The 53,867-nt window shown below is 73.1% G+C and carries 52 protein-coding genes and 1 pseudogene (1 of these 53 cut by a window edge); 40 read left to right on the top strand and 13 right to left on the bottom strand.

Going from position 1 to position 53,867, the window contains the following annotated elements:
• The first annotated feature begins 607 nt into the window (after positions 1–607).
• The 16 genes from Q8791_RS12885 to Q8791_RS12810 all read left to right on the top strand — a co-directional run bounded on the left by Q8791_RS12885 (position 608) and on the right by Q8791_RS12810 (position 15,948).
• Positions 608–1,177, top strand: coding sequence for a DeoR/GlpR family DNA-binding transcription regulator (locus Q8791_RS12885; RefSeq protein WP_330091899.1), 570 nt, complete (start codon positions 608–610; stop codon positions 1,175–1,177).
• A gap of 591 nt (positions 1,178–1,768) precedes the next feature.
• Positions 1,769–2,302 (top strand): hypothetical protein, encoded by a 534-nt coding sequence (locus Q8791_RS12880; protein WP_330091898.1) that lies wholly within the window; start codon positions 1,769–1,771, stop codon positions 2,300–2,302.
• Positions 2,296–3,162 (top strand): hypothetical protein, encoded by an 867-nt coding sequence (locus Q8791_RS12875; protein WP_330091897.1) that lies wholly within the window; start codon positions 2,296–2,298, stop codon positions 3,160–3,162. The genes Q8791_RS12880 and Q8791_RS12875 overlap by 7 nt, the downstream gene beginning before the upstream one ends.
• A 21-nt stretch (positions 3,163–3,183) precedes the next feature.
• Positions 3,184–3,858 carry an SAF domain-containing protein gene (locus Q8791_RS12870; protein WP_330091896.1) on the top strand — a complete coding sequence of 225 codons (675 nt, stop codon included), beginning with the start codon at positions 3,184–3,186 and terminating at the stop codon, positions 3,856–3,858.
• Positions 3,858–4,628, top strand: a complete 771-nt coding sequence (locus tag Q8791_RS12865) for a hypothetical protein (RefSeq protein WP_330091895.1) — start codon at positions 3,858–3,860, stop codon at positions 4,626–4,628. Before Q8791_RS12870 ends, Q8791_RS12865 begins: the two co-directional genes overlap by 1 nt.
• Positions 4,625–5,971 carry a CpaF family protein gene (locus Q8791_RS12860; RefSeq protein ID WP_330091894.1) on the top strand — a complete coding sequence of 449 codons (1,347 nt, stop codon included), beginning with the start codon at positions 4,625–4,627 and terminating at the stop codon, positions 5,969–5,971. Before Q8791_RS12865 ends, Q8791_RS12860 begins: the two co-directional genes overlap by 4 nt.
• Entirely contained in the window at positions 5,959–6,849 is an 891-nt protein-coding gene (locus Q8791_RS12855) for a type II secretion system F family protein (protein WP_330091893.1), read from the top strand. Before Q8791_RS12860 ends, Q8791_RS12855 begins: the two co-directional genes overlap by 13 nt.
• Positions 6,846–7,739: a type II secretion system F family protein gene (locus Q8791_RS12850; RefSeq protein ID WP_330091892.1), complete on the top strand. Its 894-nt coding sequence runs from the start codon at positions 6,846–6,848 to the stop codon at positions 7,737–7,739. Before Q8791_RS12855 ends, Q8791_RS12850 begins: the two co-directional genes overlap by 4 nt.
• A gap of 27 nt (positions 7,740–7,766) precedes the next feature.
• The gene (locus Q8791_RS12845; RefSeq protein WP_330091891.1) at positions 7,767–7,937 is read left to right on the top strand and encodes a hypothetical protein; all 171 of its coding nucleotides are present in this window, start codon (positions 7,767–7,769) and stop codon (positions 7,935–7,937) included.
• A 38-nt stretch (positions 7,938–7,975) separates the two neighbouring features.
• A complete protein-coding gene (locus Q8791_RS12840; protein ID WP_330091907.1) occupies positions 7,976–8,302 on the top strand; it encodes a TadE/TadG family type IV pilus assembly protein in 327 nt (108 codons plus the stop codon).
• On the top strand, positions 8,299–8,733 hold the full coding sequence (locus Q8791_RS12835; RefSeq protein ID WP_330091890.1) for a TadE/TadG family type IV pilus assembly protein: 435 nt from the start codon (positions 8,299–8,301) through the stop codon (positions 8,731–8,733). Before Q8791_RS12840 ends, Q8791_RS12835 begins: the two co-directional genes overlap by 4 nt.
• On the top strand, positions 8,730–9,131 hold the full coding sequence (locus tag Q8791_RS12830) for a TadE/TadG family type IV pilus assembly protein (RefSeq protein WP_330091889.1): 402 nt from the start codon (positions 8,730–8,732) through the stop codon (positions 9,129–9,131). The genes Q8791_RS12835 and Q8791_RS12830 overlap by 4 nt, the downstream gene beginning before the upstream one ends.
• Positions 9,132–9,147: 16 nt before the next feature.
• A complete protein-coding gene (locus Q8791_RS12825; RefSeq protein WP_330091888.1) occupies positions 9,148–12,594 on the top strand; it encodes an OmpA family protein in 3,447 nt (1,148 codons plus the stop codon).
• Positions 12,595–13,494: 900 nt separating this feature from the next.
• Positions 13,495–14,103, top strand: a complete 609-nt coding sequence (locus Q8791_RS12820; RefSeq protein WP_330091887.1) for a DeoR/GlpR family DNA-binding transcription regulator — start codon at positions 13,495–13,497, stop codon at positions 14,101–14,103.
• A 154-nt stretch (positions 14,104–14,257) separates the two neighbouring features.
• Positions 14,258–15,244: an aminoglycoside phosphotransferase family protein gene (locus Q8791_RS12815; RefSeq protein ID WP_330091886.1), complete on the top strand. Its 987-nt coding sequence runs from the start codon at positions 14,258–14,260 to the stop codon at positions 15,242–15,244.
• Between the two features lie 257 nt (positions 15,245–15,501).
• Entirely contained in the window at positions 15,502–15,948 is a 447-nt protein-coding gene (locus tag Q8791_RS12810; protein WP_330091885.1) for a hypothetical protein, read from the top strand.
• Positions 15,949–15,975: 27 nt separating this feature from the next.
• Here Q8791_RS12810 and Q8791_RS12805 read toward each other — a convergent pair whose 3' ends face one another.
• Positions 15,976–17,454: a bifunctional phosphatase PAP2/diacylglycerol kinase family protein gene (locus Q8791_RS12805; RefSeq protein WP_330091884.1), complete on the bottom strand. Its 1,479-nt coding sequence runs from the start codon at positions 17,452–17,454 to the stop codon at positions 15,976–15,978.
• A 249-nt stretch (positions 17,455–17,703) separates the two neighbouring features.
• Between Q8791_RS12805 and Q8791_RS12800 the strand changes: the two genes are divergently transcribed.
• The 5 genes from Q8791_RS12800 (at position 17,704) to Q8791_RS12780 (ending at position 23,276) form a co-directional block, all read left to right on the top strand.
• Positions 17,704–19,065, top strand: a complete 1,362-nt coding sequence (locus tag Q8791_RS12800) for an NAD(P)/FAD-dependent oxidoreductase (protein WP_330091883.1) — start codon at positions 17,704–17,706, stop codon at positions 19,063–19,065.
• Positions 19,062–19,826: a DUF1365 domain-containing protein gene (locus Q8791_RS12795; protein WP_330091882.1), complete on the top strand. Its 765-nt coding sequence runs from the start codon at positions 19,062–19,064 to the stop codon at positions 19,824–19,826. Before Q8791_RS12800 ends, Q8791_RS12795 begins: the two co-directional genes overlap by 4 nt.
• The gene (locus Q8791_RS12790; RefSeq protein ID WP_330091881.1) at positions 19,823–21,091 is read left to right on the top strand and encodes a class I SAM-dependent methyltransferase; all 1,269 of its coding nucleotides are present in this window, start codon (positions 19,823–19,825) and stop codon (positions 21,089–21,091) included. The genes Q8791_RS12795 and Q8791_RS12790 overlap by 4 nt, the downstream gene beginning before the upstream one ends.
• 134 nt (positions 21,092–21,225) lie before the next feature.
• The gene (locus Q8791_RS12785; protein WP_330091906.1) at positions 21,226–22,473 is read left to right on the top strand and encodes a cyclopropane-fatty-acyl-phospholipid synthase family protein; all 1,248 of its coding nucleotides are present in this window, start codon (positions 21,226–21,228) and stop codon (positions 22,471–22,473) included.
• Between the two features lie 56 nt (positions 22,474–22,529).
• Positions 22,530–23,276 (top strand): DUF1295 domain-containing protein, encoded by a 747-nt coding sequence (locus tag Q8791_RS12780; protein ID WP_407941991.1) that lies wholly within the window; start codon positions 22,530–22,532, stop codon positions 23,274–23,276.
• Positions 23,277–23,322: 46 nt separating this feature from the next.
• On the opposite strand, the gene mug is transcribed toward Q8791_RS12780, so the two are convergent.
• The 6 genes from mug to Q8791_RS12750 all read right to left on the bottom strand — a co-directional run bounded on the left by mug (position 23,323) and on the right by Q8791_RS12750 (position 28,214).
• On the bottom strand, positions 23,323–23,868 hold the full coding sequence (gene mug, locus Q8791_RS12775; RefSeq protein WP_330091905.1) for a G/U mismatch-specific DNA glycosylase: 546 nt from the start codon (positions 23,866–23,868) through the stop codon (positions 23,323–23,325).
• A gap of 404 nt (positions 23,869–24,272) precedes the next feature.
• Positions 24,273–25,058: an SDR family oxidoreductase gene (locus tag Q8791_RS12770; RefSeq protein WP_330091879.1), complete on the bottom strand. Its 786-nt coding sequence runs from the start codon at positions 25,056–25,058 to the stop codon at positions 24,273–24,275.
• A gap of 265 nt (positions 25,059–25,323) precedes the next feature.
• Complete coding sequence (locus tag Q8791_RS12765; protein ID WP_330091878.1) at positions 25,324–26,577, bottom strand: NAD(P)/FAD-dependent oxidoreductase; 1,254 nt, start codon at positions 26,575–26,577, stop codon at positions 25,324–25,326.
• Positions 26,574–26,771, bottom strand: coding sequence for a ferredoxin (locus Q8791_RS12760; RefSeq protein WP_330091877.1), 198 nt, complete (start codon positions 26,769–26,771; stop codon positions 26,574–26,576). The genes Q8791_RS12765 and Q8791_RS12760 overlap by 4 nt, the downstream gene beginning before the upstream one ends.
• Positions 26,768–27,688 carry a pyridoxamine 5'-phosphate oxidase family protein gene (locus tag Q8791_RS12755; RefSeq protein WP_330091876.1) on the bottom strand — a complete coding sequence of 307 codons (921 nt, stop codon included), beginning with the start codon at positions 27,686–27,688 and terminating at the stop codon, positions 26,768–26,770. The genes Q8791_RS12760 and Q8791_RS12755 overlap by 4 nt, the downstream gene beginning before the upstream one ends.
• A gap of 73 nt (positions 27,689–27,761) precedes the next feature.
• Positions 27,762–28,214, bottom strand: a complete 453-nt coding sequence (locus Q8791_RS12750) for a VOC family protein (RefSeq protein ID WP_330091875.1) — start codon at positions 28,212–28,214, stop codon at positions 27,762–27,764.
• A gap of 307 nt (positions 28,215–28,521) precedes the next feature.
• Here Q8791_RS12750 and Q8791_RS12745 point away from each other — a divergent pair, with 307 nt between their 5' ends.
• Entirely contained in the window at positions 28,522–29,049 is a 528-nt protein-coding gene (locus Q8791_RS12745) for a CGNR zinc finger domain-containing protein (RefSeq protein WP_330091874.1), read from the top strand.
• Positions 28,968–29,603 (top strand): annotated as a pseudogene (locus Q8791_RS12740) (penicillin acylase family protein); the annotation flags it as partial. The gene Q8791_RS12745 and the pseudogene Q8791_RS12740, both read left to right, overlap by 82 nt.
• Positions 29,604–29,815: 212 nt before the next feature.
• On the opposite strand, the gene Q8791_RS12735 reads toward Q8791_RS12740, so the two are convergent.
• Positions 29,816–30,865, bottom strand: a complete 1,050-nt coding sequence (locus tag Q8791_RS12735; protein ID WP_330091873.1) for an NAD(P)-dependent alcohol dehydrogenase — start codon at positions 30,863–30,865, stop codon at positions 29,816–29,818.
• Positions 30,866–31,074: 209 nt separating this feature from the next.
• On the opposite strand from Q8791_RS12735, the gene Q8791_RS12730 reads away from it, so the two are divergent.
• The 4 genes from Q8791_RS12730 (at position 31,075) to Q8791_RS12715 (ending at position 34,632) form a co-directional block, all read left to right on the top strand.
• Positions 31,075–32,718 (top strand): MFS transporter, encoded by a 1,644-nt coding sequence (locus Q8791_RS12730; RefSeq protein ID WP_330091872.1) that lies wholly within the window; start codon positions 31,075–31,077, stop codon positions 32,716–32,718.
• 100 nt (positions 32,719–32,818) lie between these two features.
• Complete coding sequence (locus tag Q8791_RS12725) at positions 32,819–33,208, top strand: VOC family protein (RefSeq protein WP_330091871.1); 390 nt, start codon at positions 32,819–32,821, stop codon at positions 33,206–33,208.
• 67 nt (positions 33,209–33,275) lie between these two features.
• The gene (locus tag Q8791_RS12720) at positions 33,276–33,659 is read left to right on the top strand and encodes a VOC family protein (RefSeq protein WP_330091904.1); all 384 of its coding nucleotides are present in this window, start codon (positions 33,276–33,278) and stop codon (positions 33,657–33,659) included.
• 1 nt (position 33,660) lies between these two features.
• Positions 33,661–34,632, top strand: coding sequence for a sigma-70 family RNA polymerase sigma factor (locus Q8791_RS12715; protein WP_330091870.1), 972 nt, complete (start codon positions 33,661–33,663; stop codon positions 34,630–34,632).
• A gap of 101 nt (positions 34,633–34,733) precedes the next feature.
• Here Q8791_RS12715 and Q8791_RS12710 read toward each other — a convergent pair whose 3' ends face one another.
• Together Q8791_RS12710 and Q8791_RS12705 are read right to left on the bottom strand one after the other, a co-directional pair.
• Positions 34,734–35,594, bottom strand: coding sequence for an alpha/beta fold hydrolase (locus Q8791_RS12710; protein WP_330091869.1), 861 nt, complete (start codon positions 35,592–35,594; stop codon positions 34,734–34,736).
• 43 nt (positions 35,595–35,637) lie between these two features.
• Entirely contained in the window at positions 35,638–36,006 is a 369-nt protein-coding gene (locus tag Q8791_RS12705) for a VOC family protein (RefSeq protein WP_330091868.1), read from the bottom strand.
• Positions 36,007–36,115: 109 nt separating this feature from the next.
• On the opposite strand from Q8791_RS12705, the gene Q8791_RS12700 reads away from it, so the two are divergent.
• A complete protein-coding gene (locus Q8791_RS12700) occupies positions 36,116–36,820 on the top strand; it encodes a TetR/AcrR family transcriptional regulator (protein WP_330091867.1) in 705 nt (234 codons plus the stop codon).
• Between the two features lie 332 nt (positions 36,821–37,152).
• On the opposite strand, the gene Q8791_RS12695 is transcribed toward Q8791_RS12700, so the two are convergent.
• Together Q8791_RS12695 and Q8791_RS12690 are read right to left on the bottom strand one after the other, a co-directional pair.
• Positions 37,153–37,644: an ATP-binding protein gene (locus Q8791_RS12695; RefSeq protein ID WP_330091866.1), complete on the bottom strand. Its 492-nt coding sequence runs from the start codon at positions 37,642–37,644 to the stop codon at positions 37,153–37,155.
• A 90-nt stretch (positions 37,645–37,734) separates the two neighbouring features.
• Positions 37,735–38,868, bottom strand: a complete 1,134-nt coding sequence (locus Q8791_RS12690) for a methyltransferase domain-containing protein (RefSeq protein WP_330091865.1) — start codon at positions 38,866–38,868, stop codon at positions 37,735–37,737.
• Positions 38,869–39,176: 308 nt separating this feature from the next.
• On the opposite strand from Q8791_RS12690, the gene Q8791_RS12685 reads away from it, so the two are divergent.
• From Q8791_RS12685 to Q8791_RS12675, 3 genes are all read left to right on the top strand, one after another.
• Positions 39,177–40,649, top strand: coding sequence for a helix-turn-helix domain-containing protein (locus Q8791_RS12685; protein WP_330091864.1), 1,473 nt, complete (start codon positions 39,177–39,179; stop codon positions 40,647–40,649).
• Positions 40,650–40,670: 21 nt separating this feature from the next.
• Positions 40,671–41,153: a hypothetical protein gene (locus Q8791_RS12680; RefSeq protein ID WP_330091863.1), complete on the top strand. Its 483-nt coding sequence runs from the start codon at positions 40,671–40,673 to the stop codon at positions 41,151–41,153.
• Positions 41,154–41,947: 794 nt separating this feature from the next.
• A complete protein-coding gene (locus Q8791_RS12675) occupies positions 41,948–42,880 on the top strand; it encodes an aldo/keto reductase (RefSeq protein ID WP_330091862.1) in 933 nt (310 codons plus the stop codon).
• Positions 42,881–42,917: 37 nt separating this feature from the next.
• Here Q8791_RS12675 and Q8791_RS12670 read toward each other — a convergent pair whose 3' ends face one another.
• A complete protein-coding gene (locus Q8791_RS12670) occupies positions 42,918–43,448 on the bottom strand; it encodes a GNAT family N-acetyltransferase (protein WP_330091861.1) in 531 nt (176 codons plus the stop codon).
• 555 nt (positions 43,449–44,003) lie between these two features.
• Here Q8791_RS12670 and Q8791_RS12665 point away from each other — a divergent pair.
• The 9 genes from Q8791_RS12665 to cas1e all read left to right on the top strand — a co-directional run.
• Positions 44,004–44,828, top strand: coding sequence for an SAM-dependent methyltransferase (locus tag Q8791_RS12665; protein WP_330091860.1), 825 nt, complete (start codon positions 44,004–44,006; stop codon positions 44,826–44,828).
• 353 nt (positions 44,829–45,181) lie between these two features.
• Positions 45,182–45,418: a DUF397 domain-containing protein gene (locus tag Q8791_RS12660; RefSeq protein ID WP_330091859.1), complete on the top strand. Its 237-nt coding sequence runs from the start codon at positions 45,182–45,184 to the stop codon at positions 45,416–45,418.
• Positions 45,419–45,678: 260 nt separating this feature from the next.
• The gene (cas3, locus tag Q8791_RS12655; RefSeq protein WP_330091858.1) at positions 45,679–48,594 is read left to right on the top strand and encodes a CRISPR-associated helicase Cas3'; all 2,916 of its coding nucleotides are present in this window, start codon (positions 45,679–45,681) and stop codon (positions 48,592–48,594) included.
• On the top strand, positions 48,584–50,302 hold the full coding sequence (casA, locus tag Q8791_RS12650) for a type I-E CRISPR-associated protein Cse1/CasA (protein ID WP_330091857.1): 1,719 nt from the start codon (positions 48,584–48,586) through the stop codon (positions 50,300–50,302). Before cas3 ends, casA begins: the two co-directional genes overlap by 11 nt.
• A complete protein-coding gene (gene casB / locus Q8791_RS12645) occupies positions 50,299–50,940 on the top strand; it encodes a type I-E CRISPR-associated protein Cse2/CasB (protein WP_330091856.1) in 642 nt (213 codons plus the stop codon). Before casA ends, casB begins: the two co-directional genes overlap by 4 nt.
• Before the next feature lie 160 nt (positions 50,941–51,100).
• The gene (gene cas7e / locus Q8791_RS12640; RefSeq protein ID WP_330091855.1) at positions 51,101–52,288 is read left to right on the top strand and encodes a type I-E CRISPR-associated protein Cas7/Cse4/CasC; all 1,188 of its coding nucleotides are present in this window, start codon (positions 51,101–51,103) and stop codon (positions 52,286–52,288) included.
• Positions 52,285–53,010 carry a type I-E CRISPR-associated protein Cas5/CasD gene (gene cas5e, locus Q8791_RS12635; RefSeq protein WP_330091854.1) on the top strand — a complete coding sequence of 242 codons (726 nt, stop codon included), beginning with the start codon at positions 52,285–52,287 and terminating at the stop codon, positions 53,008–53,010. The genes cas7e and cas5e overlap by 4 nt, the downstream gene beginning before the upstream one ends.
• A complete protein-coding gene (cas6e, locus tag Q8791_RS12630) occupies positions 53,010–53,750 on the top strand; it encodes a type I-E CRISPR-associated protein Cas6/Cse3/CasE (RefSeq protein ID WP_330091853.1) in 741 nt (246 codons plus the stop codon). Before cas5e ends, cas6e begins: the two co-directional genes overlap by 1 nt.
• A protein-coding gene (cas1e, locus tag Q8791_RS12625; protein ID WP_330091852.1) for a type I-E CRISPR-associated endonuclease Cas1e crosses the window boundary here: on the top strand, positions 53,750–53,867 show its start. Its footprint extends 830 nt past the window's final position; 118 of the gene's 948 nt are visible here — the first part of the coding sequence; it begins with the start codon at positions 53,750–53,752; its stop codon lies beyond the right edge, outside the window. The genes cas6e and cas1e overlap by 1 nt, the downstream gene beginning before the upstream one ends.

Below are 53,867 nucleotides of genomic sequence, written 5' to 3'. Positions count from 1 at the left end.
CGTTGGTTCAGGGTGGCGTAGACCTCGGAGGCGCGGCCGAGGTTGGCGAGGCTGACATTGGGGACCTCGATGCCGGTGAGGACCTTGATCGCGTTGCGTGAGGAGTCGGACATGTTCGGGTCCAACGCCATACCCGTCTCCCCGCCCCTCTACCCGCCACTGCCGGCGACCCCTCCACCACCAGCGAGAAGGACGAAATTAGCACCGCTCTGCCTCTACATGGAAGTAGTTGCGCTTGTGTTTCTGTTTTCGTTCCTGTGTGTTGCCTTGTGTTGGCTTTGGTTCTGGTAGGCGGTCGGGTGGGCCCGTTCCGCTTGGCAGGAGGCCCGTTCGAGGCGTCACGGCGGGGGCCGGCGTCGCGCGCGGCGGGTTCGGACGCGGTCCCCGTTGCCATTTCGCAACGCTCACGCTCACTCGCCGTGGCTGTTCGATTACAGTGCCTCTTTGTCCGGGATGCTCTCCCCGTACGGGAACTGACGGCCTGTCGGGATGCGCACTGCGGGCCGGGGTGCGCGCCTGCTCGGCCGGAGAGAGGGGTACCGATGGATCGGAGGATCTTGTGAGTGGACTCAGCGGCGGTGCCGCGGCTGTCGGGCGGGCGGCGGGAGTGAGCGCCACGACGACCCCGTCCGGAACGGGGCGGCTCTCGGCCGCGGAGGGCAGGATCGCCAGGGCCGCCCTGGCGGAACTGCCGCCGGGCGGGGTGATCATGCTCGACGCCGGGCCGATGGCGGAGCGGATCGCGTGGTCGCTGCCCGCGGGGTGCGGGCTGAACGTCCTGACCAACTCGGTTCCCGCCGCGCTGGGGCTGGCCGCGCGCCGCGACCTCTCCGTGCACCTGCTGGGAGGTCGGATGGGTGCAGCGGCCAGGACCACGCTCTCCTCGGTGCGCCTGTGGGAACAGCTCCACGTCGACGTGGCCTTCATGGTCGCCGACGGGGTGTCGCCCGAGCGCGGCCTGACCTGTGCCGGTCCCGCCGAGGTGATGGCCAGGCAGGCCATGGTGCGGGCCTCGGCCAGGACCGTGCTGCTGGCCGACCACACCAGGATCGGCGGCGACCGGATCGCCCGCTTCGCGCTGCTGCGCGAGGTGGACTGCCTCATCACCGACACCGGTACCGACCCCGAGGACATCCGGAGGCTGCGCGGGCGCGGCCCGCGCGTGCTCGTGGTCTGATCGGGTCGGCGCCGAGCGCGTCAACTCCCGGACGTGTCCGGAGCGCCGACGGGCGCGTCGAGCTCCCCGTCCGGTGTTCTCCCCCACACCGTGGCGCCCTCCGGCCCCGCCTCGGGCCCTCCCCTCGGGGAGGGATCGGGGAAACCGTGACCGAACGATGTCGTTCAGATGTTGTTTCGCGTGTGTTTGATGCAGGGCTGTGGCTGCGTGGTCTTCTCGGGGCGCTGTGAGACTGATGTCCGGAAGTTCGACCGGATCACAGTCACAGAAGGAGCACGAGGGGTTGTTACGACAGGCGACTTCTCTATAAGCTCACGCAAGGACAGATAAAAATCCAACCAATACCACATGGTTTCGGTCAGTCCCCGGGCTTCGCCCCGCGCGAGCCGGTCACGCCGGTCCGCGACGGGCCCGAACCCGGCCGGAGGACCTCCTCCGCCCGTCCGCTCAACGGCCCCCCGCGCCCGGTCCCGTGACCTCCCGGGCAAGGGAGTCCGCCCCCGCCCCTCGTCGGAAGGGAAAGGGCCCGCTCACCCGGGTCGGTTCCGCCATGCACCACCCTCCCCTTCCATGGCAGTGGAGAACCCACCGATGACGACAGCCGCGATAAGAAACGGCACCGTCCTACGCGCGGCCGCGGCCGCGGGATGCTGCGCGGCCCTCGCCCTGGCGGCGGGCTGCGCGTCCTCCGAGGACGCGGTCTCCGAAGCGGGGGCGGCACCGAGCTCCCCGCCCTCTCCCGCCAGCGAGGAGGAGGCCGCGGCGGTCGCCGCCTACACCAGCATGTGGGACACGGTCGTGACCGCCTCCCACGAGGGCGGCGAGGTTCCCCCCGAACTCCAGGACTACGCCGTGGGCGGCGCGTACGCCCTCATGAGCGCGGCTCTGGAGGGGGCCACCGCCGCAGGGGGGCAGGTCACCGGTGAACCCGTCCTCGCCCCCGTCGCCGCGGTCGAGGGACCCGACAGCGCGACGGTCGAGGACTGCCTCGACGACTCCGCCTGGAACCTCGGCATGGGCTCCTCCCCCGGGCAGGGCCCGCGCCTCGTCGAAGCCACACTCATTCACGACGGACTCGCCTGGCGCGTGTCCGACCTCAGGATCTGGGAAGCGGGATCATGCTGAGACTCGTACGACCCGCGGCCACCGCCGCGGTACTGACCCTGTTGGTAGCCGGGGCCGCCACCCCGGCGCACGCCGACGACGGCTCCTTCCTCGGCCAGGTCGAGTGCGGCAGCTCGGGCGGCCTCGGCTGCTCGATCCTGCTGCGCTGGTGGCAGACCCACGCCGGCCAGCAGGGCGGGGGAGGCGGAGGGGGAGGCTCGGACGCCCCCGCCGCCCCGGGCGACGGCACCACCGACGGCGTCGACTGGAACGCCATCGACTGGGACGCCATCGACTGGTCCCAGGTGGACTGGGACGCGATCGACTGGGACGCCATCGACTACGGGGGCGAGGGGGAGGCCCCCACCGACCCGGTCACCCTCATCCAGGAGTCCATGGCCGACTTCGAACTGCCCCCGCCCCGGATCGCGACCTCCCCGGGCGTCGACTCCCTCGTTCTGGTCAACACCCCCCTGTGGCTGTGGGTGGAGTCCGAGGAGTGGGAGGCCGCCGAAGCCTCCGCCGAGGTGCAGGACTGGTCCCTCACGGTCACCGCCACCCCCACCTCCACCGTGTGGAACCTGGGCGACGGCACGGAGATCCGCTGCGACGGCCCCGGCACCCCCTTCGACCCGGCCCAGCACGACCCCGAGTCGGCCTCCCCCGACTGCGGGCACGTCTACTCCCTGCCCTCCGACAGCCAGGCCGGCGGCGCCTACCCCGTCACCGTCCGGGTCGGCTGGGACGTGGGCTGGGAGCTCTCCGAGGGTGAGTTCTCCGGCGGCGAGGCGGGCGCGCTCGACTCGGTCACCACGACCTCGCAGGTCGACCTCCAGGTGGCCGAATCCCAGGGCCTGGTCACCGACACAGGCAACCGCTAACAGCGAAAGAAGAAGACAGACGTGGTGGACACGAAGACGGCACCGGCGCCCGCGGCCTCCCCGCGGCAGGGGGAGACCCCGCCGGTGCGGCTCCTGGGCAGCGGACCCCGCCGCTGGCGGTGGTTGGTCCTGGGCCTGGGCATGATGACCGTGGGCGGTCTGAGCGGCGTTGTGGCCCTGGAGCAGATGGACGACAAGCAGGGGGTGCTCGTCGCCGACGGCGACCTGCCCGCGGGCCACGTGGTGTCCGCGGAGGACCTGCGGGTCGCGAGGATCGCCGTCGCCGACGGGGTCTCCTTCGTCGGCGCCGAGCGCCTGGAGGAGACGGTCGGACAGATCCTCACCGTGCCCGTCACGGAGGGCGGGGTCCTGCCCGAGGCCGCCCTGGGCGCCGAGGCGGCCTTCCCCGAGAGTGACCGCGCCCTGGTCGGCGTGGCCCTGCGGGCCGGCCGCTTCCCCTCCTCGCTCGGCCCCGGCACCGCGGTCTCCGTGGTGGTCCACTCGGAGGAGGGCGCCACCGGCGGCGGTGTGGAGGCCTACCGCGCGCTCGTGCGGGAGGTCCTGCCCTCCGCGGCCGAGGACGGGTCGGTCTCGCTCGAGATCGTCGTGGCCTCCGCCGACGCCGCGGCCATCGCCTCGGCGGCCGCCGCCGAACGCGTCAGCGTGGTCCAGGTCAACCCGCGGGGAGGCGCGTGATGCCTCGGACCGTGGCGCTCTTCTCCCTGGGCGGAGCCCCCGGCGTCACCTGCGCGGCCATGGCGCTGTCCGCGGTCTGGCCCGGTGGGACCGGAGCCGTCCTCGTGGAGGCCGACGCCTCCGGCGGCGACGTCGCCACCTGGCGGCGCCTCCAGCCCGACCCCGGACTGACCGGCCTGGCCGCCGCCGCCCGGCACGGCGGCGCCTCCGCCGACCTGGCCGCGCACACCCAGATCCTCCCCGGAGGGCTGTCCGTGTGCCACGCGCCCGTCACCGCCGACCGTGCCGAGGGCGCGGTGCGCCTGCTGTCCCAGAACCCGGGCGTGCTCGCCTCCCCGTCCGGACCCGCGGTCGTCCTGGACCTGGGCCGCCTGACCCCCGGCGCGGCGGCCTCCGCGCTGGCCACGTGGGCCGACGAGGCACTGCTGCTCGTCGCCGACGACCTGGCCCAGCTGCGCCGGGCCAAGGAGGCCTCCGAGGCCCTGACCCGCAGCCTGCCGCGTCTGCGCACCGTCGTCGTCGGCGGCAGCGGCGGCGTCCGCGAGATCGAGAACGCCTTGGGCCCGGGCGTGTGGGGCCGGCTTCCCGCCGACGAGCGCTCCGCGTCCTTCCTGCGCGGGGAGACCAACCCGCGCAAGCCGGAGCGCAGGCCGCTGCTGAAGGCGGCGGCGCGCCTGGCGGGCGACCTCGCCCGGGGCGCCGACCCGGCTCCCGCACCCGGCGCCGGAGCCCCGGCGCCCGCGCCGGAGTGGACGGGGGTCCACGCATGAGCAGCGGATTCGACATCACCGACGGCTACTTCCTGGACACCGACCGCGCCCGCACCGTGGCCGACCGCGTGGAGCGGACCGTCACCGAGGCCACCCGGCGGCTGAGCGAGGAGACCCGGGGCGAACCCGAGGACACACCCGAGGAGTACCGCGCCCGCGCCGAACGCGTCATCGCCCAGATCCTCGACGACGAGGCGGGCCGCGCCCTGTCCGAGGGCCGACAGGTGCTCGACGCCACGACCGAGGCCTCCGTCGCCGCGGGCGCCCTGGCCCGGGTGTGCGGGCTCGGCCCCCTCCAGCCCCTCCTGGACGACCCGGGGATCGAGAACATCAACATCAACGGCGTGCACGTGTGGGTGCGCCGCGCCGACGGCAGCCGCGAGCGGCACGACTCCCTCTTCGCCGATCCCGAGGAGGTCGTCGCCCTGGTCCGGCGCCTGGCGTCGGAGTCCGCCACGGGGGAGCGCCGCTTCGACCCGGGGGCGCCCATCCTCGACATGCAGCTGCCCGGCGGCGAGCGCCTCAACGCGGTCATGGAGGTCGCCCGGCAGCCCTCGGTGTCCATCCGCCGCCACCGCTACGGCCGCACCACCCTCGAACAGCTCCGCGAACTGGGCACGATCGACGACACCCTGGTCGCCCTGCTGCGCGCGGGGGTGCGGTCCCGCCGCAACATGGTCATCACCGGCGGCACCGGCGCGGGCAAGACCACCCTGCTGCGCGCCCTGGCCGCCGAGATCCCCGTGGACGAGCGCCTCGTCACGATCGAGGACGTCTTCGAACTGGGGCTGGACCGCGACCGCGACGCCCACCCGGACTGCGTCGCCCTCCAGGCCCGGCCGGCCAACGTCGAGGGCGTCGGCGAGATCACCATCGCCGACCTCGTGCGCACGGCCCTGCGCATGTCGCCCGACCGGGTCATCGTCGGAGAGACGCGCGGACACGAGACCGTCCCGCTGCTCAACGCCATGAGCCAGGGCAACGACGGCAGCCTCACCACCCTGCACGCGGCGGACTCCGCGGGCGCCTTCACCAAGCTGGGCGCCTACGCCGCCCAGTCCTCGGAGCGCCTGCCCCTGGACGCCACGGCCTCCCTGGTGGCCGCCGCCGTGCACCTGGTCGTGCACGTGTCCGCACTGCCCACCGGCGGGCGCAAGGTCACGAGCGTGCGCGAGGTCGTGGGCGCCGAAGGGCAGAACGTGGTGTCCAACGAAGTGTACCGGCGCGACCGCAACGGGCCCCTGCCCGCGGCGCCGCCCAGCCCCAACACGCTCGACGCCCTGGCCGAGGCCGGTTTCGACCCCGCCATGCTGTCCCACGACACGGTGGGGTGGGCGCGATGACGACACCTGTCCTCCTTGTCGCCGCCTCCGGCGTCCTGCTCGGCGCGGGGCTGTGGCTGGCGCTGGCCTCTTTGGCCGCGTCCCGGAGCTCGCGTGGGTCCCGGGCCCCGCAGTGGAGTTCGCTTCTGTTCGGCCGGCAACGGCCGCTGCGCCTGATCGGGGCGATCGCCGGCGGTCTGCTCGTCTGGTTCCTCACCGGCTGGCCGGTGGCCGGTGTGCTCGTCGCCGCGGGCTGTTGGTGGGGGCCCATCGTGTTGGGGCCCGACCGCCGCCACCAGGAACAGGTGGACGGGGTCGAGGCCGTCGCGGCCTGGACCGAGATGCTGCGCGACCTCATGGCCGGTGCCGCCGGTCTGCACCAGGCCGTCGCCGCCACGGTGCCCATCGCACCCGAGCCGGTGCGCGAGCCGGTCGCCAGACTGGCGGAGCGGCTGCGTGCGGGCCGGTCCACGCAGGACGCCCTGCGCTCCTTCGCCGACGAGGTCGACAACCCCACCGCCGACCTGGTGACCGCCGCGCTGAGCACGGCCGCCACGAGGCACGCCACCGATTTGGGCACCCTGCTCGGCAGCCTGGCCGAGGCCGCCCGTGAACAGGCGGCGATGCTCGTGCGCGTGGCCGCCAGCCGCGCCCGGCTGCGCACCTCCACCCGGATCATCGTCGGCACGACCGTGGGTATGGCCGCTTTCCTGTTGGTGATCAACGGAGAGTATATGGAGCCGCTTGACGGTTTCCTCGGCCAATTGGTGCTCGCGGGCATCGGCTGCCTGTGGACGATCGCACTCGTCTGGCTGTCCCGAATGTCCCGCTTTGACCTGGGGCCGCGTGTACTCGCACCCGAACCCGCTCCCGCCCGTACCTCGGAGGCCGTCCGATGACCCCCGTCCTGGCAGCGACCCTTGCGGGTGCCGCGTTCGGGCTGGCACTGTGGGCGCTCTTCGCGGCCCGTTGGGCCGGGCCCACGCTCGCCGAGCGCTTGGCCGCACCACCGCCTCCCCGCCAGGTCGTGGCGGCGAGTCCGGAAACTGGAGTTCTGACGCGCCTGGGAAAGATCGGGGTCCCGATCCTGGAGGGCTTCGGTATGCCCGGGCCCCGCACACGTCGCAACCTGATGGTGTGCGAGCGCGCACCTGCGTCCTACCTCGCCGAGAAGTTCACTGCTCTGCTCCTGGGACTTGCCTTCCCCCCGCTCCTGGGCGGCATGCTCTCCTTCGCGGGAGTACTTCCCTCTAGCGCGTTCGCTGGGGCCATGTGGGTGGCTTTCGCAGTGATCGTCTGGTTCGCCCCGGACATGTCCCTGCGTGACGAGGCCGACAAGCGTCGGGAGCGCATGCGTCGCGCCCTGGCCAGTTTCGCCGATCTGGTCGTGGTGTCCCTGGCCGGAGGCGCGGGCGTCAACGGTGCACTGGCCGACGCCGGCGCCGCCGGCAACGGATGGGCCATGGTCCGGATCCGGGAGAGCCTGCGCGAAGCGGCGCTCATGCGCCAGCCACCCTGGAACGCGCTGCGCGATCTCGGCGAGCGCTACGACACCTCCGAGTTCGCCGAACTCGCGGCCAGTCTCCAGCTCGCCGGAGCCGACGGCGCGCGTATTCGCAGCTCCTTGGCTGCCAAGGCCAAGACACTGCGCACCCAATTCCTGTCCGAGATGGATGCCGAGGCGCAGTCCGCTACCGAGCGGATGAGCTTGCCGGTCGTCCTGCTCTTTGTTGGATTCCTGGCTCTGCTGGGCTATCCGGCAATGAGCCACATCCTGTTCAGCGCATGAAAACCCGATACGTCTTGGAGACTTCCGATGCAGCGTCTCACTGCCTACCTCAGCTCTCGGCTGCTCAGCCGCAGGGACGACGGCTACTCCACCGAGGCAGTCATCGTCACGGCCCTACTGGTTGCGATGGCCATCGGGGCGGTTGCCCTCATCAGCACCGCAGTGATGGAGCGAGCCGGCTCCATCACCGGAAGCTGACCTTGCACTCTTGGCGGGATGACCGCGGTAGCGCCGAGCTGGTGGTTGCCGCGCCGCTCATGCTGCTCTTGGTCCTCTTCGTCATTCAGGCGGCCCTGTGGATGCACGGTGACCACGTCGCCGCCGACATCGCGCGCAGGACCGCTGAGCAGTCGCGTACGGCGGGCGGTGGCACGTCGGTGGCCGAAGGGGGCGGAAGCTCGTTCCTCTCCGGTCTCGACGTGTCCGTCAACCGCACGGCACAGGAGGTACGCGTGGTGGTGGACGCCGAGGTGCCCAGTATCATCCCCGGCATCAGCTGGCCGGTGGGCCACGAGGTCACCGCGCCCGTGGAGCGTTTCGTCCCCGCGGAGGCCGCTCCGTGAACCCCGGACGCGTGACGGAGCCCGGACGTGGTGACCGCGGGTCGGCCTCCGCCGAATTGGCGCTCCTCACCCCCGCCCTCCTGGCGTTCGCGATGCTCATGGTGCTCGCCGGGAGGGTGGCGGACGCCAACTCCACCGCCGACCAGGTGGCGCACTCCGCCGCCCGGGCGGCCTCCCTCGAACGCAGCGTCGGTGCGGCCGAGGCGGCAGCCTCGGGCACCGCGGCGAGCTCTCTCGCGGAGAACGGTCTGGCCTGCGGCGACCACTCCGTCACCCTCGACCACGGCGGCCTGACCCCGGGAGGGGCGGTCACCGCCGTGGTCGAGTGCCGCGTCGGACTGGGCGATCTGACCGGACTGGGCGTCCCCGGGACCATCACGGTCACCGGGGACGCGACGGTCGTCGTCGACACCTTCAGGGGGCAGCCGTGAGACGTACGGACGACAGGGGCCAGACCACGGCGTTCGTCGCTATCATGGCGTCGGCCTTCCTGCTGTGCCTGGGCCTGGTCACCGACGGCGGCGGACTGCTGCGGGCCCGCAACGAGGCGGCCACCCTGGCCCAGGAGGCCGCCCGGGCGGGCGTCCAACAGCTCGACTGGGCCTCCTACCGCGAGGGCACGAGCGAGGTCGCCCTCGACCCCTCGGCGGCGTCCGCCGCCGCACAGTCCTTCCTCAACGCGGCCGGCGCCACCGGCACCGTCTCGGTCAGCGGCGACACCGTGATCGTGACCTGTTCGGTGGGCTACTCCTTCACCCTCCTGCCGGGGGGATCGACTACCGTCGACTCCACGGCCACCGCACGTCCCCACACCCAGCCGACTCCCTAGCTCCAGTGAGGCGGACATGTCCCAGATCCGACGGCTGAGCGCTCTCCTGCTCGCAGCAGCGGTCCTGATCGGTATCCCCTACCTGCTCCTGTGGCACCTGCCCTGGCCGGAACTACCGGACTCCTGGGCCGTGGCCGCCGCCCACCTGCGCGGCTGGCGGCTGCCACCGGGTGTGTTGAACGCCCTCCTCATCACTGTGCTGTGGGCCCTGTGGGGCCTGTACGCGGCGGGGCTGGCCGTGGAGACGCTCTCCCGCCTGCGCGGCGTGCCCCGGATGCTGCGCCCCCTGGGACCGCTCCAGGTGGTGGCCGCGGCCGCCGTCGGAACCGTGGCGGTCGCCCCGGTCGCGGCGTTCGCCGACACGGTCACCACACAGGAGGACCCCGAGGCTGACGGGGAACAGGACGGCGACGCGCCCTCCGCCCCCGAGGAGGCCCCGTCCTCGCAGCCCGTCGAGAGGGTGCGCACCGTCACCGGCTTCGGTGTCGGCTCGGCCGAGCTCACCGAGGAGATGCGCGACGACCTCGCACCCGTCGTGGACATGATCGACTCCTACGGCGACACCGAGACGCCCGTGCGCATCACAGGGCACACCGACCCCAGCGGAACCGTCCAGGGGAACCAGGAGCTGTCCGAGCGCCGGGCCCAGGCGGTCGCCGACCACCTCGACGAGGTCCTGGGCGAGGAGGCCCCGGAGATGACGGTGGACGGCGTCGGCTCCGAGCAGCCCCGCGAGGGCGGCGCCGCCGCCCAGCGCAGGGCCGAGGTCGCCTACACCGTCGTCCCGCAGCCGACCCCCCTCCAGTCCCGTGTGATGGCCGCCGAGGCCGAGGCCGAGGAGTCCGGTGCCGCCGCAGGGGCCGGGGACTCCGCCGCCGACGCCGAGGAGGCCGACCCGGTGGAGGCGGCAGCCGCCGCCGCTGCCGAGGCCGCCGCCGAGAACGGCGAGAACGTGCTGGTCGTGGAGATCCCCGACGGCGCCGTCACCGGAGCCGTGGCGTTCGCGGGCCTGGCCGGGGGATACCTGCTGGGCAAACGCGGCGTCCGCATGCCCCGCGTGAGCCTGAGCCTGCCCCGCCTGTCGAGGGCGCCCCGCCGCCTGGCCCTGACCGCCCCGCCTCCCCGGCCCACCCCCGGGGAGGACATCGACGAGCGCGTGACGGTGGAACTCGACCACGTGCCCGGCCTCGGGATCACCGGTCCGGGCGCCGCCGGGGCCGCCCGGCGCCTCATCGTCAACGCGCTCGACCGCCTTGACCACGACTCCGTGCGCGTGCTGCTCACCGAGGCCGACGCCGCCCGTCTGGTGGGCGACCGGGGTCGCGACCTGCTGCGCGCGCACCCCTGCGAGCCCGTGCAGATGGTCGGCACCATGGAGGAGGCCCTGACCGTCCTCCAGCACGAGCTGCACCAGATCGCCGAGGCGCGGGAGCCGCGACCGCACACCCCCCTGGCCCTGGTGACCGCGCCCGGCGCCGAGCACGAGACCGCGCTGTCGGGCCTGCTGCTGCACGGGCAGCACCAGGGCATCACGGCCGTGATCCTGGGCCGCTGGCCGCTCGGCGGCAGCTGCGTCATCGAGGAGGACGGCCTCATCACCGAGACCAGTCCTCCGCTCAACCCGGTCTTCCACTGCTCCTGGCCCGGTGCGACCGCCGAAGAGGTCATGGACGCGGTGCGCGCCTACCGCCACTCCTCGCCCGCAGCGGAGGAGGCCGACGACCGGGTGGCGAGCCCGGAGGTCACGCCGGCGGCCACGGTGGAGGACACCGCGGAGGAGGCCGGTGCCTTCGCTGAGCCGTTCCTCGGTGCTCTGGGGGAGCAGGCTGCGTCCGAGCCGGCCGAGACGGCCGAGGTGGCCGAGGTGGCCGCGACGGTCGAGTCGACCGAGGTGGCCGAAGCGGTCGAGTCGACCGAGACGATCGAAGCGGTCGAGTCGACGGGGCAGGCCGATACGGCCGTGGGCAAGAAGAGGGACCGCAGGGCCGAGAAGGCCGCGAAGGCCAGGAGGGCCAGGGAGGCCGACACCTCGGAGGAGGGCTTCTGGGACGTCGATGTCTGGAACACCGACTTCTGGGAGACCGACGAGCGCGCGGCCAGGAAGGCCGACTCCGCGCGGTCCGACGCCGAGCAGGCCGACGTGGAGCCGACCGAGTCCGAGCAGGTCGCCGCTGCGTGGTCCGACGCCGAGCAGGCCGAAGCCGTGCCGTCCGCCTCGGAGCGGACCGCCGCCGCGTGGTCCGAGTCCGAGCTGACCGACGTGGAGCGGCCCGGGGCCGTGTCGGCGGGCACCGTGCAGCCGGACACCCGGTCGGACGTCGCCGAGCCGTCCTCCGTCGAGGAGACCGCGACGCGGCCGTCCTCGCCCGAGCTGCCCGTTTCCGGGGAGGCGGTCGCCGAGCCGTCCGCCGCCGTGCTGCCGGTGGCCGAGGAACCGGAATCCCGGAGTGCCGCGTCCGAGCCGTCCGCGTCCGAGCGCGCGGACACCGCGGGGACGGACGTCGCGTCCCCGGCCGCCGGGGCGGAACGCTCCGCCGCCGAGCCGCCCCCCGTCGAGGGGGCCACGCCCGAGTTGTCCGCGTCCGCGCAGGTCGTTGCCGGGGAACGGGTGTCCGGGGAGGCCGTGACGGAACCGTCCGCGTCCGCGCGGCCCGTCACCTCCGAACCTGCTGCGGAGGAGGCCGCCCCCGAGGAACCGGTGTCCGTGCGGCGTGCGCCCGAGCGGGCCACCCCGGAGGAGTCCGTCCCCGTGGCGGACAAACCCGGACGGCCCACCGCGGAGCAGTACGCCTCCGAGCTGTCCCCGTCCGCGGGGAGCGCGTCCCAGGAGCGCGCGGCCGAGGGGACCGTGCCCGAGCCCGCCGCACCCGAGCCCTCCGCACCCGAGCCCTCCGCACCCCAGGGGGGCGTGCCCGCGCAGTTCACCCCCTCGGAGAAGCCCGCCCCCGGGCGTCGGAGCACCGGTACGGTTCCGTCGGTGGTCTCCTCCCCGGCCCGCGCCGAGCGCCCCGTCCAGAAGAAGCGCGCGGCGCCTCCCCAGCCGGAGCCGACCCCCGAGGAAGAACCCGCACCCCTCCGCAAGGCGGCCAAACGCGCCGTACGGTCCCGCCTCCCGAAGCCGGACGAGACCGCGCCCGCTCCGGCCGCCCCGGTCGGGCGGCCCGAGCAGCCCGCCGGCCTGGAGCAGTCCGCACGCCCCGAGCGGGCGCTCGCCCGCGCTCAGCGCGCGGCGAAGTCCGGGGCCGCCCGCGCCGACGCCGCCACCAGCACGGCGGAGCGCCCGGAGAGGCGGGGGAGGGCGGAACGCAGGAACGCCACCGCCCACGCCGGAGCCGTCGCCGAGACCCCGGTGACGGACGCCGAGGGCGGCGAGACGGACGAGGCACAGTCGTCCCGGCCCCTGCTGCGCAAGCCCAAGAAGGCGGGACGCGGAAGGAGTTGGCGCCCCCGCGAGAACTCCTGACACCGCGTTCTCAGGTGTCGCGGCGCGGACGGCCGGAGCCGACTCCACTGCACGAGCAGTGTGCGCGGCTCCGGCCGCGTCCTGCCCGGCCTGGGGCCGCCGAGGAGGGTCGGTCCGACCTGGGCCGAGGAGGTCGCACCGACTCCGGCGGCCCTCGCCGACCGGGGGCCGCCGACGGCTGCTCCGGCCCCGCACCGGGCCGGCCGCGTTCCGATGAGGCCCCGGACGAGGTCCGCCGAGCCCTGCCCCCGGGTGTTCCCTCCCGGCGCGTCCGGTGCCGGTGGTCGGGCCGGTCTCAGGGCTCCCCGGAGAGGCGCCGGTCCCGAACATGCTCCGCGGCGGCTCGCGTGCCGCGTCGAAACAGGGGGCGGTCTCCGGGGCATTCGGCCGTCGGGGGACCTATTCACCGGGAATTCGGTCCACCTTCGGCTGCGGGTTCGCTTCGGGACGGGTGTGGTTCTCCCCGGATGACGAGTCGGTTTCGACCGCATCACCTTTTCGCGGTGTTCCTTCCCCGTGAATTCCTGAGCGTGTCCGACCGGGCTCGGAGGGTGGCGTCATCGCTTGTCCCGTAGGGGGAGGCCAGGGTGTTTCGATGGAACCCGGGCGCCGGGGACGAGACCCCGGTCACGGTTTCGCATGATGTCCCGGCAGGGGTGTGGTTTCCGATATCCGCGCTGTGTATCGTGTGGTCCTGTTCTTCCCGTGTGAACAGTGGGAACGTCCGTCGTCCGCCTTTTCCGGAGGGGAAATCCGTGGGCGCGTATTCGTGAGGGGCGGGTGCCGCGCGGACCCGCCCCGCTCCCGACACTCCGGCTCCGTGCCGTCTGTTCCGTCCCGCTCGTTCCCCGGCCGGGCACGCCGGTGCCCGCCGAGTCCAGCATTGTGAGGTCCCATCAGGTGGATCGCGCCGACAGCTCCGCACTCACGTTCCCGAGCCCGAGGATCCCCGACACCGGTCCGGGCATGACCCCGGGCGAGCGCATCGTCGCGGCCGCGCTGGACGAGCTCCCCCCGGCAGGGGTGATCCTCCTGGAGGGCTGCCCCCTCACGCTCGGCATCGCCCGCGCGCTCCCCGCCGGCAGGGACTACACCGTCGTCACCAACGCGGTCCGCACGGCCGCGGCGCTCTCGCACCGCTCCGACATCACGCTGCTCCTCATGGGGGGCCGGTGCGTGCCCGGGGCGGGGGCGACGTCCGGGCCCGTCGACCTGTGGGGGCAGGCCCTCCGGGAGGTGCGCGCGGACATCGCCTTCGTCTCGGCGGACGGGGTCTCGCCGGGCCAGGGGCTCTACGCCCGGGACCCCCAGGAGGCGTCGGCCAAGCGGATGATGATCGCGGCCTCCCGCCGCACCGTCGTCCTGGCCGACCACGTCCGGGTGGGGCGGGCGTGCTTCGCGAGGTTCGCGGACCTCGCCGACGTCGACTGCCTGGTCACCGACAGCGGAGTCGGACCCGGCCACCTGTGGGAGCTCCGGGACCGCGTCTCCCGGCTGGTCATCGTGTGAGGCCCGCCCCGGTGTCCGGTGTCCGTGGCCCCGGGACGTCCCGGACCGCCCCGCCGGACGGCGCGGCGCGCCCGCCCCCGGGGCGCTTCCGAAAGTCGGTCCGACCCGGGAAAACCCCGGGCGCCCGGGACCCGGTGCCTGGTACTTTCGCCGCATGCGGGAACGGCCGACAGACCTCGAAAACCTCCTGGGCGACGCTCTGACCGAGTGGGGCATCCGCACCGCCGCGCTCGAACACGTCCCCCTCGGCTTCGGTGACCACCACTGGAGCGCCGCGGACACGTCGGGGCGCCGGTGGTTCCTCACCGTGGCGGATCTCGAACGCAAGCTGTTCCTGGGCTCCGAGCCCGCCGTCGTGCGCGCCCGTCTGCACGCCGCCATGGACACCGCCGCCCACCTGCACGACTCCTGGGGGCTGGACTTCGTCGTCGCCCCGCTGCGCACCTCCGGCGGTTCCACCGTCGTGCCGCTCGGCGACCGCTACGCGCTCAGCGTCTTCCCACTCGTGGAGGGCGTCAGCAACGACTTCGGTCAGGAGCTCACCCGGGAGCGGCGCCTCCAAGTCCTGGACATCCTCGCCCACCTGCACCGGCGCCTGCCCACGAGGACCATCCCTCCCGCGCCGCCCCGGCTCGTCGGCCGCACACGGCTGGACGGGGCACTCGCGGGGCACGGGTTCGAAGGCGGCGGACCCTTCGCGGAATCCGCCCGTGACCTGCTCGCGGAGGCGGAAGGGGCCCTGCGCGGGCGCCTGGACGAGTTCGACCGCGGAGCCGCCCGGCTCGGGAGCGCCCGGGGAGTGGTCACCCACGGCGAACCCCACCCCGGCAACCTGCTGTGGCGGGGAGGCGGTCCCCTGCTGGTCGACTGGGACACGGTGGGCGTCGCCCTCCCCGAGCGCGACCTGTGGCTCGTGACCGACGACCCCGACGAACTCGCCCACTACACGCGGGCCAGCGGACACGAGCCGGACGAGGCGGCGCTGCACTTCTACCGCCTGCGCTGGGACCTGGTCGACCTCGTGGAGTTCGTCGACTGGTTCTGCGAGCCGCACCGGGCGACCCCGGACACCGAGCAGGCCTGGCAGGGGCTGCGTGACGTCGTGGACCGCCTCACCCGGGGGCCCGGGCAGGAGGGCTGAACCGGCGTTGCGTGATCGCGGGCTCCCGGCGCGTCCGCCTCCCGCTCGCTCCCGGCGCGTCCGCGTCCGCCCGGGGCCGCCGCGCGGACAGCGGTCGGCCACCGATGCTCCGGCGCCCGCACCCCGGGGCACCGCCCGCCCCCGGCGCCCCGTCTTCCGGGTGCGCCGGGGTCCGGCGGGTCGTCCCCCCGCTTCGTCCGCTCATGGGTAGCATTTTCGTGACTCAGGGTCATAATCCGACCAGGTACGGAGACACCATGCAGCTGCCCTTCAAGACGCGCGACCTGCCCCTCCGCATTGCCACGGGGGCGTTCATCCTCAACTCCGGGCTGGACAAGCGCGGTGTCGAGGGGGAGGCGGCCGAGGGCATGCACGGCATGGCTGCCGCGACCTACCCCTTCCTGAAGAAGCTGGACCCCGACACGTTCGTGCGTCTGCTGTCCGCCGGGGAGATCGCCCTGGGCGCCGCCCTGCTCGTCCCGGTCGTGCCCAGCCGCCTCGCGGGCGCCGGGCTCACCGCGTTCGGAGCGTCCCTCCTCGGCCTGTACCTGCGCACCCCGGGGCTGCGGCGGCCCAAGAGCCTGCGCCCCACCCAGGACGGGATCCCCATGGCCAAGGACGCGTGGCTCCTGGGAGCCGGTCTGAGCCTGCTCCTGGACTGCGAGTCCGCCGGCGCGGCCTGCTGCGGCCACCACCGCGGCTGACCGCGCCGACGTCGGGGCGGCGCCCGGTCAGACGCCGGGGCCCACGGCGGGCACGAACACCCGCAGCGCTCCCGGCCGCTTGGTGAACCTGACCGTCTCCGACCCCTCCAGCACCTCGCCGTCCACGGCGAGCAGCCGCGGCTCGGACGGGATCGACAGCGTGAGCTCGGTGGTCAACCGCTCCACGTAACCGTCACGCTGCGTGATCTCCCCGAGGAGCACGTCCATGAGGGCGCGAAGACGGGGGAACGGCTCCCGCGCGCTGAGCACCCGTACGTCCAGGCAGCCGTCGTCCAGCCGCTCGCGCAGCGCCGGAACACGTGCGTGCGTCCGGTAGCGCCCGTTGCCCACGAACGCCCACCACACCCGGGTCGGGCGGCCGTCCACCAGCGCCGGGGTCGGGCTCACCTCCCACAGGTCCTGCCACAGGGCCAGCGCGAACGCGGGCCACTTGCCGATCCGGCCCGCCCACTCGTCCCGCCGCTCCACCATGCGCGGGTAGGAGCCGAACGACGAGGTGTTGAGGAAGATCCGCCCGTCCACCTCGCCCACGTCCACCCGGGCCAGCCGACCGTCGGAGAACGCCCGCAGCGCGGTGTCGACCGACGTCAGCCCCAGGGTGCGGGCGAAGTTGTTGAGGGTGCCCGCCGGGAGCACCAGCAGAGGGCGGTCGTGGTCGAGGGCGGCCTTCGCCGCGGCGTTGACCGTGCCGTCGCCCCCCGCGATCGCCAGGACGTCCGCTGTCTGCGCGGCCTCGTCGAGGACGGTGGGGACGTCGTCCTCCGCCGACATCGGGATGATCCGGGCCTTGGGCAGGGCCCGCGCGACCCGGCTGGTGACGTCGGCGTTGCTCAGGCCCGGTACCGCGCCCGAGGCCGAGCGCGGGTTGACCACCACGGTCAGCCCGGCGCCCTCGGAGTCCACGTCCGCGATGCCGTCGGGCACCGCGTGGGCGCCGAAGACCAGTTCGGGGCGGGGCGGGAGCATGGTGCGGGCGAGCAGTGCGGCGCCCGCGCCGATCGCCATCCCGCCGAGGACGTCCCCCGGGTAGTGGACGCCGCTGTGCACCCGGGAGCCGGCCACCCCGCTCGCGAGGAGGGCGGCCAGCGCCGCCAGCGGGCGGGGCGCGTCCGCCATGATCCCGCCGGCGAACGCGACCGCGGCAGCGGTGTGGCCGGACGGGAACGACGAGCTGCCGTAGTCCTTGTAGGGAGCGCGCGCCTTCGGTACCGCGGAGTTGTCCGGCCGGTTCCGACGGGTGATCTGCTTGACGACCGCGGAGATCCCGTTGGCGGTTCCGGCGGCGACGATCGCGCGCAGCGCCGTGCGCCGCAGGCGCGGGCCGCCGCTCACCGCGAGGGTCGCGGAGATGACGAACCAGGGGGCCATGTTGTCGGTGGCCTGTACGAACTTGGGCGTGTACGGGTCCAGGAAGGGCAGGCCCAACCCGGTCACCCGGTCGTAGGCCTTCTTGTCCGTTGCCTGTAGACGCCTCAGTAGCCTCATGGCCCCAGGGTGGTGGGCGCGGGGTGAGATGTCCATAAGCGTGCGCGCGTCGTGGCATCCGCCATACCGGACGCGGGGACGGTGGTGAGGGCGGTCGCGGCGGCCGTGGAGGGGGCCGCGGGTGCGGCGCCTCCGGGCGTGCCGCACCGCCGGCGCGGGTTCGTTACCCCTTCGTGATCAAATCGACCAATCCGCCGCCCCACCTGCCCCGAATAACCCACACCACATCGCACACGTGAGTGAGGACGCATGGGCACAGGGCAGTACACCCTTCGGCGGCGCAGAGTCGCGGTCATCGGGTCCGGGGTCGCGGGGCTGACGGCGGCGCACATCCTGCACAGGGATGACGACGTCACCCTCCTGGAGGCCGACGACCGCCTCGGAGGGCACGCCCACACCCACCGGATCGCCGACGGGGGCGACGGTGAGCTGTGGGTCGACAGCGGATTCATCGTGCACAACCGTCAGACCTACCCCCACCTGCTGCGCCTGTTCGACGAGCTCGGCGTCCGCACCCGCCCCACCGAGATGAGCATGTCGGTCAGCTGCGACGGCTGCGGTCTGGAGTACGCGGGCGCGCGCGGGATGCGCGCCATGCTGCCCAACCGCTCCAGGCGCAGCCCCGCCTACCTCAGGATGCTCGCCGAGATCCCCCGGTTCCACCGTGCCGCCCGCCGGCTCCTCGCCTCGGGCGAGGACGGTGCCGCCACCGGGCAGCAGGCCCCGGGACCCGCCGGGGCGGCCGAGCCCGGCGCGGCCCCGCGCCGTGCGCGGGCCGCAGCCGACGAACCCACGCTCGGCGAGTTCGTCCGCGAGCACCGGTTCAGCCCCTACATGACGGCGCACTTCCTCCTGCCGCTGGTGTCGGCGGTCTGGTCGTGCCCGCCGGGCACCGCCACCGACTACCCCGCGCGCTACCTGTTCGCCTTCCTCGCCAACCACGGCATGCTCGGCGTGTGGGGCTCACCCCGCTGGCGCACCGTCGAGGGCGGCTCCCGCTCCTACGTCGAGCGCGTCGCCAAGAACCTCCACGCGGTGCGCACCGGCAGCCCGGTCCGCTCCCTGGCCCGCACCGCGAAGGGCGTGCGCGTGCGCACCCCCACCGACACCCTCGACTTCGACGCGGCGGTCGTCGCCACCCACGCCGACCAGGCCCTCGCCCTGCTCGACGCCCCCACCGACACCGAGCGCGAGGTCCTGGGGGCCTTCGGCTACTCCCGCAACCGGACCCTGCTGCACACCGACGCCTCCGTCCTCCCCCGCGACCGGACCACCTGGGCCAGCTGGAACCACCGGCTGGCGTCCTGCGAGCCCGACCGGGACCCCGTCCGCGTCAGCTACCACATGAACCGGCTCCAGAACCTGGACGCCGCCGACCAGTACGTGGTCACCCTCAACGGGGACGACCGGGTCGACCCCGGGCGGGTCGTGGCCGCCATGGACTACACCCACCCCGTCTACACGCCCGCGTCCCTCGCCGCGCAGCGGCGGCTGCCCGAACTCGACGACGGCGTGGTCGCGTTCGCCGGGGCCCACCACGGCTGGGGGTTCCACGAGGACGGGTGCGCGTCGGGCGTCCGGGCCGCCGCCTCCCTGGGGAGCCTCTGGTGAGACCCGCCGCCGCACCCGCACTGTACGAGGCGACCGTGCGCCACGTGCGCGCCGAACCCGTGCGCAACGCCTTCGCCTACCGCACCTACTACTGGCTGGTCGACCTGGACGACCTGCCGCGCCCGCCGCTGCCCCTGCGCCTCCTCGCCGGGTTCCGCGCCGCCGACCACGGCCCGGCCGACGGCGCCCCCGCGCGCTCGCTCCGCGCCGACATCGACGCCTACCTCGCCGACCACGGGGTCGACCTGGAGGGCGGCCGGGTGCTCATGCTCGCCCACGCCCGCGTCCTCGGCCACGTGTTCAACCCCCTGACCGTCTACTGGTGCCACCACCGCGACGGCGGTCTCAGCCGTGTCGTCGCCGAGGTCCACAACACCTACGGTCGGCGCCACCGCTACCTGATGGAGGTGGACGGGCGCGGCCGGGCGCGGACCGACAAGGCGCTGTTCGTGTCGCCGTTCAACGACGTCGACGGGCACTACCGGGTCAGCCTCCCCGAACCCGGCGACCGCCTCGCCCTCACCATCGCCCTGCACCGCGAGGGCCGACCCCCCTTCACGGCCTCCGTGCACGGCGTGCGGCGCCCCGCCACCGCGGCGTCCCTGCTCCTCAGGGCGCTGCGCCACCCCCTCACACCCCTGGTCGGCGCTCTGCGCATCCGCATCCAGGGCATCGGACTCCACCTGCGCGGCCTGCCCCTCGTACCCCGCCCCGACGGGCCGCCGCCCCGCACAACGGAACGGAAGGCAACACGGTCATGACCACGACCAGTCCCCACACACCGGAGGCCCTGGACGCCCGCAGATGGCCCGACGTGGCCAGGGTTCCCGGCGGGCCCCTGCGCGCCCTCGCCGCCCGCGCCGTCACCGGGTACGCCGCCGCACACGCGGGCGTGCGGGTGCACACCGGCCCCGAGGCACCCGAGCCCGGCAGAACCCCCGCCGCGGCCGACGACGCCCCGGTCCTGTGGCTGCGCGACCCCGACGCCTTCCACCGGCGCCTGGCCGCCGACGGCCTCATCGGCTTCGGTGAGTCCTACATGGCGGGCGAGTGGGACTCGCCCGACCCCGTCGCCCTGCTCACCCGCCTGGCGCAGGACTACGAGAACCTCGTACCGCGCCCCCTCCAGCCCCTGCGCCACATCACCCTCCCGCGGCGCCCTCCCTCGGACCGCAACACCCGCGCGGGAGCGCGCCGCCACATCAGCCACCACTACGACCTGTCCAACGAGCTGTTCTCGGTGTTCCTGGACCGGACTATGACCTACTCGTCCGGCCTGTTCGCCGACGGCGAGCCCCGCGACATGCCCACCCTCGCCCGCGCCCAGGAGCGCAAGATCGACCGCCTGCTGGACGGCGCGGGGGTCTCCGAGGGCGCCCGCCTGCTGGAGATCGGCACGGGCTGGGGCGAACTCGCGATCCGCGCCGCCCGCAGGGGCGCCAGGGTCACCACCGTCACCCTCTCCGCCGAACAGCGCGACCTGGCCCGCGAACGGGTCGCCGACGCCGGGGTCGCCGACCGGGTCGAGGTCGCACTGCGCGACTACCGCGACGTCGAGGGCAGCTACGACGCCGTCGTGAGCGTGGAGATGGTCGAGGCCGTCGGCGAACGCTACTGGCCCGTCTACTTCGCGGCCCTGGACCGGCTGGTCCGGCCAGGGGGCCGGGTGGCCCTCCAGAGCATCACCATGGAGCACGGCCTGATGCGGGCCTCGCGCGGCTCCTACACCTGGATGCACAAGTACGTCTTCCCCGGCGGACTCATCCCCTCGGTCACGGCCGTAGAGGAGCAGCTGCGCGCCCGCACCTCCCTGGCCGTCGTCGACCGGCTGTCCTTCGGCCACGACTACGCCGACACCCTTCGCCTGTGGCGGGAGGCCTTCTCCGAATCAGCGGACCGGGTGCGCGAACTCGGCTTCGACGACACCTTCCGCCGCATGTGGTTCTTCTACCTCGCCTACTGCGAGGCCGGATTCCGGTCCGGGATCATCGACGTCGAGCAGATCATCATGGAGCGTGCACGGTGACCACCCAGCCCACCACCACGACCGGGACCCCCGCGACGACCGCCGGTCGCGCCGCCGAACCCCCGGCCGCGCCGAAGGAGGCCGCCGGCCCCGACCCGACCCTCTCCGCCGTCCCGCGCGGGGCCGCCCACTTCCTGGCGCCCCTCGTCGCGGGCCTGTTCAACGGGATCATGCCGGTCCGGCTGCGCGCCTGGGACGGCAGCGAGGCCGGCCCCGCCGACGCGCCCCGCGTGGTCCTGCGGGACCGCGACGCCGTGCGCCACATCCTGGCCCGCCCCGGCGAACTGGGGCTCGCGCGCGCCTACGTCACCGGTTCGCTCGACGTCGACGGCGACCTCACCGACGGGCTGCGCCGCGTGTGGGCGAGCGTCGCCGAGAACGGCACCTCCCTGCCCGGCCCCGTGGAGGCCGCCCGGGCCGCCCGCGTGCTCGTCACCCTGGGCGTGGTCGGCCCGCCGCCGCCCCCGCCGACCGCCGAGGCGCGCATGAGGGGGCGCCTCCACTCGCGCGAACGCGACGCGGCCGCCATCGCCCACCACTACGACGCCGGGAACGACCTGTACGAACTCCTCCTGGACGAGTCCATGGCCTACTCGTGCGCCTACTGGACCAGCGACGACCCCGGCTACACCCTCGCCGACGCCCAACGAGACAAGCTCGAACTCGTGTGCTCCGAACTCGGCCTGTCCACGGGCGACCGCCTCCTCGACGTCGGCTGCGGCTGGGGGTCCCTCGCCCTCCACGCCGCGCGACACCACGGGGTCGCGGTCACCGCCGTCACCCTGTCCGCCCGACAGCGCGACCACGTCACCGACCGCGCCCGCGAGGAGGGCCTGGAGGACCTGGTCGAGGTCCGGCTCCAGCACTACCGGGAGGTCGTCGACGCCGGTTTCGACGCCGTCGCGGCCATCGAGATGGGCGAGCACGTGGGGCGCGACGGGTACGCGCCCTTCGCCCGCGCCCTGCGCACGCGGCTGCGGCCCGGCGGACGCCTGCTCGTCCAGCAGATGTCCCGGCGCGGTGCGCGGCCGGGCGGAGGGCCCTTCATCGAGCGCTACATCGCGCCCGACATGCACATGCGTCCGGTCGGGGAGACGGTCGGCCTGCTGGAGGACGCCGGACTGGAGGTGCGGAGTGTGCGGGCCATGCGCGAGCACTACGTGCGCACGGCCCGCGCCTGGTCGGACGAGCTGGAGCGCCGGTTCGACGAGCTGGTCGGACTCGTCGGCGCGGAGTCCGCGCGCGTGTGGCGCCTCTACCTGGCCGGGGGAGCGCTGGCCTTCGAGGACGGGAGCATGGGCGTGGACCAGATCGTGGCCGTGCGGCCCGACCGCCCCGGCGACCGTGCCGCGCACCGGGCCCCCGCCGGAGGCGCCCGGTGAACACCGCCGCACTCCTCACCACCCTGGCCGTGTCCGCCGCGGCCGTGGCCGTCCTCATGCTCGCGACCTTCGCGGTCGGGCTGCGCGCGGGACGGCACAGCGTCGTGGACGCGGCCTGGGGGGCGGGGTTCGCCGTGGTCGCGGCGGTCAGCGCACTGACGGCCACCGGAGACCCGGCCCGCGCCTGGCTCCTGTTCGGGCTCACCGCGGTGTGGGGCGTGCGCCTGGCGGTCCACATCGGGCTGCGCGGCCGGGGCGGGGGCGAGGACCCGCGCTACGAACGCCTCCTCGCCGGAGCCCCCGGGAACCCGAACCTCTACGCCCTGCGGATCGTCTACCTGCTCCAGGGCGCCCTGGTCCTGCTGATCTCCCTGCCGGTCCAGACGGCCGCGCACACCACGGCCCCGCTCGGCTGGGCGGCCGTGCTCGGCGTACTCCTGTGGCTGACGGGGTTCGCGTTCGAGGCGGTCGGCGACGCCCAGCTGGCCCGGTTCAAGCGCGATCCGGCCAACAGGGGCCTGATCATGGACCGGGGGCTGTGGGCGTGGACCCGCCACCCGAACTACTTCGGTGACGCCTGTGTGTGGTGGGGGCTGTTCCTGGTCGCCCTGGGCGGCTCGTGGTGGGTGCTGCTCACCCTGCCCGCGCCGCTGGTGATGACCTACCTGCTCACCCGGGGCTCCGGTCAGCGGCTGCTGGACGAGCACATGGCGGGGCGGCCCGGCTGGTCCGAGTACGCCGAGCGCACCAGCGCCTTCGTCCCCCTGCCGCCGAAGCGGCACGGGAGCGGCGGGGGGTCCTAGCGTGCCCCGGCGGGGAAGCCCGGAGGGGCGCCCTGCGGGGCGCCCGTCAGGCCGGGCCGGAGGACCGGTCCGGGAGCCCTGCGGCACGCCGCAGACGCGCGAACTCCTCGATGAGCGGTCCCAGCTGCCAGTGCGCGTTCCGGCCGCTGGGATTCGGCAGCAGCCACACCCGGGTGTCGCCGATCCGCGCGTCCTGGGGCCCCACCGCCGCACGGCGGTCACCGAAGGCCTCCCGGTAGGCGGTCACGCCCAGGACCGCCAGCCACCGGGGGCGCCAGCGCTGGACCTTGGCCCGCAACCTCCGCCCGCCCTCCACGATCTCCTCACGGCTCAGTTCGTCGGCCCGGGCCGTGGTCCGTTCGACGACGTTGGTGATTCCCAGGCCCAGGGCCAGGAGTGCGTCCTCCTCGTCCGGCCTGAGCTGCCGAGGGGTGAAGCCGGACCCGTGCAGGGAGGGCCAGAAACGCGTGCCCGGCTTGGCGAAGTGGTGCCCGGCGGCCCCCGAGGCCAGACCGGGGTTGATGCCGCAGAAGAGCACCCCCAGGTCCTCTCCCAGCAGGTCCGGGACCACCCTGTCCCGGGCCGCCTCCAGCTCAGCCCTGCCCGGACCGGGCGCCCCGTGCGAGGAGGCGCGCGCACGCGGGCGCGGGGCCTCGGCCTTCGGCGGTGTGCCTGCGGAGCGTCCGCTCTCGTGGTCCATGGGGTCCTCCTCCGTGGCCTGGGATCGGTGGTGCGGGAACCGTGCCGATGTCAGTGGCCCCTTCCCCGGAACTGACCGAAGCCCCTCCGCCGTGATCTTGTACTTATAGCGAGTCTGGGCGGTCAAAACCGTCTACAAGTACAAGATCATCAGGGTCAGAGCCTCTCGGGTCACACAGATAACGTTTCCGGGCAGCCCGGGAGACCGATTCGCACCCGGGGCCGTGCCGCGCGCGTGGGGGCGCGGCACGGCCCCGGGCTCCGCGGCGGGGGCGGGGCCCCGCCCGCCGCCCGGGATCACACCGACGGGATCTGCCCGCCGTCCACCCGGACCGTCGAACCCGTGACGTAGGCGGCCTGGCGGCTCGCCAGGAACGCCGCCACCGCCCCGTACTCCTCCGGGGTGCCGTAGCGCCCGGCGGGGATCTGGGCGCTCGACTCGCGCCGCACCTCCTCGAACGGGCGGCCCTCGCGCTCGGCGCGGCCGCTGTCCAGCGAGTCCGTGCGCGGCGTCGTGATGCGGCCCGGGACGATGACGTTGACGGTCACCCCGTCCGACGCCACCTCGTTGGACACCGTCTTGGACCAGGCGTGCAGCGAGGCCCGCAGCGTGTTGGAGATCCCCAGGTTCGGGATCGGCGTGATCGGCCCGGAGGACGTGCTGGTGATGATCCGGCCCCAGCCGCGTTCGCGCATCCCGCCGATCACGGCGTCGGTGAGCCGGATGACGGGCAGGACCATCGACCCGTACATGCCCTCCCACACCTCGGCGTCCTGGCCCAGGGCGGAGGTGGGCGGCGGGCCGCCGGTGTTGTTGACCAGGATGTCGACCGGGCCGAGCTCGGAGGCCACCCGGGCCACGACCCCGGCCGCGCCCGCGTGGTCGGCCAGGTCCCACTCCACGGCCAGCGCGGACACGCCGTGTTCGGCGCACGCCGCGACGGTGGCGTCCAGGCGCTCCTTGTCACGGCCGGTCACGGCCACGTGCGCGCCCTCGGCCGCCAGCGCGACGGCGATGGCTCTTCCCAGGCCGGAGCTGGCCGCGGTGACCAGAGCGACCTTTCCCGCGATCCCCAGATCCATGTCTCTCCTCACGGTTCCTACCAGTGCTGACGGCATCCTGGCAGCAGACCCCCCACACCGCGAAACCGGGGGCCGCCCAGGCCTCGCGGCGGTCGGGCGGTACCGGGCCCGCCGACGCGGCGCCCGCTGCGGCGTGCCGCCCCCGCCCGGTCCCGCGCCCCGGGGAGCACCGCCCCCGGCACGGGGCGCGGCAGGCACGGCCGGCGGGGGCGAGGTCCACGTCCGGGCAGGCCAGGAGGTCGGAGGCCCGGGCGCCCCACCCCGCCTACCGGTGGTGGGCGTCGACCCGGTCGAGGCCGGACCAGTCCTCCCGGAGGCGGTCCCGGTAGGCGGCCAGCCGCGACGTCCGGTTCGCGGTGAGGGCGCCGACCAGACGATCGCCCCGGTGGAAGGAGACCTCCAGCCTCCCCCGGGCGGCGTCGTGGTCGTGGACCTCGGTCCGGTCGGCCAGACGGGGCAGCCCCACCGACCGCAGGCGCAGCCCGAACTGGTCGGACCAGAACGAGGGCACCGCGGTCTCCGTCCCGCTCTCCTGTCCGAGCAGGGTCGCGGCGGCCGTGTCGGCGTGGTCGACCGCCTCGCTCCAGTGCCCCAGGGCCAGGTGGGCGGGGACTCCGTCACCCGAGTACGGGTGCGGCGAGGCGGCGGCGTCGCCCACCGCCACGATCCCGTCCACCGGGGCGCCGTCGTCCGCCAGCGGCCTCCGCCGGTGGTCGCAGACCACCGCCCGGGAACCGTCCGGAGCGGACCGCAGCCCGGAGCCCCGCAGCCATGCCGTGGCGGCCCGCGCCCCCAGGGCCAGGACGGCGGCCCCGGCCGCGACACGGGTTCCGTCGGACAGGACGGCGCCCTCCATGACCCGACCGCCCAGGAACCCCTCCACCGCGGCCCCCGGCCGTGCGTCCACACCGGCCAGGGCGCGGGCGCCGGCCACGAACCCGCCGACCACGGGGCCCGCGGCCCGCGCGAGGGGCAGCGGCGCCCGGTGCACCTGCGTCACCGCGACCCCGAGTGTGCGGGCGGCCGTGGCGACCTCCCCGCCGAGGAACCCGCCGCCGACCACCAGCAGCGGGACGCCGTGCCCGAGCGCCAGCAGCAGGCCGCGCGCGTCCTGGAGGCTCCGCAGCAGGTGCGTGCCCGCGGCGGGCGGCGAGCCGGGTCCCGGCCAGGGGGCGGCCGACGCGCCGGAGGCGATCACCAGTCCGTCGTAGTCCAGGACGGACCCGTCGTCCAGCGCCAACCGCCGAGCGGTCCGGTCGAGTCCGACGGCGGTCCTTCCCAGGAGCCACCGCGCGTCCAGGTCCGGGGGGAGGGGGAGCGCGTTCTCCGCCTCCGTCCGGCGCCCCGTCAGGAGGTCCTTGGACAGGGCCGGTCGGTCGTAGGGGAGGCGGGGCTCCTCGCCCACCAGGGTGATCCGGCCGCCGAAGCCCCGTTCCCGCAGGGCCGTCGCGGCGCGCAGACCCGCCAGGCCCGCACCCACCACGACGACCGCCCCGGACGCCCCCTGGAGCCCCCTCACCCCCGGCCTCCCTCGACCGTGATCGCCCGGACCGGGCAGCTCCGCACCGCCCGCGCCACCGCCTCCCCCTGTCCGGGGCCGGGCGCCTCCTCGTACAGGAGCTCCTCGTCGTCGTCGAAGGAGAAGACCCCGGGGGCGGCGAACACGCACTGTCCGTGGTTCTCACACGACGCCCTGTCGACACGGACCCTCATCGGACACCTCCCGTGACCGCCGCCGGACCGGTCGGCGGGTTGAACCTGGAGTACTGCGGGGCGCCCGGGGACAGGAGCCCGCCGGACGGCGCGGCCGCCACCCCCTCGACGGCGAACTCCACCGTCCGCCGCCCCGCCCCCTCCTCCCACAGCACGCGGGCGGTCCCCGTGAGCCGGACCAGCCCGCCCGTCGCCCAGTCGGGGACCAGCAGACCGGCGCGCGGGTTCAGCTCCAGGTTCCCGAGCGTCATGAACATGGCGTTTCCGGCGTAGTCGGGCCAGCTGAGCAGGGTGGGGGAGTGCACCCGCAGGAATCCGGGCGCCCCGCCCCGGTGGCTGGCGTCGGTGTCGCCGGTCCCGCTCGCGGTCGCGACGAAGAAGGTGTCCGCCCGCGAGAGCAGGTCCTGCTGTGCGCCGGACAGCCGCTCCGTCCGTATCGGCGTGACCTCCCCGGCCCCGTCCCCGGAGGCGGGTGCGATCTCGCGCTTCTGGATGTACTTGGGGCAGTTGGCGTACACCTGCTCCGTGAGGATCCGCAGCCCGCCGCCGTGCGGGTGCGAGGTGCCGTTGATCCGCATGCGCCGGCGCGTGGCCGGTTCGATCGCCAGGGTCCCGACCCGGGCGGGCGGGGCTCCCCGTCCGAGGACCCCGGCCAGCGGGTCGCCGTCGTGCGGGGTCGCGCCGACGTCGAGGGTGCGCGGGTCACGGGTCCGCAGGAACCCGGGCGGCCCCGTGAGCGCCGAGCACCACAGGTCGCCGCGGCCGTCGGCGGCGCCCAGCACGAGCAGGGGCTGCGCGGCCAGGAACTCGGCGGCGACGTCGGGTATCGCGTCGCCGACGGCCCCCTCGGAGGCCCCGGCCCGGTCGGACAGGGCGGCCCTGGCCTGGACCGCCCGCTCTCCCCGGTGGTAGGTCATGTCCTTGTCCTCCAGGTGTGGGGCGGCGCCCCCCGTGTCCGGGGGCACCGCGCGGGATGGGTGCCGTGCGGTTCTAGAAGAACCCGCAGGTGGGGGCGGACGCGACGGGTGCCGCTGCGTCCTCGGCCCCGGTGGGGGCGTAGATCTCCAGCCGGATGCCGTCCGGGTCGTGGAAGAACACGCCGCCGGACGCCGCGCCCTCCCCGTGCGGGACGACGCCGTCGTAGGCGAACTCCACGGCGGCCTCCCGCAGCCGGGCCTCGGCCTCGCGGACCTCCTCCACCGTGTCCACCTGGAAGGACAGGTGGTGCAGGCCGGCCGCGTCCGTGCGGAACGCCTCGGTGCTCTGCCGCCACAGGGTCAGCACGAGCGTGCCCTCGTGTCCGAGGAAGGCGAACTCGCGCCCCTCCCCGGTGCCCTCTCCCATGGGTTCCAGGCCGAGGACGCGTCCGTAGAAGTCCAGGGAGCGGCGGAGGTCGGTGACGTTCAGGCCCACGTGGCCGGTCCTGCTGATGGTCGGCGCCATGGCGCACCCCGTTCCTGTCGGCGGCGGCACGGAGTTGTAACCGCCAAAGGTGACATTAGAGGGTTAGTTGCTCGGCATGCAACCACTCAAATAGATTTCAAGGGTTAGTGCTGGTTGGTGATACACATAGCGGGAACGACGACGGAGCCGGGCCGGACGCCTCCGGTGCGGTGCTGCGGCGCCCCGGCCCGCCCCGGCGGCGGGACGGGGCCGACCCCAGTACTGCCGCACGGCGGCGCGGAGCCGGACGGGCCCGGCGGACCACACGGAGGGCTGCACGATGGAACCGGGGCGCACACGCCCACTCGTGGGCGAACCGCTCGCGATGGATCTGCTCAACACCCGCTGGGTCTCGGGCGGCGTCCACCACGACCTGCTCGACTCCCTGGACGGCCTCCGTCAGTGGTTCGAGGAGATCGGGCGGGCCGGCCGGTTCACCGCCGACGAGGCCGCGCGCGGGAACCTCCTCCTCGCCCGCGACGCCCTCGCCCGCCTCGTCGACGGCCCCGACGACCCCGGCGCCGCAGCCGACCTCAACAGGGTGCTCGGCCACGGCGCCGTCCACCGGTTCCTGGACGGCGGGCGGGAAGGCTCCACCACCCGGTTCGAGGACCCCGCCTGGGCTCCGGCCTGGTCGGCGGCGGCCGACTACCTCGACCTGCTCTCCACGGCCCCCGACCGCATCCGCCGCTGCGCGAACCACGCCTGCGTCCTGCACTTCTACGACACCTCCCGCAACGGCACCCGGCGCTGGTGCTCCATGGCCGGTTGCGGGAACCGGGCGAAGGCCGCCCGGCACCACGCCCGGGAACGGGACGGCGGCAGAACGGCCTGAGCCCCGGAACAGCGACCGACCCCAGACCGAACGCGAGGCGCCGTGCCCGACGAATCCACCCACCGGGTCCCGGGCCTGGCCGCCTCGTCGAGGTCGTCTACGACCACTGGGGCGTGCCGCACATCCGGGCGCGCAACGACTCCGACGTCTTCGTCGCCCAACGCATCGCCACCCTGTTCACCAGCGGCATCAACGCCTACGTCGCCCTCACCGAGGCCGACCCCGGCCTGGCGGGCCCGGAGTTCGCCGAGGCGGGGTTCGCCCCGGGCCGCTGGTCACCCGGGGACCTGTGCCGCATCCGCTCCCACGGCCTCTACGGCAACGTCGAACAGGAACTCGACCGCGCCGTCACGCTGCACCGGCTCGGGCCCGGGGCCGAGGATCTGCGCAGCGCCCGCGACCCGCACGCGCCCCTCACGGTTCCCGAAGGCCTCGACCTGGGCGTCCTCCACGACGGGATCCTCCGCGACTACCGCCTGGTCTGCGCCCCCGTCGACCTGGGCGCAGGAGCCCCGGACCCGGTCACCGGGACCGCACACACTTCCGCGGAACCCGGGGCCGAGGGCAGCAACGACGGGGTCATCGGGCCGGGGCGGACGGACCGAGGGAGTGGGGGACCGCTCCAGGACCGGGCCGGCGGGGTGCGACGGGGCGCGGCCGGGAACCCCGGACCAACGGGCGCGGGCCCGGTGGGTGCAGCCGGGCAGGAGGGGGGGGGGCCGGGACGATCCCCCGGCCCCGCCCCCTCCTGCCGGACCCCGGCGGGTCAGCCCGCGTTCGGGACCACGACGGCCCGTCCGGCGACCTCCCCCGACTCCAGTTTCCGGTACGCCTCCAGGGCGTCCTCCATGCCGAACCGCTCGACGTCCGGGCGGATCTGCCCCGCCCGGTACATGTCCACGACCTCCCACAGGTCCTCCACCGTGCCCCAGTAGCTATTGGTCAGGTAGGACTCGTAGGGGGTGGTGAAGAACGAGAACTCGTGGGTGCCGCCCGCGATGCCCACCACCGTCAGGCGCCCGCCCTGGGCCAGCGACGCCGCCGCGGTCGCGATGGTCGGCGTGACGCCCACGAAGTCGAAGGCAGCGTCCACCCCCCGCCCGCCGGTGATCTCGCGGATCTGCTCCACCTGCCGCTCGCCCGCGCCCACGGTGATCGCCCCGTTCTGCTCCGCCCGGGCGCGGGCCTCGGGCTTGACGTCGGTCGCGATCACGGTGGCGCCGGTCAGCGCCCGCAGGATCTGCACGCCGATCTGACCCAGTCCGCCCAGGCCGATGACCAGGGCGTGGCGCCCACCGCTGTTCAGGTGCGGCAGTGCCTGCTTGATGGCGTGGTACGGGGTCAGCCCGGCGTCGGACAGCGGGGCGGCGTCCACCGGGTCGGCGTCGCCGAGCGGGACGAGGTGGTGCGCGGGCACGGTCACGTACTCGGCCATGCCCCCGTCGCGGCCCAGCCCGACCGCCATGTAGGGCATGGTCGCGACGTTCTCGCAGTAGGTGTCCTGGCCCTTGGCGCACTTGCGGCAGTGGCCGCAGCCGATCGGCCCGTAGGCCAGGTAGGCCTCGCCGACCTTCACGCGGTCGCTCACTCCCTCGCCGAGCTCCTCGACCCACCCGGAGTTCTCGTGGCCCAGGACGAACGGGGGCTTCTGCGCACCCGGCTGCCCCTCCTTGAAGTGGCGGTAGACGCTCACGTCGGAGTGGCACGCGCCCGCCCCGGCGACCCGGAGGAGGACATCCCCCGGGCCCGGCGAGGGCTTGGGGACGTCGGTGAGTGACGGGAACTGCTCGTAGTTCTCGAAGACCACGGCTCGCATAGGGTGCTCCCCCAACTGTCGTGGGACACGTCGGCGCACACGCGCGGCACTCTCCGTGTCCGGTCGGCCGCTCGACGTTATCAACGCGGCTCGCGGATGTCTGCCAATGAACGTCCCGAAAAGCGTTCATTGTTCTTGACCCGACCGATGAGTTCCCGGCCGCCGCCTGGTCCGTACACATGAACGAATACGGACGAGGAAAGGTCGCGATGAACGGCACGACACGGAACGGCGCGGAGCCCGCACGCGCGGACGGGCGGGCGTGGCTCGGCCTGGCGGTGCTGGCCCTGCCCACCCTGCTGCTCTCCCTGGACATGAGCGTCCTCTACCTCGCCCTGCCCCACCTGGCGGCCGACCTGGAGCCCAGCGGTCCCCAGCTGCTCTGGATCATGGACGTCTACGGCTTCATGATCGCCGGGTTCCTCATCACCATGGGGACCCTCGGCGACCGCATCGGCCGCAGGCGGCTGCTGATGATCGGGGCCGCCGTCTTCGGGCTCGCGTCCGCCGCCGCGGCGTTCTCGCCCACCGCCGAGGCCCTCATCGCCACCCGCACCCTCATGGGCGTGGCCGGGGCCACGCTCATGCCCTCCACCCTCGCTCTGATCAGCAACATGTTCACCCACCCGGGACAGCGCGCGGTCGCCATCTCGGTGTGGACGAGCTGCTTCATGGGCGGCACCGCCATCGGCCCCGTCGTCGGCGGGCTGTTCCTCCAGTGGTTCTGGTGGGGGTCGGTGCTCCTGCTCGGCGTACCCGTCATGGTGCTGCTGCTGGTCTGCGCGCCCCTGCTCCTGCCCGAGTTCCGCGACCCGGCGCCGGGCCGCCTCGACCTGGTCAGCGTCGGCCTGTCGCTGGCCGCGATCCTGCCCGTCGTCTACGGCCTCAAGGCCGCGGCCGGCGGTGGCCCCGCACTGGTCCCCCTCGCCGCCGTCGCGGCCGGACTGGTGATGGGCATGGTGTTCGTCCGGCGCCAGCTGCGCCTGCCGGTGCCCCTGCTGGACCTGCGGCTGTTCCGCCAACCCTCGTTCGGCCCCTCCCTGGGCGTGATGATGGTCGGAGCCGTCGCCATGGGCGGCACGTTCCTGCTGCTCAGCCAGTACCTCCAGCTGGTCGCCGGCCACTCCCCGCTGGTGGCCGGGCTGTGGCAGGTCCCCCCGGCACTGACGATGATCGCGGCCACCATGGCGGGCGCGCCCCTGGCCGCCCGGATCGGGCGCGCCAACGTCATCGGCGGCGGCATGTTCGTCACCGCAGCAGGATTCGTCCTGCTCTTCCTGGCCCCCGCCGAGCAGGGCACCCCCGTCGTCGTCACCGGTCTCCTCCTGGCCTCCGTCGGCCTCGGCCCCGGGGCGGCGCTGCTCACCGACATCGTCGTCGGCTCGGCGCCCAAGGAGAGGGCCGGGGCCGCCGCGTCCATGTCCGAGACCAGCGGCGAGTTCGGCATCGCCATGGGCGTGGCCCTCCTGGGCAGCCTCGCCGCCGCCGTCTACCGCACCGGGACCACCGTCCCCGAGGGCGTCCCGGACCGGGCCGGGGACACACTCGCCGGGGCCGTCGCCGTCGCCGAGGACCTGCCCGCGGACCTGGCCGCGCAGCTGCTCGGCCCCGCACGCGAGGCCTTCACCGACGGCCTCAACCTGGCCGGTGCCATCGGCGCCGTGACCATGGTCGTGTTCGGCGCGCTCGCCCTCGTCCTGCTCCGCTCCGCGCCGTCCGCCGGGGACGGCACGGAACGGGAGGAGGACGCCGCGGGCCACGACGGCCCCGCCGCGTCCGGAGCGCCCGAGGACGCCGCGCCGCCGACGGACGGCGTGACCTGCAGGGTTCCCGCGGCGGCCGATGAGTCCTGAGCCCCGACCGGGTCGGTACGGGTGAGGGCCCCGCACGACCCGGGGCGCCGAACCGCCGCACACCCGACCCGGGGAGCGGCACCCGACCAGGGAGGACACCGTGAACCGCCCCAACCTCGACAGCATGCTCCTGGCCACCACCGACCCCGACCGGCTGCACGACTGGTACGCCGCCGTCCTGGACCCCCAGGCCGACGACTCCATGGACGACTACCGCGTCCTGCGCTTCGGCGGCTTCCACCTGCTCATCGACCGCCGCGACGACGTCGGGCCGACCGCCGGCGACCCCACGCGGATGATCCTCAACTTCGACGTGGGCGACGCACGCGCCGTCGCCGCCCGCATGGACGAGGCGGGGACCGAGTGGCTCGCGCCCCTGGAGGACCGCGGCGGCAGCCTGTTCGCCACCGCCAAGGACCCCGACGGCAACCTCGTCCAGATCATCCAGCTCAGCGAGAAGGACCGCGCCGCCATGGAGAGCGGCGCGTGACGAGGACACGACCGTCCCCAACGACAACACTGTGACCAGTAACAACACCGACAACAGGGAGAACGCCATGTTCGACACCACGAGGGCCTTCGCGTCCTTCGCCGTCCCCGACGCCGCGAGGGCGCGCGCCTTCTACGCCGACACCCTCGGCCTCGACGTCCGGCCCGTCGAGGGCATGGAGGAGGAGGGACTGCTCAGCATCGACCTGGGGGAGGGGCGCTCCATCCTCGTCTACCCCAAGCCCGACCACGCACCCGCCGTGTTCACCGTCCTCAACCTCGTCGTCGACGACGCCGAGGCGGCCGTGGACGAGCTCGCCCGGCGCGGCGTGCAGACGCTCCGCTACGACGAGTTCGACCAGGACGCCAAGGGGATCGCCCGCGGCACCCCGACGGTGGCGTGGTTCGCCGACCCGTTCGGCAACGTGTGTTCTGTCATACAGGAGGCGTAACGTGACAGTCGTGGTGGAACACGCATCCGACCAGGACTTCGCCCGGCTCGCCGACCCGTACCGGCGGGAGCTGTACGCGCACTGCTACCGCATGCTCGGATCGGTGCACGACGCGGAGGACCTCGTCCAGGAGACCTATCTGCGCGCCTGGAAGGGCTTCGACCGGTTCGAGGGCCGCTCCAGCCTGCGCACCTGGCTCCACCGGATCGCCACCACGGCCTGCCTCACCGCCTTGGACAGACGCCGCAGGCGTCCGCTGCCCACCGGGCTCGGCGGGCCCTCCGCACCCGACGGAGAGCTCGCCGAACGCCCGGAGGTGCCCTGGCTCGAACCGGTGCCCGACGCACTGGTGGGCGTCGACGACCCGGGGGCGGTCGTCGCCGTGCGCGAGAGCGTGCGCCTGGCGCTGGTCGCCGCGCTCCAGTACCTCCCGGCCAAGCAGAGGGCCGTGCTGATCCTGCGCGACGTCCTGCGGTTCAGCGCCGTCGAGGTCGCGGACATCCTGGACACGTCCGTGCCCGCCGTCAACAGCCTGCTCCAGCGGGCCCGCGCCCACCTGGCGCGGGAGGCGCCCACGGAGGAGGGGGTGTCCGCGCCGCCGCCCGACCAGCGCGAGACGCTCGCCCGGTACGTGGAGGCGTTCGAGTCCTACGACATCTCCGCGATCACCGAGCTGTTCACCGCCGACGCCGTGTTCGAGATGCCGCCGTTCACCACGTGGGTGCGCGGGGCCGAGGACATCGGCCGCCTCATCTCCGTCCAGTGCCCGGCCCGGGGCCCCGGCGACATGGTCCTGCTGCCGACCCGGGCCAACGGGCGTCCCGCGTTCGGGCTCTACATGCGCGGGGACGACGGCGTCCACCGGGCGTTCGGCCTCCAGGTCCTCGAAACCGTCCCGGGAGGCGTCTCCCACGCGGTGATGTTCTTCGACACCACGCTCTTCCACCGCTTCGGCCTGGCCCCGCACCTGTAGCCGACCGCTCCCCGAGCCGTGCCGGCGGTCGCCCGGCCACCCGTGTCCGGGCGGGGAGCCGGGCGGCCGCCCGCCGGGACCCACGGCCTGTCCCGGAGCGCTCAGGCCTCGCGCAGCACCCTGTGCAGGGTCTCCGAGAAACCGTCCGGGTGCGAGTCGTACCCCAGGTGGTCGCCGGGGAAGCCCACCGGCGCCGACCCCAGCCGTCCGGCCAGCGCGAGCCCGATGTCGTGGATGAGTTCGCCCTCGGACTCCGCGCCGAGCCCCACCACCACCCGCGGTGCGCCCCCGGCCAGCGCCTCCACGTCGGGGCGGTACAGGGAGATGGGCAGGAGCCCGTGGCGCAGGAAGTAGTCGAAGTTTCCGCTGACCCGCTCGAACGTCGCGAGCTCCTCCTCGCCGGGCGGGGGCCCGTCACCGCCGGACAGGGCGTCGCCCTCCGCCCCCTCGCCGACGTCCAGGCCGTTCAGCCCCAGGAACTCGACCATCGCCGCGTCGACGCCCTCGCGGAGGTAGGTGTCGTACACGTGGCGGTCCCTCGCCTCGGCCGCGGCGGGGTCGTCGAGCATCGGCACGCAGGCCGGTTCGTGGGCGACCAGAACACGCACGAGGTCGGGGTACCTGGCCGTCAGGGCGAGCCCGACCTGCCCGCCCCCGCTCGTGCCGAACACGTCCACGGGCCCGCCGCCGAGCTCCGCGATCAGGCGGGCCGCGTCGTCGGCGTGCACGTCCACCTCCTGCTCGACGGGTTCACCGTCCAAGGTGCTGCGCGAGTTGCCGCGCGGGTCGTAGGTGACGGTGGTGTAGCGGTCGGCGAGCAGTCGGGCGATCTCGGCGAGGACCCCGGCGTCCTGCGGGCCGCCGGGGATCATCAGCAGTACGGGGCCGGAGCCGCGGACCTCGTGGTGGATCCGGGCGCCGGGCACCTTCAGCGTGCGGACCTCGGGTTCGTGCGTCGACATGGCTGGTCTCCTCCTCGAAGGATGGCTGGGCGCGCGGGAACGGTCACTTGCTGCTGCTGACCACCATGCGGTTGCCCTCGCTGTCACGGAACTCGGCGACCGTGAGCCCCGGCTGGTAGAAGGCCTCCTGCGGTTCGGAGACGATCTCCACCCCCTGCTCCCTGAGCGCCTCGACCGTCCCCGCGACGTCCTCGTCCACCAGCACCATGACGGGTTCGGGGGAGGGGGTCTCGTCGGCGCGCCGGACGAAGTGCAGGGACGTCGCCGCGCCCTGGAAGCCGAGTTCGATCCACCGCCACCCGTCGTCCCCCATGGGGGCGTCGGTCACCACCCGGCACCCGAGCCGGCCGGTGTAGAACGCCTTGGCCCGCTCCTGGTCGAACACGGGAAGCTCCGCGAACTGTACGTGCATCGTCGTCACATCTCCTCGAAACGGTCCTCTGCGGCGAGCCGCTATCAAACTAGACTGTCCAGTACCGTACTTGCACCAAACTAGACCGTGCAGTACCAATGGGTCAACCATGACGACTTCGACGACGGGCGGTCCCACGACGGTGGCGGACACACAGAACCCTCCCGGCGGAACCGACGGTCGGGGCCGCTCGGCGCGCAAGCGCCGGGCCGTCCTGGACGCGGCGCGGGAGGTCTTCCTCCGGGGCGGCTACCTCGGCACCAACATGGACGAGATCGCCGCGCTCTCCGGGGTGTCCAAGCAGACCGTCTACAAGCACTTCGGCAGCAAGGAGGCGCTGTTCGTCGAGATCGTCACGAGCATGACCACCGGTGCGGGCGACACCGTCCACGACCGGCTGCCCGAACCCGCCGAAGGCGACGACCTCGCCGAGTACCTGCGGGAGTACGCGTACCGGCAGCTCACCGTGGTGCTCACCCCCGACCTGATGCGGCTGCGCCGCCTCGTCATCGGCGAGGTGTCCCGGTTCCCCGAACTCGCCAGGGTCCTCCACGAGGGCGGTCCCGCGCGCGCGATGCGTGCCATGGCCGCCCTGTTCGAGCGCCTGGCCGGGGAAGGCCGCCTCGCCGTGGACGATCCTGAGACCGCCGCCTCCCACTTCAACTGGCTGGTCATGGCCGAGCCGGTCAACAGGGCCATGCTGCTCGGGGACGGGGCCATCCCCTCCCAGGAGGAGCTGCGCCGCCACGCCGAGGACGGCGTGCGGGTCTTCCTCGCGGCGTACGGCCGCGACACGGGGCGCTCCCCGGAGTAGGAGCCGGGCGGCCGGTGACGCCACCCGCGGGGGTGCGGGGCCCGCACCGCCCCGGGGCCGGGTTCTCAGGCCGGGGGCTGCGACGCGCTCCGCTCACCCGGCGCCGTGGCGCGCCCGGTGTCCGACGCCCGGGAGACCGGAGAACCATCTGCCAAGCCCTGCGGGGCGGGCCGGTCGTCGGGAGTGCTCCCCGCCCCCGCGGGGACGGACCCGGGCAGACCGGGCGGCCGGCGCGGCCCGCGGTGGTGCTCCCCCGACCCCGCGGGGATTCGCCACCCAGCCTCGGCCCGACACCGGCGGGCGCACTCCGGGAGAGGCGGTGGGGTGTCGCGTCACTCGGCGGGCACCGTGAACTCGGCCCAGATCGCGGCGCCCACGCCCTCGTCGGGGAACAGGGCCCGGCGCGTGCCCCAGCGTTCCGACAGGCGGTCGATGAGGACCAGCCCCTGCCCCAGCGACACGTCCGGCCACACCCCCGGCAGGCCCTCGCACGGGAAGTGCGGCACGGTGCTCCGGGCACCCTCACCGACCATCGACAGGCACAGCACCGACCCCCGGCCGGGCACCCCGTACAGGGTCAGCGTGCGCAGCATGCGGCCTCCGCGCGGGTCGGCCCCGACGTGCTCCACCGCGCTGGAGAACATCTCGCTGGCGCAGAGCACCATGTCCGAGACCAGGTCCTCCGTGACATTGGTGAGCAGTTCCAGGTCGGCGCGCAGTTCGGATCTGACCCGGCTCGCCCCGGTGGGGACGCGGGGGTACACGCGGGGGCTCCACCTCCAACCGGGTGCGGCGGTCTGTGGGCTGTACGGCGTGATGGACATGCGGCTTCTCCCTCTGGAGCGGTGCTTCGGGCAGTGGCCCTGGGGACGGTCGAACGTGTGCCGGGACGGACGGCCCCTCCCGGCGGGGGGCTACCGGCTGGACGCGAAGACCGAGTGCGGGTTGTCCAGCCACACCAGCTGGTGGTCGAAGGACACCGTCAGGCCGAACCGCGTGCGGTCCGGGCGACCGGCCTCCACCCACAGCTCGTGCGCGGACTCCAGCTCGTGGAACAGCCGTCGCGGGCCGTGCTGGCGGACCTCGTACCCGCTGTCCCGCTGCTCGGGATCGATGTGCCAGGACGCCCACGACCACGTCTGCGGGTCGATCAGGTACACCGTGTACCGCGGGTCCGCCGGGTCCGGGGCGAACCGCGTCCGGTGCACCACCGTGGGCATCCGCACCCCGACCGCGAAGGCCCCGTCGGGGTCCCGGACCGGTTCCTCCGGCCCCAGACGCGTCCGCGTGACCGTGAACTCCGAGTCCGGGCGCACGTAGGTGTCCACCATGGACAGGGGGTCGTGGACCGGGCGCGCCCCCGCGTGCCCGCTCCCCACCACCCGGCCGCGCGCCGTGCCGTACGCGCCCACCTCGAGGTCCACCAGCACCCCGTCGTGGAAGGAGTTGGTCCACGTGGTCAGCACCCGCCCCCCGGGCTGCGTCTGCGCCACCCACGAGTAGGGGACCCGGCGCACCGCCACACAGCTGATCACCCGGTCGAACGGAGCCCGCGCCGCCCAGCCCTGCGTGCCGTCCCCGCTCACCACCAGCGGGGCGAACCCGGCGGCCATCAGCGACACGCGGGCGTTCTCGGCGAGCGCGAAGTCGATCTCCACCGAGGTCACGGCGTCGTCCCCGAGCCGGTACGACAGCAGCCCCGCGCCGTAGCCCGTTCCGGTGCCCACCTCCAGGACCCTCATGCCGGGGGAGACCCGCAGCAGGTCCAGCACCCGCGCCAGCCCCGACGGCGCCGGGGACGCCGTCACCGGATGGCCGGGGCCCTCCCGGGCGCCCCCGCCCACCCCGGCCGCCACCGGAAGGTCCGCGTAGGCGGCCTCCCACCACTTCGTCTCGTCGTCGCGCCGGTCCACGCGGGAGCCGCCGCCGTCGATGACATCCGGCAGGAACAGGTGGCGCGGCACGGCCTCGAACGCCCCCCGCCAGTCCGGGGTCAGGTCACCGTCCACGGCGAGGCGGGCGACGAGTCTCCGGTGCGCCGGGATCATCGGTCGGCCCCACCGAAAACAGCGTGTTCACCGAGGGACGGAAGGGGATATGCGCAGGTGGAGGAAACGAAGTGGGCGCCCGTGGCGGAAACGACGGTCCAGGGCTTGTGGCCGCCGCCGTTCCTCCTGTGACCAATGTGGGGGGTGTGATTCATGATCGCGCTCCTCGTGGCACCGCCGACGAAGACGGAAACAGGGTCTTCCGCCCATTTCGGGGGCTAGCGATTCCGGGTAAGGATGTCTATGGAGATGTAACGCCGTCCGCCCCTGCCCCTGGAATTCCAAGCCGATATACACCGGCGGTATGAATGCCTGAGTTACCGGTCACCCCCCGACCGACCCCGCCACCCACCTTCTGGACCCGCGCCGACGTACGCCGATCCCTCGCCGGCCAGGACGCGGGAGCCCTGCTGCGCCTGGTCAGGCAGTACACGGGCGCCAGCCAGCAGGCGATCGGAGCCGCCACCGACCTTGCCCAGCCACACGTCAGCGCGATCATGTCCGGGCGACGCTCGGTGACGGCCCTGCGGACGTGGCAGCGCGTGGCCGACGGACTGTCCATGCCCGCCGACGCCCGACGGGTTCTCGGCCTCGCCGAATCGGACGGGGGCGATATCGGCGCGGATCGGGGTACAGGCACTTCAGCTCTCGGCATGGACGAATTGTGGTCTGCGCCGAGAACAGCGCAGGACATCGCCGAGATCACGCTGAGGGATCTGATGAAACGCAGGGACGCTTTCGCGGTCGGTGGTGCTCTCATCATGGGCGCCACATTGACGGAAGTGCTGGAACACTGGTTGCTCCCCGCGATGGCCACTTCCGGCCACGGGCCGAGCAACATCGGGGAATCGGAACTGGGGAGGATCGAGGCCGCAACCGTGGCGCTGCGGCACTGGGACGACCGGTGGCGCATGGGCATCCGCCGCAAGGCCGTGATCGGACAGCTGTCGGAGGTGTCCGAACTCGTCGAGGAGACCCAGCCGGTATCCGTCCAGGCGAGGCTGTTCGCGGTCATGGCCGAACTGTCCAAGATCGTCGCGGCCATGGCCTACGACGCCGGTGACCACCCCACCGCGCAGAAGTACTACACGTTCTCCCTGCGTGCCATCCACCAGGCGGGGCCCGAACACCGCCTGTACGGGGTCGGGGTGCTCGCCGACATGGCCCGCCAGATGCTGGACCTCCACCGTCCGGACGACGCCCTCGACATCTCCAGGCTGGCGCTGGACAGCGCCCACGCCCACCGGGCCCCCGAACGGGTCCTGGCGATGCTCCGCACCCGCGAGGGCTGGTCGTACGCCCGGATGGGCCGGACCGAGGCCTACCGGCGCACCGTCTCCCAGGCCGAGGAACTGCTCGACGGGGGAGGAGGCGGGGAGGTCCCGGACTGGGCGCGCAACTTCGACCACGCGGAACTGTCCGGGGTCGTGGGTGCCCGGTACCGCGACCTCGCCGGCGGCCAGGACGACCGGGCGGCACGGCGCAGGTTCGCGGAGGCGTCCGCCCAGCACATCGGCCGGGCGCTCCAGTTGCGCGACCCCGCCAAGAAACGCAGCCGCGCCTTCGACCTCGTGGGTCTCGGGCGCACCTACCTGCTGCTCGACGAACCGGAGGAGTCGGTGAAGGTGGTCCGCCAGGCCGCGGCGATCCAGCGCTCCCTGGACTCGGGAAGGGTGCGCCGTCGCATACACGACTGGTACACCGAGTCCGCCGCGTTCCACCGTGAGCCCACCGTGGCCGAAGCGCGTGACGAGTTATCGCGTACCCTGCTTGCCCACTAGACGGAAAGGAATGGGGACAGAGTGAGGCGGATCGGAATCACTGGCCACTCGAACATCTCCGCTGGTAGTGCGGAACTGGTGCGAAAAGCCCTAGTAGACGCACTGGAACGCTACAACGAGGACGGCGTCGTCGGCGTCTCCTGCCTGGCGCGCGGAGCGGACCAGCTCTTCGCGGAGGAGGTCCTCGCAGCCGGGGGGACCCTGGAGGTCGTCCTGCCCTCGGCCGACTACCGTGAGGCCAAGGTCGGGCCCGAGAACCGTGAGGGCTTCGACGACCTGCTGGTCCGCGCGAACATGGTGCGTTACATGCGTCACCGGACCGCGGGCCGCCGGGCCTACGAGGACGCCAACGAGGCGGTACTCGGCGGCGTCGACATGCTCTTCGCGGTGTGGGACGGCCAGCCGTCCGGCGGCGGGGGCGGAACCGCGGACGCGGTGCGCGTCGCCACGGAGCGAGGGCTCCCGGTCAACGTCATCTGGCCCGAGGGGGCCAGCCGGGAGTGACCCGGGGGAGCGGGGTGGTGTCGGGGCCGGACAGGGCCGGATCGTGTCCGTCGGGGTCGACGAGGGTGTGCCTTCTGCCCTCCGAACCCGCGATGCGCGTGACGGACATGCCCTGTCCGGTGCCCCGGCCCCTTCCCGAACGCCTACCCGGGTGGTGAAGGAGGCGGCGCGCGCGTGATGGAACCTTCGCGTCGCCCGTTCCTTCCGTCCGCCTCGCGAGAAGTCGGACATCCGCCTTTCTGTCCCGGGCCGGAATCCGACATCCTCCACCGTGTTCCCCGCGCATGCGGGGATGGGTCCTCCAAGGGCCATCCTCCACACCCCAGACTGGATCGGGTGCACTGGCGATGGCTGGCCGTGCCCGGTGAATAGGGGTGCTGGCCGTCCAGCGCTTTTATGCTTGGAACGTGTTCTGGCCAGTGGTTCCACTCTTGGTCAGGGGCGGCTTTGTCATTTCGTGAGATTGAAGACGTTGATAATGACCTTTTCGTATTCTTTGTGGCGGGTGTCTGAATTTCACGAAGTTGGAAAAATGATCGCTTGTCGCTGGTAAGATTCCAGGTCGTTCACTGTGCTCCCCGCGCACGCGGGGATGGACCCGTCACCGCGTTGTCCTCCAGCATCACTACGGAGTGCTCCCCGCGCACGCGGGGATGGACCCGTGGCGGGTTCGGCACGTGCCCCCCCTTCAGGTGCTCCCCGCTCTCACCCCAGCCACGTCCGTACCGCCAGCCATCCCTCCCCCACGAGTGGACACACACCCTCCGCATCCCTCCCGTGATAGGGAGTTGACGATGAAGACCTTCACTCTGCCCGGCACCAAGATCACCGCACCCAACGTGGTCCTCGGCCTGATGCGCATCCAGGAGAAGAGTGACGAGGAGGTACGCACCCTCGTACACACCGCGATCGACTCGGGCATCACCTTCCTCGACCACGCCGACGTCTACGGCAGCGAGCTGCACGGCTGCGAGCGCCGTTTCGCCGAGGCGATGCGGCTGAGCCCGGCCGAGCGCGAACAGCTGGTGATCCAGACCAAGGCCGGGATCGTCCGCGAGGGCCCGTACTTCGACTTCTCCTACGAGCACATCATGGAGTCGGTGCACGGATCGCTGCAGGCGCTCGACACGGACTACATCGACATCCTGTTGCTTCACCGCCCGGACGCCCTCGTGGAGCCGGAGGAGGTGGCACGCGCGTTCGACGACCTCGCCGCTGCGGGCAAGGTGCGCGCCTTCGGCGTCTCCAACCACACCCCGAGGCAGATCGACCTTCTGCGCCGCTACGTGACGCAGCCGATCGTGGCCAACCAGGCGCAGCTCTCGGTCACCCACGCCCCGCTCATCGCCCAGGGGGTGGCCGCGAACATGCAGGGGCTGGACCAGTCCGTCAGCCGCGACGACGGTCTCGTCGACTACTGCCGCCTGCACGACATCACCCTGCAGGCGTGGTCCCCGTTCCAGGCCGGTTTCTTCGACGGGCCGTTCCTCGGCTCGCCGCGCTTCCCCGAGCTGAACGCGGTCATCGACCGGCTCGCGGCACAGTACGACGTTCCGCCGCTCGCGATCGCGACCGCGTGGATCACCAGGCACCCCGCGCAGATGCAGGTGGTCATCGGCACTACCACGCCGGAACGCGTCGCCGCCGCTGCCCAGGGCTCGGACGTGCCGCTGACCCGGGCCGAGTGGTACGAGGTGTTCCGCGCAGCCGGGTACACCGTCCCGTAGGCCCGCGCCGAGCGGCCTGCCGAACGGACGCCGTGTTTCACGCCCGCCCGTTCGGGAGGCCGCCCCCCGCTCTCGCCGGCGCGTCGAAGGAGATCCACACGTCCGGCGGCAGGTCGGGCCGCCCCGGCACCGGTCGGCGCTCCTCGGTCCACGTGTCGCCGACGATCTCCGTGGCCGCCCGGCGCCAGAAGCGCACCGCCGTCGCGTTCTCGTCCTGGAAGGCGACCTCCCACGGGCCCGGGTTCCGGGCCGTGATCTCCTGGACGGCACGCAGCCCGACCCCCGCCCTGCGCGCGCCGCGCACCACGAAGAAGCTGTTCAGCACCCGCGTCGTGCCGGACAGGCCCCGCACGAACGCGAAACCGGCGGGCCGCTCGCCGAGGGCCACCACGTACGGCGCCCAGTCGGGGTCGGTGAAGGCCGCACGGAGCCGGTCGCGTCGGAAGGTCCCGTCCGGGGCGGGCAACAGCCCGCGGAACTCCGACATGTCATGGCCGAACATCACCCACAGCCGCTCCACGAGCGGGCGGTCAGCGGAGTTGGCGAGGCGCACGGAGACGTCTGGCATGGGACTCCTTCGTGTGGGCGGGTCGACGGGCAGGTCCCCCGGGACGCGGGGAGAAGCCCAGGTCGGATCGGCCCCGGGCATGAAAAAAGCCTCCCCGGCGGAGGCGTCTCCGCGCCAGGAAGGCGTTATCGCTACAGCGAATTCTAGCAGCGGACGGCTTCTCCCTTCCAACGGCGAGCGCGCAGACGCGGGGCCCGTGCATGCGAGACCCCGCGTTCTGCCTGGCAGAACGGTAGCGCCGGGTCGGAGTGTGCCCCGCGCGTCACCACGCGGGTGGAACGGCACGGTGCCCGGCCGCCGCCCCGCCCCGCGAACCCCGGGGAACAGGACGGGCACGGGAGAGCGCGGCGAGCGCGCGAGGCACCGGCACGGAGGCTGGAACCCCGGCCACACCGGCATAATTCGCAAGCTCGGGGCGTCGCGCCTCGGCGCGCCCGGAGGTGGTGTCGTCTATCATCAGTGCCACTAGATCCCGGTTCAGAGTGGGATTCCAGGAGTTTGAATGCTGGATTCTCCACCCCGCGGCGGCCCCCTGTGTATAGAGGTAGATGCTCCATGACTGACGACCCGTCCCTTGCCGCTCCCGCCGCGGGCTCCGGCCAGGCTCAGCAGATCGACACCACCCGGACCCACTCGGCCCGGATCTGGAACTACTGGATGGGCGGCAAGGACAACTACCCGGTCGACCGCGAGGCCGGCGACCAGGTGGCCGAGTTCTTCCCGGAGATCAGGGACCTGGCCCGCACCAGCCGGGACTTCCTGATCCGCGTCGTGACGCACCTGTCGGGCGAGGCGGGCATCCGCCAGTTCCTCGACATCGGTACCGGCATGCCCACCGCCAACAACACCCACGAGGTCGCCCAGGCGGTCGCCCCGGAGTCGCGGGTGGTCTACGTGGACAACGACCCGCTCGTGCTCGCGCACGCGCGCGCTCTCCTCGTCGGAACCCCCGAGGGCGTCACCGACTACATCGACGCCGACCTGCGCGACCCCGACAGGATCCTCGAACAGGCCGCGAAGACCCTGGACTTCGACCAGCCCATCGCGCTCATGCTCATGGGAATCCTGGGCCACGTCCCCGAGGACGAGATCATGCCGATCGTGAGTCGGCTCGTGGACGCGCTGCCGCCGGGAAGCTACCTGGCGAGCTACGACGGCTCCAACACCAGCGAGGCCTACAACGCGGCCATCGAGGTGGGGAACAAGCAGGGCGCGGTCCCGTACCTGCTGCGGAGCCCGGAAGTGATCGCCGCCCGCTTCGAGGGCCTGGAACTCCTGGAGCCGGGCGTGGTCCCGTGCCCCCTGTGGCGTCCCGCCCCCATCGAGGTCGGTACCCGCCGCGGCATGGACCAGTACGGCGGAGTGGCGCGCAAGCCCTGACGCTGTGACGCGGTTCCGGGGTGTGGACGGCATCTTGGCGGAGGACCGGTCGCGAGCCCCTGAGCGGTCAGCCCCGAGCGTGACAAGGCCTCCCCGACGGATGTGCATCCGTACCGGGGAGGCCTTCGCCGTGAGGCGAGTTCTTGTGGGGAGGGTTCGCCTCCCCCCTCAGACTTCTGGAGGGCCCCCGAGCACCGCCGCGAGGGTGTGGCAGCACAGTGTCAGGCCGAGTCCTCCGCTCTCACGAACCCTGCGGTGGGAATGCGGGCAGGAACGGAGGAGGGGCCCGGGCGTCCGACGCAGACGATCGGCTTCCTGGAAGGGGTCGCCCGGCCTTCGGAGAAGGAGTAGTAATGAAGCTCCACGCCGGGACCTGGTTCACGTCGAGGTGCAGCGTAACTTCGTCCAATTGTGTCGGGATCTCCGACCTGGGCGATGTCACGGCGGTACGAGACACCAAGCGTCGGCTCGGTTTCCCTGTCAGTGAGTGGGACGCCTTCATTCGTGATGTGAGGAGAGGTGATCAAGGTGAGAACTCAGCATCCTGTCTCCCAAAGCGACCAATGGGCTTCTATGATCCTGATGACTGATTCTCGACAAGTTGGAAAAACGACCGCTTGTCGCTGGTAAGTTGCCAGGTCGTTGACTGTGCTCCCCGCGCACGCGGGGATGGGGCCACGCCTACGACACCCGCCCTCTTCGCCCTGCTGCGTGCGCAAGGAGTGGGATTAAATACCACAAGAGCCCCAATTCCGTGGCAGAACCCGCGAGTAGTGATTGACCGCATTCGGTCGGAAGAATGTTCGAGAAACCCCGCGAGGTCATCCGCGAGTTCGGTTGAATATTTGGCATGACCCCTCACGGACAGCCCTTGACCTGGGCTGCCACGTTGTCCCCTGCCGCTCGCGCAGTGTGGGCCAAACACGACTTCGATTCCGACGGCTGGCTTCCTCTCCACCGCCACATGGCCGACAGCGCTGCCGTCGCGCGCAAGCTCTGGGACGAATGGCTCCCGGACCAGGTGCGCGACCACATCAGCGCCGCACTTCCGCTGGGCCCTGACGACGCCCGCCGCCTGGCCGTCTGGCTCGCCGCCACCCATGACATCGGCAAGGCCACCCCCGCCTTCGCCTGTCAGGTGGAGCAACTCGCGGACGACATGCGCCGCCAAGGCCTGGAGATGCCCCTCCAGAAGCAGATGCCCGACCGGAACCTCGCCCCCCACGGCCTCGCCGGACAGCTCATCCTGCGCGACTGGCTCGTGGAGCACCACGGCTGGAACCCCCGCGACACCCACCAACTCACCATCGTCGCGGGCGGACACCACGGCGTCCCGCCCGGCTACTCGGCCATCGCCGACCTCGACAAGCACCACCAACTGCTCCGCACCCCCGGTTACGAACAGGCCTGGACCGCAGCCCAGACCGAACTCCTCGACACCGCCGCCCTGGTCACCGGAGTGGACGACCGCCTCTCCGACTGGAAGTCCCTCAAGTTCCCGCAGACCGTGCAGGTGCTCCTCACCGCCCTCGTCATCGTCGCGGACTGGATCGCGAGCAACCCCGACTTCTTCCCCTACTTCCCCGGCGAGCGCAGCTCCGACCCCGAGCGCACACGGGAGGCCTGGCGCCGCCTCGACCTGCCCCAGCAGTGGAAGGCCGAGGAGCCCGAGGGCACCGCGGCCGAACTCTTCTCGGAACGCTTCGCACTCCTTGAGGGCGCGACCGTCCGCCCCGTCCAGGAACAGGCCGTCGAGGCCGCCCGGCAGATGTCCGGCCCCGGCCTGATGGTCATCGAGGCCCCGATGGGCGAGGGCAAGACCGAGGCGGCCCTCGCCGTCGCCGAGATCTTCGCGGCCCGGTCCGGAGCGGGCGGCTGCTTCGTCGCCCTGCCGACCATGGCCACCACCAACGCCATGTTCGGCCGCTATCTCACCTGGCTCGACCGCCTCCCCGGCATGCCCGACGAGGCCGCGTCGGTCTTCCTCGCCCACTCCAAGGCGCACCTGAACGAGGAGTTCACCCAGCTCATGGGCGGCGGGCGCCGTCTGGCCACGGACACCGAGCGCGACGCGGATGACGAGGGCTCCGCCAGTGGCTCCGGCCCGGGCAAAGCTCCTCACGCCCCCGCCGACCTCGTCGCCCACCGCTGGCTCCGGGGCCGCAAGAAGGGCATGCTCTCCTCCTTCGCCGTCGGCACCGTGGACCAGCTCCTCTTCACCGGTCTCAAGAGCAAACACCTGGCACTCAGGCACCTCGCCATGGCGGGCAAGGTCGTCGTCATCGACGAGGCCCACGCCTACGACACCTACATGAACGCGTACCTCGACCGCGCCCTGTCCTGGCTCGGCGAGTACGGCGTCCCCGTCGTCGTCCTCTCCGCGACCCTGCCCGCCCGGCGTCGGCGCGAGCTGGCCGAGGCCTACACCGGCACCTCGGGGGAGGGGTACGACGAGGTCGAGAAGGCGCGCGCGTACCCCCTCATCACCACGGCCGAGCCCGGGAGGGCCCCGCGCCTGCACACCCCCGCCGCGTCCGGCCGCGCCACCGACGTCGTCGTGGAACGCCTGTCCGACGACCTGGACGCGCTCACGGCACGCCTGGAGGACGCCCTGTCCGACGGAGGTTGCGCCCTGGTTGTACGCAACACCGTCGCGCGCGTCCACGCGGCCGCCGCGCACCTGCGTGCCCACTTCGGCGACGACACGGTCACCGTGACCCACTCGCGGTTCCTCGCCCTGGACCGCGCCGCCAACGACGACGCCCTGGTCGCCGACTACGGACCGCCCGCCAAGGTCGCCGAACTCGGCGGGAAGCGCCCCGGCCGCCACATCGTGGTCGCCAGCCAGGTCGTGGAGCAGTCCCTGGACGTGGACTTCGACCTCCTGGTCACCGACCTCGCCCCCGTCGACCTCGTGCTCCAGCGCATGGGGCGCCTGCACCGCCACCCGCGCGGCCGGGACCAGTGCGACCGCCCCGAACGCGTGCGCCGGGCCCGCTGCCTGGTCACCGGCGTGGACTGGGACGAACTGCCGCCCAGGCCCGTCAGGGGCTCGCGGACGGTCTACGGCGAACACGCGCTCCTGCGCTCCCTCGCCGTGCTCCGAACGCGACTGGAAGCGGACACCGACACCGGCCGCACCGTCCGCCTCCCCGACGACATCAGCCCCCTCGTCCAGGACGCCTACGGTGACGCGACCGTCGCCCCCGACACCTGGCACGAGCGAATGGCGCAGGCCCTCACCGCACACGGGACCGAGCAGGCGCGCAAGGGCGAGAAGGCACAGACCTTCCTACTCAAACCGGCCGCCCGGGCCGGGCGTGCGCTGATCGGCTGGATCGAGGCCGGGGTCGGCGACGCCGACGACAGCCAGCCCGGCAAGGCCCAGGTCCGCGACACCCGCGACAGCCTGGAGGTCCTCGTCGCCCGCCGCGACGCCGACGGAACCATGACCACCGTCCCCTGGTTGACCGACGGGCGCGGCGGGCTCGCCCTGCCCGCCGACACCGCGCCGCCACCCGCCTCCGCACGGGCCCTGGCCGCCTCGGCACTGCGCCTGCCCTACCAGTTCACCTTCCCCAAGGTGCTCGAACAGGCCATCACCGAACTCGAAACCGACATCGTCCACGCCTGGCAGACCAAGGACGCCCACTGGATCGCCGGAGAACTCGTCCTCTTCCTGGACGAGGACGACCGCGCCGACCTGGCGGGATTCCGACTCCACTACACCCCGACCGACGGACTGGAGGTCCACCGTGCCGACTGACGCCTCCGGGCCAGCGTCACCCCCGCCGCCACACGCGTCCCCACCGACGCACCCGCCCTCCTTCGACCTGACGAGCCGGCCCTGGCTACCCGTCCAGCGCCTCGACGGCACCGAGGCCGAACTCTCCCTGACCGAGGTGTTCGAGCAGGCCTCACACCTCCGGCGCCTGGTCGGGGACGTGCCCACCCAGGACTTCGTCCTCCTCCGGCTGCTCCTGGCCGTCCTGCACGACGCGCTCGACGGTCCGGAGGAGATCGAGGACTGGGCGGAGCTGTGGAACGACGGAGACGGTGACCTTCCCGCGGACCGCGTCCGCGGCTACCTAGACGAACACCGTGACCGCTTCGACCTGCTGCACCCGTCCACCCCGTTCCTCCAGGTCCCGGACCTGCACACGGCCAAGGGCGAACACTCCTCGCTGGACCCGATCGTGGCCGACGTGCCCAACAACGCGCGGTTCTTCACCATGCGCGCGCACGGCGCCGAACGCCTGGGCTTCGCCGAGGCCGCCCGCTGGCTCCTTCACGCCCATGCCTACGACACCTCGGGGATCAAGTCCGGTGTGGTCGGCGACCCCCGGGTCAAGGGCGGCAAGGTCTACCCGCAGGGGGTGGGCTGGGCCGGGAACCTCGGCGGGGTCTACGTGGAGGGCGACGACCTGCGCGCGACGCTGCTCCTCAACCTGCTGCCCCGCGACACCGACAACCTGCGCTCCCGCACCGACGACCGGCCGGCCTGGCGCCACGAGCCCGCCACCGCCGAAGCCCTCGGGGGAGCGGAGGCCCAGACCCGTCCCCACGGCCTGCGCGACCTCTACACCTGGCAGAGCCGCCGCGTCCGCCTGCACCACGACGGCGACGCGGTCCACGGCGTCCTGCTCGCCTACGGCGACCCGCTCACTCCGCGCAACAAGCACGACCGCGAACCCATGACCGCCTGGCGGCGCAGTCCCGCCCAGGAGAAGAAGATCGGTGAGGAACAGGTCTACCTGCCCCGGGACCACGACCCCGCCCGCAGCGCCTGGCGGGGGCTCGGCGCCCTGGTCACCGGCCACGTCCGGGGCGCGGAACAGCGCCGCGAGGCCGCGAAGATCGTGCGCCCCCGGGTTCTCGACTGGATCGCGCGCCTGACCGTGGAGGGATACCTGGACGGGGGTCTCCTCATCCGCACGCGCCTGGTCGGCGCGGTCTACGGCACCCAGCAGTCCGTTATCGACGAGATCGTGGACGACACCGTCGCCATGCCCGTGGTCCTGCTGCACGAGGAGGACAGCACCCTCGGCCAGACGGCGGTCGACGCGGTCAACGACGCGGAAGGGGCGGTCATGGTCCTCGGGGACCTGGCCACCGCCCTGGCCGAGGCGGCGGGCGCGGAGAGCGAGGCCCCCCGGGCCACCGCCCGCGATCGGGGCTTCGCGGCCCTCGACGAGACCTTCCGCAAGTGGTTGCGCGACCTGCGCCCCTCCGACGACCCCCTCTATCCGGGTGAACAGCGCAGCCGGTGGCAGCTCACCGCGCGCGAGATCGTGTCCGGCATCGGTGACGACCTCCTCGACTCCGCCAGTGAGGCCGCCTGGACCGGCCGGGTCGTCGCCGCCAAGAACGGCCCGGTCTGGCTCACCGCCTCCCGCGCCGACCTGCGCTTCCGTTCGGGACTGCGCAGGGCGCTCCCCATGGCCACCCCCGACGACCCGGAGGCACCGCAGTGACCACCGCGAACACCACCGCCTACGTGCCCGACCTCAGGAGGGTCGGCGCACTCGTGGACGAGCGCGTCCGCGCGCTCCAAGGCGGCTACCTCAAGGACCTCTCCACGGCCGTCGCCACCCTGGCCAAGCTGCGCCGCGGCGCGGGCAAGCCCATCGAGGCGGTTCCGGAACTGGTGGGGCTCACGCTCGACCACCGCTTCTACGAGGCCTTCCCCGTGGAGGATCCGCGCACCGAGGCCGCCGAGGCCGCCGCCCACGAGGCGCTCACCCTCTACGCGCTGCACCAGCAGTCCAAGCGGGAGCGGGGCATGCACAAGCGGGGCAGCGGGCTCGGCGAGGCCGTGCGCCGCCTCATGCCCGGCGGCGACATCGACGAACCCCTGCGCAAGAGGTTCGTGCAGGCCGGAAGCGCGGCCGACCACGCCACCCGCCTGGACCGCCTCCGCGGCATCGTCAGCCTCCTGCGTACCCAGGACATCCCGCTCGACTACGGGCTCCTGGCCGACCAGCTCCACGACGCCCGGACGCCGGCGGGGTCCGCCCGGGTGCGCCGGGCCTGGGGACGCGGTTTCCAGGCCCACCGGCCGGAGCGGACCGACGACACACCGCCGGAGACCGAACCGGGCACCCCCGCCTGAGACGGACCGGGCCCCGGCCCGGAACGGTGACCGGCGCCGTCCGCGCGGACGGCGCCGACGGGGAGGGCCGCGCAGGCCCGCGCGCTGTTCCGGCAGCGCTCCCGACCAACCCCCTCACGCGTGCCTTGGCGGGCACCGACAAGACGACGAGGACACCACCATGAGCCGCACCATTCTCGACGTGCACGTGTTGCAGACCGTGCCGCCCAGCAACCTCAACCGGGACGACACCGGCGCCCCCAAGACCGCCGTCTACGGCGGGGTGAAGCGCTCCCGCGTTTCCAGCCAGGCGTGGAAGCGCGCCACCCGGCTCGCGTTCGACGCCCTGCTCGACCCCCAGGAGCTGGGCACCAGGACCAAGCGCGTCGCCGAGCTGATCGCCGCGCGCATCCGCGAACTCGACCCGTCCGTGGAGGAGGTCGAGGCGCTCGCCCTCGCCGCGGAGACCGTGCAGACCGCCACCGGCTCCAAGATCGAGGTGCCCAAGCGCAAGGCCGACGCCGCCAAGAAGAAGGGCGACAAGGAACCGGCCCCGGAGTCCGCCTACCTGATGTTCCTCAGCGCCCGCCAGCGCGACGGCCTGGCCGAACTCGCCCTGGAGGGACGCGAGGACATCAAGGCGTTCCTCAAGGAGAAGGAGAACAAGGCGCGCGCCAAGTCCGTCGCCGACACCCGCCACTCGGTGGACATCGCCCTGTTCGGGCGGATGGTCGCCGACGGGGCCGACGTCAACGTGGACGCCGCCGCGCAGGTCGCCCACGCCATCAGCGTCCACGCCGTCGAGAACGAGTCCGACTACTACACGGCCGTGGACGACCGGAACCCGGAGGAGGACACCGGGGCGGGCATGATCGGCACCGTCGAGTTCAACTCCGCGACCCTGTACCGGTACGCTGCCGTCGACGTCGACCTGCTCCGCAGGAACCTGGGCGAAGGGCTGCGCGAGGACGAGCCCGTCACCGAACCGCTGCGCCGCGCCGTCGAGGCGTTCGTGCGCGGGTTCGTGGAGTCGCTGCCCACCGGCAAGATCAACACCTTCGGCAACCACACACTGCCCGACGCGGTTGTCGTCAAGTTGCGTGACTCGCGGCCCATCAGTTTCGTGGGGGCGTTCGAGGAGCCGGTGACGGCCGGGGCCGGGCACGTGGCCGAGGCCAGTGCACGCCTGGCCGACCACGTCTCCCAGGTCGAGCGCGCCTACGGCGCCGAGGACGGCGTGGACACCTGGGTCGTGCACGTGGGGGAGCGGACCGCCAAGCTCTCCGGACTCGGCCCCGTTGTCTCCCTCCCCGAGCTGGTCTCGCAGGTGGGCGCGGCCGTCGCGCAGCGTCAGGCGCCGACGGCATGAGTGCCCTGCCCCTCGTCCTGGCCGGCCCCCTCCAGTCGTGGGGGTCGGCGTCCCGGTTCGCTCGCCGGGGCACCGAGAACGCCCCCACCAAGAGCGGGGTCATCGGCTTGCTCGCCGCCGCCCTCGGACGCGACCGCACCGCCGACCTGTCCGACCTGGCCGCGCTGCGGTTCGGTGTGCGCGTGGACCAGCCGGGCGTGCGCGTGCGCGACTACCAGACCGCGAAACACCTGGTCACAGGCGTCTCCATGCCGGTGTCGGAGCGCTTCTACCTGTCCGACGCGGTGTTCGTGGCGGCGGTGGAGGGCGATACGGACCTGGTCGCCGACCTGTACCGGGCCGTCCGCGCCCCCGTCTACCTGCCCTACCTGGGCAGGCGCTCCTGCCCGCCCGCGCGGCCCGTGGACCTCGGCGCCCCCGTCGACGGCACGGTCGAGGAGGTCCTGGAGCAGACGCCCTGGCAGGCCTCCCGCTGGTTCCAGCGACAGAGGAACCGGCGGTGGCGGGAAGAGGGGCAGGTGGAGCTCAGCACCCTCGTCGACGCCGCACCGGGGCAGACCCGGGCCGACACCCTGCGCGACCTGCCGCTCAGCTTCGACCCCCTGCACCGGCGCTACGCCCTGCGGGCGGTGATCCCGGGGGCGGTGCGTGTCCCGAACCCCCTCGTCCGCCGCGCCGCACCCCCCGACCACGACCCCGTGTCCGCACTGGGAGGCAGCTGATGTACCTCACCCGATTCCGGTTCAACACCAACAGGCCGGGGAGCAGAAAACTGCTGTCCTCGCCGCAGGCCACGCACGCCTCCGTGATGGGCGGATTCCCCGGACTCCTGCCGGGCGACCCGGGAAACCAGGGGGAGGCGGGGGCGCCGCGCGTGCTGTGGCGGGTGGACCGCAACGCCAGGGCGGAGGTACTGCTGTACGTCGTCAGCCCGACCGCGCCCGACCTGACCCACCTGGTGGAGCAGGCGGGGTGGCCGGCCGCGGAGGGGGCCGGATGGCAGTCCCACGACTACGGCGGGTTCCTGGGGAGGCTGGAGGCGGGGCAGACATGGGCGTTCCGCCTCACCGCGAACCCCGTGCACAGCATCCGGCGCAAGGACGGCGAACCGACCAAGGTCACCGCCCACGTCACCCCCCGCCACCAGGCGGGATGGCTGTTGCAGCGGCAGGAGGCGTGCGGGATCGAGATCGTGCGCAGGCCGGTTGACCAGCAGTTGATTCCGGGTGAGGACGAACACGAACTGGTCGTGCACGGTCGCGACGCCTCCGGATTCGACAAGCCCGACCCCCGGTCCGGGAAGAGGGGGAACGGCCGCATGCGCGTGCCCCTGGTGACCGCGACCTTCGACGGCAGGCTGACCGTCACCGATCCCGACGCCCTGCGCCGCGTGCTGTGCGCCGGGCTGGGACGGGCCAAGGCGTACGGCTGCGGCCTGATGACCCTGGCGCCGGTCGCCTGATGGGATCGGTGAGCAGACGGCGAGCCTCGACCCCGCGTGAGTTGACCAGGGCCGGTGACCGGTTGTCCTTCGTCTACCTGGAGAGGTGCGTCGTCCATCGCGACGACAACGCGATCA

This window comes from Nocardiopsis codii, from assembly GCF_036327455.1.
Lineage (GTDB): Bacteria > Actinomycetota > Actinomycetes > Streptosporangiales > Streptosporangiaceae > Nocardiopsis > Nocardiopsis codii.
The sequence above is the reverse complement of the archived record's forward strand: the minus strand, read 5'-3'. Positions and strand labels throughout refer to the sequence as shown.

What these genes read in the sequence shown, in the direction of transcription:
- Q8791_RS12850 (WP_330091892.1), top strand. Translation starts at nt 6,846, where the DNA reads ATGACCCCCGTCCTGGCAGCGACCCTTGCGGGTGCCGCGTTCGGGCTG.
- Q8791_RS12670 (WP_330091861.1), bottom strand. Translation starts at nt 43,448, where the DNA reads ATGCCAGACGTCTCCGTGCGCCTCGCCAACTCCGCTGACCGCCCGCTC.
- cas3 (WP_330091858.1), top strand. Translation starts at nt 45,679, where the DNA reads ATGACCCCTCACGGACAGCCCTTGACCTGGGCTGCCACGTTGTCCCCT.
- Q8791_RS12875 (WP_330091897.1), top strand. Translation starts at nt 2,296, where the DNA reads ATGCTGAGACTCGTACGACCCGCGGCCACCGCCGCGGTACTGACCCTG.
- Q8791_RS12705 (WP_330091868.1), bottom strand. Translation starts at nt 36,006, where the DNA reads ATGCACGTACAGTTCGCGGAGCTTCCCGTGTTCGACCAGGAGCGGGCC.
- Q8791_RS12780 (WP_407941991.1), top strand. Translation starts at nt 22,530, where the DNA reads ATGCTCGCGACCTTCGCGGTCGGGCTGCGCGCGGGACGGCACAGCGTC.
- Q8791_RS12845 (WP_330091891.1), top strand. Translation starts at nt 7,767, where the DNA reads ATGCAGCGTCTCACTGCCTACCTCAGCTCTCGGCTGCTCAGCCGCAGG.
- Q8791_RS12790 (WP_330091881.1), top strand. Translation starts at nt 19,823, where the DNA reads ATGACCACGACCAGTCCCCACACACCGGAGGCCCTGGACGCCCGCAGA.
- Q8791_RS12865 (WP_330091895.1), top strand. Translation starts at nt 3,858, where the DNA reads ATGCCTCGGACCGTGGCGCTCTTCTCCCTGGGCGGAGCCCCCGGCGTC.
- Q8791_RS12660 (WP_330091859.1), top strand. Translation starts at nt 45,182, where the DNA reads ATGAAGCTCCACGCCGGGACCTGGTTCACGTCGAGGTGCAGCGTAACT.
- cas5e (WP_330091854.1), top strand. Translation starts at nt 52,285, where the DNA reads ATGAGTGCCCTGCCCCTCGTCCTGGCCGGCCCCCTCCAGTCGTGGGGG.
- Q8791_RS12880 (WP_330091898.1), top strand. Translation starts at nt 1,769, where the DNA reads ATGACGACAGCCGCGATAAGAAACGGCACCGTCCTACGCGCGGCCGCG.
- Q8791_RS12805 (WP_330091884.1), bottom strand. Translation starts at nt 17,454, where the DNA reads ATGAGGCTACTGAGGCGTCTACAGGCAACGGACAAGAAGGCCTACGAC.
- cas6e (WP_330091853.1), top strand. Translation starts at nt 53,010, where the DNA reads ATGTACCTCACCCGATTCCGGTTCAACACCAACAGGCCGGGGAGCAGA.
- Q8791_RS12710 (WP_330091869.1), bottom strand. Translation starts at nt 35,594, where the DNA reads ATGTCGACGCACGAACCCGAGGTCCGCACGCTGAAGGTGCCCGGCGCC.
- Q8791_RS12700 (WP_330091867.1), top strand. Translation starts at nt 36,116, where the DNA reads ATGACGACTTCGACGACGGGCGGTCCCACGACGGTGGCGGACACACAG.
- Q8791_RS12720 (WP_330091904.1), top strand. Translation starts at nt 33,276, where the DNA reads ATGTTCGACACCACGAGGGCCTTCGCGTCCTTCGCCGTCCCCGACGCC.
- Q8791_RS12735 (WP_330091873.1), bottom strand. Translation starts at nt 30,865, where the DNA reads ATGCGAGCCGTGGTCTTCGAGAACTACGAGCAGTTCCCGTCACTCACC.
- Q8791_RS12730 (WP_330091872.1), top strand. Translation starts at nt 31,075, where the DNA reads ATGAACGGCACGACACGGAACGGCGCGGAGCCCGCACGCGCGGACGGG.
- cas7e (WP_330091855.1), top strand. Translation starts at nt 51,101, where the DNA reads ATGAGCCGCACCATTCTCGACGTGCACGTGTTGCAGACCGTGCCGCCC.
- Q8791_RS12750 (WP_330091875.1), bottom strand. Translation starts at nt 28,214, where the DNA reads ATGGCGCCGACCATCAGCAGGACCGGCCACGTGGGCCTGAACGTCACC.
- Q8791_RS12770 (WP_330091879.1), bottom strand. Translation starts at nt 25,058, where the DNA reads ATGGATCTGGGGATCGCGGGAAAGGTCGCTCTGGTCACCGCGGCCAGC.
- Q8791_RS12675 (WP_330091862.1), top strand. Translation starts at nt 41,948, where the DNA reads ATGAAGACCTTCACTCTGCCCGGCACCAAGATCACCGCACCCAACGTG.
- Q8791_RS12800 (WP_330091883.1), top strand. Translation starts at nt 17,704, where the DNA reads ATGGGCACAGGGCAGTACACCCTTCGGCGGCGCAGAGTCGCGGTCATC.
- Q8791_RS12690 (WP_330091865.1), bottom strand. Translation starts at nt 38,868, where the DNA reads ATGATCCCGGCGCACCGGAGACTCGTCGCCCGCCTCGCCGTGGACGGT.
- Q8791_RS12665 (WP_330091860.1), top strand. Translation starts at nt 44,004, where the DNA reads ATGACTGACGACCCGTCCCTTGCCGCTCCCGCCGCGGGCTCCGGCCAG.
- Q8791_RS12760 (WP_330091877.1), bottom strand. Translation starts at nt 26,771, where the DNA reads ATGAGGGTCCGTGTCGACAGGGCGTCGTGTGAGAACCACGGACAGTGC.
- Q8791_RS12755 (WP_330091876.1), bottom strand. Translation starts at nt 27,688, where the DNA reads ATGACCTACCACCGGGGAGAGCGGGCGGTCCAGGCCAGGGCCGCCCTG.
- Q8791_RS12810 (WP_330091885.1), top strand. Translation starts at nt 15,502, where the DNA reads ATGCAGCTGCCCTTCAAGACGCGCGACCTGCCCCTCCGCATTGCCACG.
- Q8791_RS12825 (WP_330091888.1), top strand. Translation starts at nt 9,148, where the DNA reads ATGTCCCAGATCCGACGGCTGAGCGCTCTCCTGCTCGCAGCAGCGGTC.
- Q8791_RS12695 (WP_330091866.1), bottom strand. Translation starts at nt 37,644, where the DNA reads ATGTCCATCACGCCGTACAGCCCACAGACCGCCGCACCCGGTTGGAGG.
- Q8791_RS12815 (WP_330091886.1), top strand. Translation starts at nt 14,258, where the DNA reads ATGCGGGAACGGCCGACAGACCTCGAAAACCTCCTGGGCGACGCTCTG.
- Q8791_RS12685 (WP_330091864.1), top strand. Translation starts at nt 39,177, where the DNA reads ATGCCTGAGTTACCGGTCACCCCCCGACCGACCCCGCCACCCACCTTC.
- Q8791_RS12860 (WP_330091894.1), top strand. Translation starts at nt 4,625, where the DNA reads ATGAGCAGCGGATTCGACATCACCGACGGCTACTTCCTGGACACCGAC.